This is a genomic window from Acidovorax sp. FG60, from assembly GCF_057808995.1.
Map to the genome: position 1 here is coordinate 400561 of NZ_JBMDJC010000002.1, position 56729 is coordinate 457289.

At 63.7% G+C, this 56729-nt stretch carries 51 protein-coding genes and 6 tRNA genes (1 of these 57 running past the window's edge); 20 read left to right on the forward strand and 37 right to left on the reverse strand.

The genetic code is table 11. The features are described 5' to 3' along the window. Positions 1 to 86: 86 nt before the first annotated feature. Positions 87 to 473, forward strand: coding sequence for a fluoride efflux transporter CrcB (gene crcB / locus ACODS0_RS04625; RefSeq protein ID WP_488833138.1), 387 nt, complete (start codon positions 87 to 89; stop codon positions 471 to 473). A 121-nt stretch (positions 474 to 594) separates the two neighbouring features. Continuing rightward, positions 595 to 1458 (forward strand): LOG family protein, encoded by an 864-nt coding sequence (locus ACODS0_RS04630; protein ID WP_055402549.1) that lies wholly within the window; start codon positions 595 to 597, stop codon positions 1456 to 1458. A gap of 36 nt (positions 1459 to 1494) precedes the next feature. On the opposite strand, the gene ACODS0_RS04635 is transcribed toward ACODS0_RS04630, so the two are convergent. The 7 genes from ACODS0_RS04635 to ACODS0_RS04665 all read right to left on the reverse strand — a co-directional run bounded on the left by ACODS0_RS04635 (position 1495) and on the right by ACODS0_RS04665 (position 9862). Beyond that, positions 1495 to 2691, reverse strand: a complete 1197-nt coding sequence (locus tag ACODS0_RS04635; protein WP_176886265.1) for an MFS transporter — start codon at positions 2689 to 2691, stop codon at positions 1495 to 1497. Then, the gene (locus tag ACODS0_RS04640; RefSeq protein WP_488833142.1) at positions 2688 to 4214 is read right to left on the reverse strand and encodes a DNA recombination protein RmuC; all 1527 of its coding nucleotides are present in this window, start codon (positions 4212 to 4214) and stop codon (positions 2688 to 2690) included. The genes ACODS0_RS04635 and ACODS0_RS04640 overlap by 4 nt, the downstream gene beginning before the upstream one ends. Positions 4215 to 4295: 81 nt before the next feature. Continuing rightward, positions 4296 to 5288 (reverse strand): 2-hydroxyacid dehydrogenase, encoded by a 993-nt coding sequence (locus ACODS0_RS04645; RefSeq protein ID WP_488833144.1) that lies wholly within the window; start codon positions 5286 to 5288, stop codon positions 4296 to 4298. Positions 5289 to 5458: 170 nt separating this feature from the next. Continuing rightward, positions 5459 to 6871, reverse strand: a complete 1413-nt coding sequence (locus ACODS0_RS04650) for a sodium:proton antiporter (protein ID WP_488833146.1) — start codon at positions 6869 to 6871, stop codon at positions 5459 to 5461. A 115-nt stretch (positions 6872 to 6986) separates the two neighbouring features. Beyond that, on the reverse strand, positions 6987 to 8207 hold the full coding sequence (pncB, locus tag ACODS0_RS04655) for a nicotinate phosphoribosyltransferase (RefSeq protein WP_176886269.1): 1221 nt from the start codon (positions 8205 to 8207) through the stop codon (positions 6987 to 6989). Between the two features lie 231 nt (positions 8208 to 8438). Then, on the reverse strand, positions 8439 to 8924 hold the full coding sequence (locus ACODS0_RS04660; protein ID WP_121420425.1) for an acyl-CoA thioesterase: 486 nt from the start codon (positions 8922 to 8924) through the stop codon (positions 8439 to 8441). Beyond that, entirely contained in the window at positions 8921 to 9862 is a 942-nt protein-coding gene (locus ACODS0_RS04665; protein WP_488833150.1) for a histone deacetylase family protein, read from the reverse strand. The genes ACODS0_RS04660 and ACODS0_RS04665 overlap by 4 nt, the downstream gene beginning before the upstream one ends. Positions 9863 to 10061: 199 nt before the next feature. Between ACODS0_RS04665 and ACODS0_RS04670 the strand changes: the two genes are divergently transcribed. From ACODS0_RS04670 to ACODS0_RS04680, 3 genes are all read left to right on the forward strand, one after another. Next, positions 10062 to 10610: a phasin family protein gene (locus ACODS0_RS04670; RefSeq protein ID WP_055402564.1), complete on the forward strand. Its 549-nt coding sequence runs from the start codon at positions 10062 to 10064 to the stop codon at positions 10608 to 10610. Positions 10611 to 11030: 420 nt separating this feature from the next. Continuing rightward, complete coding sequence (locus ACODS0_RS04675) at positions 11031 to 12083, forward strand: extracellular solute-binding protein (protein ID WP_121420427.1); 1053 nt, start codon at positions 11031 to 11033, stop codon at positions 12081 to 12083. A 115-nt stretch (positions 12084 to 12198) separates the two neighbouring features. After that, a complete protein-coding gene (locus tag ACODS0_RS04680; protein ID WP_488833153.1) occupies positions 12199 to 12957 on the forward strand; it encodes a 3-hydroxyacyl-CoA dehydrogenase in 759 nt (252 codons plus the stop codon). Positions 12958 to 13161: 204 nt separating this feature from the next. Here ACODS0_RS04680 and ACODS0_RS04685 read toward each other — a convergent pair whose 3' ends face one another. The 12 genes from ACODS0_RS04685 to folC form a co-directional block, all read right to left on the reverse strand. Continuing rightward, positions 13162 to 16044 carry a bifunctional diguanylate cyclase/phosphodiesterase gene (locus ACODS0_RS04685; RefSeq protein ID WP_488833155.1) on the reverse strand — a complete coding sequence of 961 codons (2883 nt, stop codon included), beginning with the start codon at positions 16042 to 16044 and terminating at the stop codon, positions 13162 to 13164. Positions 16045 to 16192: 148 nt separating this feature from the next. Beyond that, a tRNA-Asp gene (locus tag ACODS0_RS04690) sits at positions 16193 to 16269 on the reverse strand. A 52-nt stretch (positions 16270 to 16321) separates the two neighbouring features. Further along, a tRNA-Glu gene (locus ACODS0_RS04695) sits at positions 16322 to 16397 on the reverse strand. Between the two features lie 30 nt (positions 16398 to 16427). Further along, positions 16428 to 16503: transfer RNA gene (locus tag ACODS0_RS04700), tRNA-Ala, on the reverse strand. 64 nt (positions 16504 to 16567) lie between these two features. Then, positions 16568 to 16644, reverse strand: a tRNA-Asp gene (locus ACODS0_RS04705). A 52-nt stretch (positions 16645 to 16696) separates the two neighbouring features. Further along, positions 16697 to 16772, reverse strand: a tRNA-Glu gene (locus tag ACODS0_RS04710). Between the two features lie 30 nt (positions 16773 to 16802). After that, positions 16803 to 16878: transfer RNA gene (locus ACODS0_RS04715), tRNA-Ala, on the reverse strand. 65 nt (positions 16879 to 16943) lie between these two features. Then, positions 16944 to 18365, reverse strand: coding sequence for a glutamate--tRNA ligase (gene gltX, locus ACODS0_RS04720; protein ID WP_488833157.1), 1422 nt, complete (start codon positions 18363 to 18365; stop codon positions 16944 to 16946). Positions 18366 to 18483: 118 nt separating this feature from the next. Then, entirely contained in the window at positions 18484 to 19989 is a 1506-nt protein-coding gene (gene purF / locus ACODS0_RS04725; protein WP_055402574.1) for an amidophosphoribosyltransferase, read from the reverse strand. 78 nt (positions 19990 to 20067) lie between these two features. Then, on the reverse strand, positions 20068 to 20556 hold the full coding sequence (locus ACODS0_RS04730) for a CvpA family protein (RefSeq protein ID WP_055402576.1): 489 nt from the start codon (positions 20554 to 20556) through the stop codon (positions 20068 to 20070). 26 nt (positions 20557 to 20582) lie between these two features. Continuing rightward, positions 20583 to 21416 (reverse strand): SPOR domain-containing protein, encoded by an 834-nt coding sequence (locus tag ACODS0_RS04735; RefSeq protein WP_121506086.1) that lies wholly within the window; start codon positions 21414 to 21416, stop codon positions 20583 to 20585. A gap of 33 nt (positions 21417 to 21449) precedes the next feature. Continuing rightward, entirely contained in the window at positions 21450 to 22775 is a 1326-nt protein-coding gene (folC, locus tag ACODS0_RS04740; RefSeq protein ID WP_488833160.1) for a bifunctional tetrahydrofolate synthase/dihydrofolate synthase, read from the reverse strand. Positions 22776 to 22823: 48 nt separating this feature from the next. On the opposite strand from folC, the gene ACODS0_RS04745 reads away from it, so the two are divergent. The 4 genes from ACODS0_RS04745 (at position 22824) to argG (ending at position 25915) form a co-directional block, all read left to right on the forward strand. After that, positions 22824 to 23210, forward strand: a complete 387-nt coding sequence (locus ACODS0_RS04745) for an ArsC family reductase (protein ID WP_488833162.1) — start codon at positions 22824 to 22826, stop codon at positions 23208 to 23210. Positions 23211 to 23356: 146 nt separating this feature from the next. Beyond that, positions 23357 to 24013, forward strand: a complete 657-nt coding sequence (locus ACODS0_RS04750) for a glycine zipper 2TM domain-containing protein (RefSeq protein WP_121420433.1) — start codon at positions 23357 to 23359, stop codon at positions 24011 to 24013. Between the two features lie 151 nt (positions 24014 to 24164). Next, the gene (gene ppnP, locus ACODS0_RS04755) at positions 24165 to 24482 is read left to right on the forward strand and encodes a pyrimidine/purine nucleoside phosphorylase (RefSeq protein ID WP_121506085.1); all 318 of its coding nucleotides are present in this window, start codon (positions 24165 to 24167) and stop codon (positions 24480 to 24482) included. Positions 24483 to 24577: 95 nt separating this feature from the next. Next, on the forward strand, positions 24578 to 25915 hold the full coding sequence (gene argG, locus ACODS0_RS04760; protein ID WP_055402586.1) for an argininosuccinate synthase: 1338 nt from the start codon (positions 24578 to 24580) through the stop codon (positions 25913 to 25915). A 129-nt stretch (positions 25916 to 26044) separates the two neighbouring features. Here argG and murB read toward each other — a convergent pair whose 3' ends face one another. After that, positions 26045 to 27118: a UDP-N-acetylmuramate dehydrogenase gene (murB, locus tag ACODS0_RS04765; protein ID WP_055402588.1), complete on the reverse strand. Its 1074-nt coding sequence runs from the start codon at positions 27116 to 27118 to the stop codon at positions 26045 to 26047. A 74-nt stretch (positions 27119 to 27192) separates the two neighbouring features. On the opposite strand from murB, the gene ACODS0_RS04770 reads away from it, so the two are divergent. From ACODS0_RS04770 to ACODS0_RS04780, 3 genes are all read left to right on the forward strand, one after another. After that, positions 27193 to 27678 (forward strand): YajQ family cyclic di-GMP-binding protein, encoded by a 486-nt coding sequence (locus ACODS0_RS04770; RefSeq protein ID WP_055402590.1) that lies wholly within the window; start codon positions 27193 to 27195, stop codon positions 27676 to 27678. Between the two features lie 142 nt (positions 27679 to 27820). After that, on the forward strand, positions 27821 to 28468 hold the full coding sequence (locus ACODS0_RS04775) for a retropepsin-like aspartic protease family protein (protein ID WP_488833165.1): 648 nt from the start codon (positions 27821 to 27823) through the stop codon (positions 28466 to 28468). Positions 28469 to 28493: 25 nt separating this feature from the next. Beyond that, complete coding sequence (locus ACODS0_RS04780) at positions 28494 to 29516, forward strand: HD-GYP domain-containing protein (RefSeq protein ID WP_055402593.1); 1023 nt, start codon at positions 28494 to 28496, stop codon at positions 29514 to 29516. A 72-nt stretch (positions 29517 to 29588) separates the two neighbouring features. Here ACODS0_RS04780 and plsY read toward each other — a convergent pair whose 3' ends face one another. The 3 genes from plsY to ACODS0_RS04795 form a co-directional block, all read right to left on the reverse strand. Beyond that, complete coding sequence (gene plsY, locus ACODS0_RS04785; RefSeq protein WP_121420437.1) at positions 29589 to 30254, reverse strand: glycerol-3-phosphate 1-O-acyltransferase PlsY; 666 nt, start codon at positions 30252 to 30254, stop codon at positions 29589 to 29591. Between the two features lie 48 nt (positions 30255 to 30302). Beyond that, positions 30303 to 30794 carry an aminoacyl-tRNA deacylase gene (locus tag ACODS0_RS04790; protein WP_055402597.1) on the reverse strand — a complete coding sequence of 164 codons (492 nt, stop codon included), beginning with the start codon at positions 30792 to 30794 and terminating at the stop codon, positions 30303 to 30305. A gap of 70 nt (positions 30795 to 30864) precedes the next feature. Next, positions 30865 to 31824 (reverse strand): LysR family transcriptional regulator, encoded by a 960-nt coding sequence (locus ACODS0_RS04795; RefSeq protein WP_488833171.1) that lies wholly within the window; start codon positions 31822 to 31824, stop codon positions 30865 to 30867. A 178-nt stretch (positions 31825 to 32002) separates the two neighbouring features. Between ACODS0_RS04795 and ACODS0_RS04800 the strand changes: the two genes are divergently transcribed. Together ACODS0_RS04800 and ACODS0_RS04805 are read left to right on the forward strand one after the other, a co-directional pair. Then, positions 32003 to 33001, forward strand: coding sequence for a Bug family tripartite tricarboxylate transporter substrate binding protein (locus tag ACODS0_RS04800; protein ID WP_488833173.1), 999 nt, complete (start codon positions 32003 to 32005; stop codon positions 32999 to 33001). A gap of 19 nt (positions 33002 to 33020) precedes the next feature. Continuing rightward, complete coding sequence (locus ACODS0_RS04805; protein WP_488833175.1) at positions 33021 to 34436, forward strand: M20 family metallopeptidase; 1416 nt, start codon at positions 33021 to 33023, stop codon at positions 34434 to 34436. A 68-nt stretch (positions 34437 to 34504) separates the two neighbouring features. Here ACODS0_RS04805 and ACODS0_RS04810 read toward each other — a convergent pair whose 3' ends face one another. The 4 genes from ACODS0_RS04810 to ACODS0_RS04825 all read right to left on the reverse strand — a co-directional run bounded on the left by ACODS0_RS04810 (position 34505) and on the right by ACODS0_RS04825 (position 39310). Further along, complete coding sequence (locus tag ACODS0_RS04810) at positions 34505 to 35566, reverse strand: aldo/keto reductase (protein ID WP_488833177.1); 1062 nt, start codon at positions 35564 to 35566, stop codon at positions 34505 to 34507. 122 nt (positions 35567 to 35688) lie between these two features. Continuing rightward, positions 35689 to 36909 carry a dienelactone hydrolase family protein gene (locus ACODS0_RS04815; protein WP_488833179.1) on the reverse strand — a complete coding sequence of 407 codons (1221 nt, stop codon included), beginning with the start codon at positions 36907 to 36909 and terminating at the stop codon, positions 35689 to 35691. A gap of 42 nt (positions 36910 to 36951) precedes the next feature. After that, positions 36952 to 38499 carry a flavin-containing monooxygenase gene (locus ACODS0_RS04820; protein WP_488833181.1) on the reverse strand — a complete coding sequence of 516 codons (1548 nt, stop codon included), beginning with the start codon at positions 38497 to 38499 and terminating at the stop codon, positions 36952 to 36954. Positions 38500 to 38509: 10 nt separating this feature from the next. Next, positions 38510 to 39310: an SDR family oxidoreductase gene (locus ACODS0_RS04825; RefSeq protein WP_487255291.1), complete on the reverse strand. Its 801-nt coding sequence runs from the start codon at positions 39308 to 39310 to the stop codon at positions 38510 to 38512. Between the two features lie 245 nt (positions 39311 to 39555). Between ACODS0_RS04825 and ACODS0_RS04830 the strand changes: the two genes are divergently transcribed. Beyond that, the gene (locus tag ACODS0_RS04830; protein ID WP_488833184.1) at positions 39556 to 40596 is read left to right on the forward strand and encodes an AraC family transcriptional regulator; all 1041 of its coding nucleotides are present in this window, start codon (positions 39556 to 39558) and stop codon (positions 40594 to 40596) included. A 7-nt stretch (positions 40597 to 40603) separates the two neighbouring features. Here ACODS0_RS04830 and ACODS0_RS04835 read toward each other — a convergent pair whose 3' ends face one another. The 10 genes from ACODS0_RS04835 to ACODS0_RS04880 form a co-directional block, all read right to left on the reverse strand. After that, positions 40604 to 41701, reverse strand: coding sequence for a CDP-6-deoxy-delta-3,4-glucoseen reductase (locus tag ACODS0_RS04835; protein ID WP_488833186.1), 1098 nt, complete (start codon positions 41699 to 41701; stop codon positions 40604 to 40606). A gap of 17 nt (positions 41702 to 41718) precedes the next feature. After that, positions 41719 to 42438, reverse strand: a complete 720-nt coding sequence (locus tag ACODS0_RS04840; protein ID WP_488833187.1) for an ABC transporter ATP-binding protein — start codon at positions 42436 to 42438, stop codon at positions 41719 to 41721. After that, positions 42435 to 43193 (reverse strand): ABC transporter ATP-binding protein, encoded by a 759-nt coding sequence (locus ACODS0_RS04845; RefSeq protein WP_488833189.1) that lies wholly within the window; start codon positions 43191 to 43193, stop codon positions 42435 to 42437. The genes ACODS0_RS04840 and ACODS0_RS04845 overlap by 4 nt, the downstream gene beginning before the upstream one ends. Next, complete coding sequence (locus tag ACODS0_RS04850) at positions 43190 to 44185, reverse strand: branched-chain amino acid ABC transporter permease (protein ID WP_488833191.1); 996 nt, start codon at positions 44183 to 44185, stop codon at positions 43190 to 43192. The genes ACODS0_RS04845 and ACODS0_RS04850 overlap by 4 nt, the downstream gene beginning before the upstream one ends. A gap of 195 nt (positions 44186 to 44380) precedes the next feature. Further along, entirely contained in the window at positions 44381 to 45301 is a 921-nt protein-coding gene (locus tag ACODS0_RS04855; protein ID WP_121420450.1) for a branched-chain amino acid ABC transporter permease, read from the reverse strand. Positions 45302 to 45337: 36 nt separating this feature from the next. Beyond that, positions 45338 to 46549 carry an ABC transporter substrate-binding protein gene (locus tag ACODS0_RS04860; RefSeq protein WP_488833194.1) on the reverse strand — a complete coding sequence of 404 codons (1212 nt, stop codon included), beginning with the start codon at positions 46547 to 46549 and terminating at the stop codon, positions 45338 to 45340. Between the two features lie 44 nt (positions 46550 to 46593). After that, a complete protein-coding gene (gene andAb / locus ACODS0_RS04865) occupies positions 46594 to 46941 on the reverse strand; it encodes an anthranilate 1,2-dioxygenase ferredoxin subunit AndAb (protein ID WP_488833196.1) in 348 nt (115 codons plus the stop codon). An 8-nt stretch (positions 46942 to 46949) separates the two neighbouring features. Continuing rightward, a complete protein-coding gene (andAd, locus tag ACODS0_RS04870; RefSeq protein ID WP_055402627.1) occupies positions 46950 to 47435 on the reverse strand; it encodes an anthranilate 1,2-dioxygenase small subunit AndAd in 486 nt (161 codons plus the stop codon). A 12-nt stretch (positions 47436 to 47447) separates the two neighbouring features. After that, positions 47448 to 48728, reverse strand: a complete 1281-nt coding sequence (gene andAc / locus ACODS0_RS04875; protein WP_055402630.1) for an anthranilate 1,2-dioxygenase large subunit AndAc — start codon at positions 48726 to 48728, stop codon at positions 47448 to 47450. A gap of 189 nt (positions 48729 to 48917) precedes the next feature. Then, a complete protein-coding gene (locus ACODS0_RS04880) occupies positions 48918 to 49922 on the reverse strand; it encodes an AraC family transcriptional regulator (RefSeq protein ID WP_488833199.1) in 1005 nt (334 codons plus the stop codon). 319 nt (positions 49923 to 50241) lie between these two features. Here ACODS0_RS04880 and ACODS0_RS04885 point away from each other — a divergent pair, with 319 nt between their 5' ends. The 5 genes from ACODS0_RS04885 to ACODS0_RS04905 all read left to right on the forward strand — a co-directional run. Beyond that, positions 50242 to 51150, forward strand: a complete 909-nt coding sequence (locus ACODS0_RS04885; protein ID WP_055402634.1) for an alpha/beta fold hydrolase — start codon at positions 50242 to 50244, stop codon at positions 51148 to 51150. Positions 51151 to 51351: 201 nt separating this feature from the next. Then, positions 51352 to 52456, forward strand: a protein-coding gene (gene prfB / locus ACODS0_RS04890) for a peptide chain release factor 2 (protein ID WP_121420455.1) whose coding sequence is annotated in 2 segments (ribosomal slippage) — positions 51352 to 51432 and positions 51434 to 52456 — 1104 coding nt in all. Because the reading frame shifts where the segments join, the coding sequence is not laid out codon by codon here. A gap of 9 nt (positions 52457 to 52465) precedes the next feature. Then, complete coding sequence (locus tag ACODS0_RS04895) at positions 52466 to 53140, forward strand: HAD family hydrolase (RefSeq protein WP_055402639.1); 675 nt, start codon at positions 52466 to 52468, stop codon at positions 53138 to 53140. Then, positions 53124 to 55880: an aminopeptidase N gene (pepN, locus tag ACODS0_RS04900; RefSeq protein ID WP_488833204.1), complete on the forward strand. Its 2757-nt coding sequence runs from the start codon at positions 53124 to 53126 to the stop codon at positions 55878 to 55880. The genes ACODS0_RS04895 and pepN overlap by 17 nt, the downstream gene beginning before the upstream one ends. A 23-nt stretch (positions 55881 to 55903) precedes the next feature. Next, a protein-coding gene (locus tag ACODS0_RS04905) for a class 1 fructose-bisphosphatase (protein WP_055402642.1) crosses the window boundary here: on the forward strand, positions 55904 to 56729 show its 5' portion. 182 nt of this gene lie beyond the right edge of the window; the window shows 826 of its 1008 coding nt (coding positions 1–826); the start codon lies at positions 55904 to 55906; its stop codon lies off the right edge, out of view.

A 56729-nucleotide genomic window follows, 5' to 3' on the forward strand; every position in this document is an offset into this window, starting at 1 on the left:
GTCCAGACCAGGGCCGCTCCGTTTTGCTCTTTAGGAGAAGGCGCGAAGCGACCCAGGGGGACTTCATTTGCTGTGACAATCCCCCCATGCTCAATGTTCTGGCCATCTGCATCGGCGCCTGTGTGGGCGCACTGGCGCGCTGGCGCCTGGGCCTGTGGCTCAGCCCGGGCGGCTTGATTCCCTGGGGAACCCTGGCAGCCAACCTGGTGGGCGGTTATCTCATCGGCGTGTGTGTGGCTGTTTTTCACGCCCTGCCCCAGATCGATCCCGTCTGGCGGCTGGCCTTGGTCACGGGTTTTCTGGGCGCACTCACCACGTTCTCCAGCTTCTCGGTCGAGGTGGTTGAAATGTTGATGGTGCAACGCTACGCCATGGCCCTGGGCACTACAGCACTGCACCTGTTCGGGTCGCTATGCCTGACGGCGCTTGGCATACAAAGTGCTTCATATTTTATAGCAGCTCGCGCATTGTAGACTTGCCCAAGAGCCCATTTTCTCTACACCTCATCCTCCATTGCATTACGCTGCCCAAGCCGGTGGCCGCAGCATTCGCCCCACCCCTTTTCCCCCTACAGACCGACACGAAGAGTCTCTTATGGACGCCAATACCCAACTCAACGAACGCCGCCTGGCCGATGCCTGGGCGGAACTGCAGAACCACGCAGTCAACGGCAACCCCTTGCACGCAGACGCATATCGCCTCGCGTTTGCCGACCCGGAATTCCTGTTCCGCCGCGAGACACGCGGCATCCGCTTTCAGCTGGAAATGCTCAAGCCCGACCTGGGCCAGGCCGAGCAAGGCATCGAGAACACCGTGGTGGTCTACGGCAGCGCCCGGTTTGTGGCACCCGACGAGGCCGCAGCCCAGTTGGCCGAGGCCGAGGCCAGTGGCGACGAGGTGCGCCTGCAGCGTGCCCAGCAGGCTGTGCGCAACGCCCGCTACTACGACCTCGCCCGCCAGTTCGCCAAGGTGGTGGCGGAATACAGCGAGCACCAGCGCCCCGCAGACCGCATCTACATCTGCACGGGCGGCGGCCCCGGCATCATGGAGGCCGCCAACCGGGGGGCCCACGAAGCCGGTGCACTGAACGTGGGCCTGAATATCGCCCTGCCCCACGAGCAAAGCGGCAATCGCTTCATCTCGCCCTCGCTCTCCTTCAAGTTCCACTACTTCGCGCTGCGCAAGATGCACTTCATGATGCGCGCCAAGGCATTGGTGGCCTTCCCGGGCGGTTTTGGCACGCTGGACGAACTGTTCGAGGTGCTCACGCTGGTGCAGACCAAGAAGGCCAAGCCCGTGCCCATCGTGCTGTTTGGCACCGACTACTGGAGGCGGCTGATCAACTTCGAAGTGCTGGTGGAAGAAGGCACGATCTCGGCGCAAGACCTCAAGCTCTTTCACTACACCGACGACCCGCAAGAGGCGTGGGAGCTGATCAAGTCGTTCTACCAGCTGTAGGCACTTCTTCTACAAGCGCCGGACGGCAAGCGGCACTCAGCCCGGCCCCTGCCCCGGCTGTTTTTTCTCGCCCCCGATGCGCCACGCCAGCCGGGCGCCGCCCAGGCCTGCGGCGCCCACCCCCCAGAACAGGCCGCTCACGCCAATCACCGCCCCGGCCGATCCGAACATCAACGGCATCAGCACGCTGGATGCGTTGATGGCCATGAGGCGCAGCCCCAGCGCTTCGCCCTGGCGATGTGAGGGCGTGATCTGGTGCAGCAGGCTCATCACCATGGGCTGCCCCGTGCCCAGCACGAGGCCCAGCAACACCGAGCACAGCCCCATGGCCCAGGCGCTTTGCAGCATGGGGTACACCGCAAACAACACGGCCGTCACCAGCATGGCGCCGGCCATTACGCCCCGCTCGCGCAAGTGCTTGGCCACAAAGGGCATGAGCACGCGGATCACGGTGGCCGCAATCGCAAACGCCCCGAAGATGGTGCCAATGACCGCCGCCGACAAGCCGCGCTCATGCCCCAGCAGCGGCACCGCAAAGGCATGCACATCCCAGCACGACGAGATGAGCCAGTTCACGATGAGCAGGCGACGAAACGGCGGGTCGTTCAGCAGATCCCACGCGCGCTGTGGCGGGCCATCTTTGGCGGAGGCTGCGGCCGCAGCGGGCAGATCCTGCGTGCTGCGCACACACCACCAACTGACCAGGGGCAGCAACGCCAGCAACGCAAAGGCCGCGCGGTAGCCTTCCAGGCTGCCCGGGGTGGTACCCGCATGGTCGATGGCCAGCCCCGCCGCAAATGGGCCGATGAAGTTGGACACCGCCGGGCCTATCGACAGCCAGCTGAACACCTGCTTGAGTTCGGTGGCGTCATGCACGGCGCGGCCCGCGTGGCGCTGCACGGCAATGGTGGCGCCCCCTGCGCCCGCCCCTGTCATCAAGGCCGCAACGCACAAGACCGCATAGGTCGGAAACACCACCGCCAGCCCTGCGCCCATGCACGCCACAGCCACCGAATAAGCCATCGGGCGCTTGAGGCCGTGGCGGTCTGCAAACCGGCCCGCAGGAAGGGCCAGAAACACCTGGGTGAGCGCGAACAGCGCCACCAGAAACCCCACCGCTGCCACGCTGTAGCCCTCGCGCAGCGCGAGCAGGGGCGCGGCCAGCCGCATGCCAGCCATGCTGCCGTGCACACAGATCTGCGCGGCAATCAGCCGGGCCAGTGCCCAGTTCACAGCGGATCGTCCTCGGGGTCCAGCCCCGGCAACGGCACGGTGGTGGCCCCTGGCGCAGGCAGGTCCTGCACATCCCGCAGGCGCTTCTGGATGGCGCGGGTGCGCACGCCCACCTCGTCAAACTTTTTGGCGGCGGCGTCGATGGATTTTTTGGTGGCCTCGACCACGTCGCCAAACTTGGCGAACTCGGTCTTGACCATGCCCAACAGGCTCCACACCTCGGACGAGCGCTTTTCAATCGCCAGCGTCTTGAAGCCAATCTGCAGGCTGTTGAGCATGGCGGCCAGGTTGGCCGGGCCGGTGATCATCACGCGGCACTCGTTCTGCACGGCCTCGACCAGGCCCGGACGGCGCATGACCTCGGCAAACAGGCCTTCGGTGGGCAGGTACAGCACGGCAAAGTCGGTGGTGTGTGGGGGCGAGACGTACTTCGCGAAGATCTTCTTGGCTTCGAGCTTGATCGAGGTCTCGAACGCATTGCCCGCAGACAAGATGGCCGCCTTGTCGGCCGCGTCCTGCGCATCCATCAGGCGCTGGTATTGCTCCACCGGGTACTTGGAGTCGATGGGCAGCCACACGGGGTGCTCGTCGCTCTTGCCCGGCAGGCGGATGGCAAATTCCACCAACTCATCGCTGCCTGGCACGGTCTTGACGTTGCGCGCGAACTGCTCGGGGGTAAGCACGTTGTCGATGATGGCGCCCAGCTGCATTTCGCCCCAGGTACCGCGCGACTTCACGTTGGTCATCACGCGTTTCAAGTCGCCCACGCTGCCCGCCAGGGTCTGCATCTCGCCCAGGCCCTTGTGCACTTGTTCGAGCCGGTCGCTCACCAGCTTGAAGGATTCGCCCAGGCGCTGCTCCAGCGTGGCGTGGAGCTTTTCGTCCACCGTGCGGCGCATTTCTTCGAGCTTGGTGGCGTTGTCGGCCTGGATGGCGGCCAGGCGCTCGTTGAGCGCGGTGCGCAGTTGTTCGGCATTGTGCTGGCTGCCCTGCACCAGCCCGGTGAGCTGCTGCGACACCGCGTCTTGCAGCACCGCAAACTGGTTCTTGATCTGAAAGCTGTTGGCTTCGAGCTGGTCTTTGAGCGCTTGCGACATCACCCCCAGCTGTGACTGGGTGTCGCTCTTGAGCGAATCGAGCGTGAGGCGCGTGGCTGCGTCCAGGGCCGTGAGGCGCTGCTCAAGCCGCGCCTCGAACACGCCAAAGGCGGCCAACAGCTCGGCACGGCCGTTGCGCGATTCGGCCACCGCCTGCGTCAAACGCTCATCGACCGCGTGGCGCAGCCCCTCCAGCGTGGTCTGCGTGGTTTGGGTGAAGCCGCGCAGTTGCTGGCCCATGCCATCCAGCGCGCCATCGTTCTTGGCCACGGCCAGCTGGGTGGCCTGGGTGGTGCGCTCCAGTGCCTGCAGGCGGGCCAGCCATTCGGGCGGCAAATCCACGCGGGGGCGACGCAGCGCCAGCAGCGCGAGCGCGATGAACACCAGGGCCAGTGCGGCCAGCAGAACGAGGGTATCGGTAGTCAAGGAAGGATTACTATGGTTTCGATAGCTGCCAGCGCTTATCTATCAAACGCTAGCGGTCAATTTCTCTTAATGAATCCGGCGTTACTGCGCCCGCAGGCCAGGCACGGGCTGGTTCACCGGAGTGAGGGGGGCACGCCCGCCCAAAAAGGCGATCAGGTTGTCCGCCGCCAGGTTGGCCATGGCGCGGCGCGTGGGCACCGTGGCGCTGGCGATGTGGGGCGTGAGCACCACGTTGGGCACGGCAAGCAGGTCGGGGTGCACGCTGGGCTCACCCTCAAACACATCCAGGCCCGCTGCGGCTATGCGGCCTTCGCGCAGCGCCACGGCCAAAGCCGCGTCGTCCACAATGCCGCCACGCGCAATGTTGATGAGGGTGGCCGTGGGCTTCATCAGCGCCAGTTCGACCGCGCCAATGGTGTGGTGCGAGGCTGCGCTGTACGGCACCACCAGCACCACATGGTCGGCCGTGCGCAGCAAGTCTTCCTTGCCCACGTAGGTGGCCTTGCATTCGGCTTCCAGGTCAGCCGACAGGCGCGAGCGGTTGTGATAAACCACCTTCATGCCAAAGCCATGCGCGCCGCGCTTGGCAATGCCCTGCCCGATGCGGCCCATGCCGATGATGCCCAGCGTGCTGCCGTGGATGTCGCTGCCCGCGAACATGTCGTAGCTCCACTTCGTCCACCTGCCAGCGCGCAGGTAATGCTCGCTCTCGGTCATGCGGCGCGCCGTGGCCATCAAGAGCGCAAAGCCGAAGTCGGCCGTGGTCTCGGTCAGCACGTCGGGGGTGTTGGTGCCCAACACGCCCGCCGCCGTCATCGCGTCCACGTCAAAGTTGTTGTAGCCCACGGCCATGTTGGCGCAGATTTTGAGACGCGGCGCCGCAGCCAGTAACGCGGCATCCACGCGCTGGCTGCCGGTGGTCAGCACTCCGTCCTTGTCCGCCAAGCGCGCGGCCAACTCGGCTGGGGTCCAGATCACGTCGTCGGGGTTGTCCTCCACGTCGAAGTGCGCGCGCAGGCGGTCCACGATGTCGGGGAAGATCGCTCGCGCGACCAGGATGCGGGGTTTGCTCATGAATCTTCAGTCTCCAATGTATCGATACGGCTGCCCTACCTTGCAACTGGCGCGGCCCGCACCAGCGGCCACCGTGCAAGGGCAGCCCCGCCGCACTGGTGGCGTCCCCCTTCCCATCGCGCAGCGATGAGAGAAGGGGGAAGCGGCGCAGCCGCTCAGGGGGATGGTCACTACCTAAACCAGATGAAAGTCATCACGATGAACAGCGGCACCAGGATGCCCCCCGACCACAGCATGTAGCCAAAGAAGCTGGGCATCTTCACGCCCCGGTCTTCGGCGATGGCCTTGACCATGAGGTTGGGTGCGTTGCCGATGTAGGTGTTGGCCCCCATGAACACGGCCCCTGCCGAGATGGCAGCCAGTGTGGGCGCCAGGGTGGTCATCAGCACCGCAGGGTCGCCGCCCGCAGTGTTGAAAAACACGAGGTAGGTGGGGGCGTTGTCCAGGAACGAGCTCAGGGCACCCGTGGCCCAGAAATACATGGCCGGGTCGGGCGAACCATCTGCGCGGGTCACGGCCGACACAACGGCGCCAAACGGGCCGTTGACGCCCGCCTTGAGCATGGCGATGACCGGGATGATGGTGAGAAAGATGCCCGCAAACAGCTTGGCCACCTCTTGCATCGGCCCCCAGCCGAACTGGTTGTCTTCATGCACCTTCTTGGGCGTGAGCCACAGGGATACAAAGGTGACGATGACCAAACCGACGTCGCGCACGATGCCAGGCAGGCCAACGTCGGTGCCCGCGATGTTGAACGCCACCGACGACTTCCAGAAGCCGCTGACCAGCACCAGCGCCACCACCACGCCCAGCAGGGCAAAGTTGACCTTGCCATCAAAGCCGATGGCCCGGCTGTCGGGTGTGGGGTCGGCCGTGATCACTTCTTCGCTACGGCGGTAGTACCAGGAATCGAGCACAAAGAAGATGACCAGCAGCGCACCCACGAGGAAAAGCGTTTCCTGGAAGATGTGGCTCACCGTCCAGAAGAAGTCCACGCCCTTCAGGAAGCCCAGGAACAGCGGCGGATCGCCCAGCGGCGTGAGCGAGCCCCCGGCGTTGGACACGATGAAGATGAAGAACACCACCACATGCGCCACATGCTTGCGGTTGTCGTTGGCGCGGATCAGGGGGCGGATCAGCAGCATGGACGCCCCGGTGGTGCCCATGAAGCTGGCCAGCACGGCGCCAATGGCCAGGATGGTGGTGTTGAGCCCCGGGCTGCCGTGCAGGTTGCCGCGAATGAAAATCCCGCCCGCCACCGTGAACAGCGCAGTCAGCAGGATCACAAACGGGATGTACTCCGCCACCAGCGCATGCACCAGACTCACGCCCGCCATGCCGGGGCCGAATGTGATGGCAAACGGCACCAGAAACGCCAGCCCCCAGGCTGCCGCCACCTTGCCAAAGTGGTGGTGCCAGAAGATCGGAGCCAGGAGCGGCATGAGGGCAATCGACAGCAGAATGCCCGCGAATGGAACGCCCCAGAGGACGGACAGCGTGCTGCCATCGATGTCGGCGGCCAGGGCCCAGCCGGGCAGTGCCGCCAAAAGACCGGCCACTGCCAGCCCGCGCGAGAGTTTCATGGGTTGTGTCTCCATCCAGTTATAAAAATCGGTGCGCCTCACGGCGGTTTGACGTACTTCACAGCACATCGCGGCACTTCACGGGACCTCTGGGCGCTTCCGAGCGCCAGCGCGGCTACGCTGTCGCAGGGATATCAAACACCTGCCGCAGGTAGGCGAGGTATTTCTCGTCATCACACATGCCCTTGCCCGGCGTGTCCGACAGCTTGGCCACAGGCTGGTCGTTGCAACGCGTCATCTTGATGACCACCTGCAGCGGCTCGTGCGCCGGCGGGCTACCCAGGTCATTGGTGAGATTGGTGCCAATGCCAAACGCCAGCTGGCAGCGGCCCCGGAACTGCTGGTACAGCTCGATGGTGCGCGGCACGGTCAGCGCATCGCTGAAGATCAGCGTCTTGGTCAGCGGGTCCACGCGGTTCTTGCGGTAGTGGTCCAAAAGGCGCTCGCCCCAGGCAAACGGGTCGCCACTGTCATGCCGCGCGCCGTCAAACAGCTTGCAAAAGTAAAGGTCAAAGTCGCGCAGGAAGGCGCTCATGCCGTACACGTCCGACAACGCAATGCCCAGGTCCCCCCGGTACTCCTTGGCCCACATTTCAAAGCCAAAGACCTGGCTGTCGCGCAGGCGCGGGCCCAGCGCCTGGCAGGCCTGCAGATATTCATGCGCCATGGTGCCCAAGGGCGTCACGCCCAGCTTCATGGCGTAAAGCACATTGCTGGTGCCCGCAAACTGGCCGGGGCCTGCCGGTGCGCCGGGACGGCGGTCGCCCGTGCCCAGGCGGGCCACCAGCACGCGCAGCACTTCTTCGTGCCAGGCGCGGCTAAAACGCCGGCGCGTGCCGTAGTCGGCAATCTTGAGATCCGACAGGCCGTCACCCTGCAGCAGCGCAATCTTGGCATCCAGGCGGCGGCGGCCTTCCAGGAAGTCGGGCACTTTCTGCGTGTTGCGAAAGTAGACCTCATTGACGATGGCCAGCACCGGGATCTCGAACAGGATGGTGTGCAGCCACGGCCCCCGGATGGAGATTTCGATCTCGCCGTTGTGCTGGGGCGTGACGGTGATGTATTTCTCGTTGAGCTTGAACAGCCCGAGAAAATCCACGAAGTCGCTCTTGATGAAACGCAGGGATCGCAGGTAGGCCAGTTCGGCATCCTGGAACTGCAGGCAACACAGCGACCGGATCTCGTCGCGGATTTCGTTGGCAAACGGCGCCAGCTGCACGCCGGGGTTGCGGCACTTGAATTTGTATTCGACCTGCGCCCCCGGAAACTGGTGCAGCACGACCTGCATCATGGTGAACTTGTACAGGTCGGTGTCGAGCAGGCTGGTGATGATCATGGACAGGGCAAGCCTCAGAAATCGCGAACACGTTCCCCAAGGCCTCAGACCGGGCAACGAAGCCACAAAGTGTAGGCCATCGGGGACCCTGGTACCGCGCAAGGCCAGCGGCGTCAGCCAGGTTTCAGCCGCCGCACAGCGCCTGGCCTGGTTAAGTGCCCTGTGGTGCGCCAGCGCCTATCTGTGTTGCGTTACGCGCTATCAAAACCATACCAGGCAATTTGCACGCGGTCAGCCGGGCACCACCAGAGCCTGCAGCACGGTGCGCAGCGCCTCGGGCACGGGCACCGGCCGGCGGGTTTCGCGGTCCACATACACATGGATGAAATGGCCCGCGGCAGCGGTCAGCGGCTCGCCTTGGGCAAACAGGCCCACCTCATACCTGACGCTGGAGCCGCCCAGCCGTGCCACGCGGATGCCCGCCTCCACCGTCTGCGGAAACGCCAGCGGGGCAAAGTAATTGCACTGGGTTTCGATCACCAGCCCAATGGTGCCGCCCGCATGGATATCGAGCACGCCTTGGTCGATCAGGTGGGCATTGACCGCTGTGTCAAACCAGCTGTAGTAGACGACGTTGTTCACATGGCCATACACGTCGTTGTCGGCCCAGCGTGTGGTGATGGAGCGAAAGGCCTGGTAGGCGCTGCGCGGCTGCGGGGACGGGCGGGCGGCCGGTGCGGACGCAGCGGCAGGGGTGGTGCTGGCGGCAGAAGTCATGGCCGCACATTCTGCCAGCGCTGGTGGTACTGCCAGGCCACGCGCCAGGTGTTGAGCTGGGCCAACACCGTGTCGTCCAGGTTGCGGCCGTAACCTCCGGCCATGGCAAAAACCAGGGGGATGCGCCGCTGCCACGCCCAGTCGAACACACGCCGGTCGCGCGCCTCCAGCCCGTCGTGCGTCACCGCCAGCCGCCCCAGGCGGTCACCTTCATGGGGGTCGGCACCTGCCAGATAGAAGATGAGCTGGGGCGCAAACCGCTGCTCCAGGGTATCAAGCGCCTGCTCCAGGGCCTGTAGATAGTGAGGGTCCGTGCAGCCATCGGGCAGCTCGACATCGAGGTCGCTGGGCTCCTTGCGGAACGGAAAGTTGCGAGCCCCGTGCAGCGACAGCGTGAACACGCTGTGGTCTCCCCGGAAGATGTGCGCCGTGCCGTTGCCCTGGTGCACATCCAGGTCGATCACCGCCACCTGAAGCGGCCGGGCGGTGCGCCCGCCGCCTCCCCGCGCCCATTCCACCTGCATCAACCGGGCGGCCACCGCCACGTCGTTGAACACACAAAACCCGCTGCCCTTGTCGGCATAGGCATGGTGCGTGCCCCCCGCAAGGTTGCCCGCCACCCCTTCGTGCAGCGCCACGCGGCTTGCAGCCACGGTAGCGCCCACAGAGCGCCGCGCGCGCTCGGCCATGGCCTCGCTCCAGGGAAACCCAATCTCGCGCTGGGCCAGGGGCGGCAGCGTGCCGTCGGCAATCGCATCGATGTAGTCGGGCGCATGGGCCAGCGCCAATTCGCGGTCGGATGCGGGCAAGGCCACCTGGAGCGACACACCCGGCAGGTGTTGGGCAATCCGGTCGCGCAGCAGCCTGTACTTGGCCATGGGAAACCGATGGCCTTCGGGCAAGGGCAGCACAAAATGGTCTGCGTAATAGGCGTGCATGACGCGATTGTGGCGAAGGGCGGATTTCTGGGTGGCCGTCCCTAATTTGCTGCACCGCAACAAAAAACCCTTGCAATCGCGAACGAAGCCCCTAAAATTCAACCCATGCTGCACTGCAACATGACTTACCGAGTCAGGGCCAGCGCAGATGTCTGTGAACCACCTGGCCTTCAAGGCCCTCATTTTTAGGAGATATGACATGACGCTGACCGCTGAACAAATCCTGGCCTCGCACAAAGCCAACATCGAAACCCTGTTTGGTCTGACCACCAAGGCCTTCGAAGGCGTGGAAAAGCTGGTTGAACTGAACGTGACCGCTTCGCGCGCTGCCCTGTCGGAAGCCGCTACCCACACCCAGGCTGTCCTGGGCGTGAAGGACGCTCAAGAACTGCTGGCCCTGCAAGCCGGCCTGTTCCAGCCCCTGGCTGAAAAGACCGCCGCCTACAGCCGTCACCTGTATGACATCGCTTCGGGCACCGGCGCAGAATTCGGCAAGGCTTTTGAATCGCAAGCTGCTGATGCTCAGAAGAGCTTCACCAACCTGGTCGACAGCGCCGCCAAGAACGCACCTGCCGGCTCCGAAACCGCTGTGGCCGTGATGAAGAGCGCCGTCTCTGCCGCCAACAACGCTTTTGAATCCGTTCAAAAGGCCGTTAAGCAAGCGTCCGACGTGGCCGAAGCCAACTTCAACGCCGTGGCCAACACCGCTGCCAACGCCGCCAAGACTGCAGCTCCCCGCAAGCGCTAAGTCCAGTACCTGCGGTCTGGAGTGCAACCTCTAGGCCGCATTCAGGGAATACCCTGATAATTCAACCACGCGCTGCGGACACCCTCCGCAGTGCACCAGTTGTCTCCTTGGATCCTCTCGAAACCCCCGTTTCAGGGATCCTTTTAAAGCCCGGTTCATGACCGGGCTTTTTTTTGCCTGGACCTTCGCGCAGAGCACCGGAACTGGCTTTGCGCGGCTTCAGCGGCCGGTTCGGCGGGCGGCGGGGCCCCGTTGTGGCGGCCTTGTCGAAAATACCCGCCCCGTCCTCCCCGGCGGGCAGCCTCGCCTTTGCGCTGCATCAGACGCTCGCACCAAATTCCGGTCTCTCTTGGGCGTTTATTAAGAATAATTCGTGTTTGCTTTATCATTGGCGGAGTTACAACCCCGAAAGATGCATCCATGTCGAAGACTGTGAAAGCCTTGCTGAGTGCTTGTGCCCTGACCGCCGCTGCAGGCGTTGTCCATGCCCAGGAACAAGTGGTCAACCTCTACTCGGCCCGCCACTACTCCACCGACGAAGCGCTGTACAGCGGCTTCACCAAGGCCACTGGCATCAAGATCAACCGCGTGGATGCCGACGACGCCGGCATCCTGGCGCGCCTGAAGGCCGAGGGCGCTGCCTCGCCAGCGGACGTGATCCTGCTGGTGGACGCCGCACGTCTTTACAAGGGCGAAGTGGACGGTCTCTTCCAGCCCATCCAGTCCAAGGTGCTGAACGACGCCATCCCCGCCAACCTGCGCAGCAAGCCAGCCGCTGACGGCGGCATCGCCTGGTTCGGCCTCTCCACCCGCGCCCGCGTGATCGTCTACAACAAGGTCAAGATGCAAAAGGCGGACGTCGATACCTACGAAGAGCTGGGCGACCCCAAAAACAAGGGCAAGCTGTGCATCCGCTCCGGCTCGCACCCCTACAACCTGAGCCTTTTTGGCGCCGTGACAGAGCACATGGGCGAGCAGAAGGCCGAGGCCTGGCTCAAGGGCCTGGTGGCCAACCTGGCGCGCCCTCCCAAAGGTGGCGACACGGACCAGATCAAGGCAGTGGCTGCTGGCGAATGCGATATCGCCGTGACCAACAGCTACTACCTGGCCCGCATGATGCGTTCTACCAAGCCTGAAGATGTGGCTGTGGTGAACAAGGTGGGCGTGGTGTTCCCCAACCAGGAATCCTGGGGCACCCACCTGAATATCGCGGGCGGCGCTGTGGCCAAGCACTCCAAGAACCAGGCCAACGCGGTCAAGTTTCTGGAATACCTGGCCAGCCCCGAAGCACAGAACTACTTTGCCAACGGCAACAACGAGTGGCCTGCCGCAAAGGGTGTGACCCTGGACAACCCTGCCCTCAAGGCCATGACGGGTGGACAGCCTTTCAAGAGCGAGACCATTCCTATCAGCGCAGTGGGCGCCAACACCACGAAGGTGCAGCAGATGCTGGACCGCGTCGGCTTCCAGTAAGCCCGCCCGGCTCCTGACAAGCCCGGCCTGGCCGGGCTTTTTTTCGCCTGCAGAAAGTCGGCCTCGATGCGCCATAATTGACGTTTACGTTAACGTCACTTACAGGAGACAGCACATGGACATCAAGGGCAAGGTATTCATCGTCACCGGCGGCGCATCGGGCCTGGGTGAAGGTACGGCACGCATGCTGGCGGCCCAGGGCGGCACCGTGGTCATTGCCGACATGCAGGCCGAAAAAGGCGAAGCCGTGGCCAAGGAGATCGGCGGCGCCTTTGTGAAATGTGATGTGAGCAACGAGGCCGATGGCCAGGCGGTAGTGGCCAAGGCGGTTTCGCTGGGCAAGCTCATGGGCCTGGTCAACTGCGCTGGCATTGCCCCCGCAGAAAAAACAGTGGGCAAGAACGGCGCCCATGCCCTCGCGCTGTTCAGCAAGACCATCACGGTCAACCTGATCGGCAGCTTCAATATGATCCGCCTGGCCGCCGAAGCCATGAGCAAGAACGAACCCGAATCCACCGGGGAGCGCGGTGCGCTGATCTCGACGGCCAGCGTCGCGGCGTATGACGGCCAAATTGGCCAGGCAGCCTATGCCGCATCCAAGGGCGGCGTGGTCGGCATGACCCTGCCGATCGCCCGCGACTTGGCGCGCAACGGCATCCGCAATATGACGATTGCCCCCGGCATCTTCGGCACACCGATGCTGTTTGGCATGCCGCAAGAAGTGCAGGACGCGCTGGCCGCTAGTGTGCCCTTCCCTAGCCGCCTGGGCACGCCGCAGGACTATGCCAAGCTGGTGCAGCACATCTTTGAGAACGACATGCTCAATGGCGAAGTGATTCGCCTCGACGGTGCCATCCGCTTGGCACCACGCTGAAACAATGGCCTGTGGCGCTGACAGCGTCACACCTTATTTGCTATTAAATATATAGCATACAAGGCTTTCATACAAAGCGCTACGGGCCATTTTCTTCAAACTTCTACCTTTCGCACCTCCTGAGAAGGAGGTTGTCATTGCCAGGAAGTTAGACTGCTGTCATCAGCAGCCTGTTCGCGGTTTCGCATGGTCGTAAGCAGGCTCTCAGACCAGGGTGACGCGACGCTCTGTCATCCAGGCATCCAGTTGCGCCGCCGGAACCGGCCGACTGAAGTAATACCCCTGGCCGGTATTGCAACCCAAAGATAGCAAAGCTTCACACTGCGTGGCCGTCTCGACCCCTTCGGCGATGGACTCCAGGTCGAGGCTCTGCGCCAAGCCGATGATGGCGCGCACGATGTGTTGGGCGCTGCCGTCTTCGCCAAGATGGCGCACGAAGGACTGGTCAATCTTGAGCTTGTGAACCCGCAGGCGCTGGATGTAGCTGAACGACGAGTAGCCTGTGCCAAAGTCGTCAATGGACAGCTGCACCCCCAGGTCGAACAGCTGCTGGACAATGGCGATCACCTTTTCAGGGGCGTCCACGGCAATGCTCTCGGTCAACTCCAGCTCCAACATCTGAGGCGACACCCCGCTGTCAGCCAGTGCCTGCTGCACCATCTCGACCAAACCGGGATGGCGAAACTGAACCATCGACAGATTGACCGCCACCGTGAACCCGGTATGGCCCGCTTCGCACCACGCGCGTGCCTGTGCCAATGCCGTGCGCAATACCCATTCCCCAATGCCCAGAATCTGCCCACTGCTTTCCGCCACGGGGATGAACTCTGCGGGGCTGATCAAGCCGAGCTCCGGATGGGTCCAGCGCAGCAATGCCTCAACCCCGGTGAGCCTGCGGTCGCGCAAATGGATCTGGGGCTGGTAGTGCAACGCCAACTGGTTTTGCACCACCGCACTGCGCAACGCATTTTCTATCTGCAACACCCGCAATGAATGGGCTTGCATATCGGCAGAGAAAAACCGGTAGGTGTCACGCCCCGTCTCCTTGGCACGGAACATCGCCGCATCAGCACGCTGTGCCAGGGTTTCAAACTCACGGCCATCCTCTGGATACAAAGCAATGCCGATGGACGACGTCACCACCAGCTCATGGTGGCCCAACCTGCAGACCCGGCGCACCTCGGACTGCAGGCTCTCGGCCACATGGGCGGCATGCTGCGCATCCGCCAATGGCAGCACGATGATGAACTCGTCTCCCCCAGGGCGCGACACGGTATCTTCCTCGCGCAGCACCAGCTGCAGTCGGTGTGCGATCTCCACCAGCAACTCATCGCCCACCTGGTGACCCAGGGAGTCATTGACATTCTTGAAATGGTCCAGATCCAGGTACAGCAATGCAAGATGCTGTCCGCTGCGCTGGGTCAGCGCAAGCGCCTGGCTGAACCGCGACGCAAACATCGTACGGTTGGGCAAGCCCGTCAGCGCATCAAAGTTGACCAGCTTGCGGATACGCTCTTCATCGCGCTTGCGTTCGGTCACATCTTCTTGCACGGCCAGGTAGTGCGTGATCCGCCCTTGCTCATCGTGCAGCGGCGAAATGATGGCCGACTCATAGTACTCACGACCGTCCTTGCGGCGGTTGAGAAACTCGCCGCGCCAGGCACGCCCCGATGACAGATGCGCCCAAAGGTCGGCATAAACAGACAGCGGGGTTCCCCCCGCGCTGAGCAGACGCGGGTTGCGCCCGACAACTTCGGCAAGGCTGTATCCGGTGGTGACGGAAAAAGCCGGATCCACATATTCAATGTTGCCGTCGGCTCCAGCGATGAAGATCGAATTGGGAGCTTGTTCTACGGCATGGCGCAGTTTGCGCAAAGTATCGAGCGTCTGCACCCGCTGCGTGATGTCACGGGACAACACCACAAAATGCGCCTCTGACGCCTCATCCATCACTTTGCGGGCCACGGAGAGTTCGAACCAGTGCTTGCCATCTGGCAGATCGAGTGTGTACTGGAAATCACGGGCAACCCCGTGCTCGGCAGCCGCGTCAATGGCACGCTGTGCCACCGCAGCAGCCTGCGGTGGAAGAATGTCGTGAATGGTGCGCCCCAGAACCTGTTCGGCCGGCAACAGCAGCAACTCGGGCTGGCGCGTATGGATCTCGACATAACGACCACCGCGCGTCACCTCGAACATGAGATCGGGAACCGCGTCCAGCACCGCACGCAAGGCCTTGTCGGACTGCTTCAATGCGCGGTATGGCGCCTCAATAGTGCCCACAAAAATGGCCCGGTACAGATAGTAGTAACCCACCACCTTGTAGACATGGCCCAGCAGGTTGAAAGGGTCCGTGGCGGTAACGTAGAAAGTGAAAAAGAACTCGCTCAAGGCCATGACCCAGACCGCCGCGAAGAGGCGAGCCACATCAAACGATGTACGCTCTCTCGCCAGACGCAGCAGGAGCACCAGCGACCCGGCATACAAGGCAATCACGCCATATTCAGCCGCAATCTTGAACGGGGTAAGACCTGTTGATCCGTAGGTTTCGGGATACCAGTGCGGGTACCAGAAAACCAGCACGTGAACCGCTCCAACAACGCCCAGGACCAGCGCCAGCACGGCAAATCGCCCTGGCCCCGCAGATGCCGAATCCCCAGGCGCATGCCAGTGCAGCCCCAGCGCCCACAGCAGGCTTACAGCCACCAGGTAACGCGCAGGCAGCCAGAAATTGATGCCCTTGGCCACCGAATTGGCCGTGACGCAATCGGGCATGCCGGCATACGACAGCATGTGCGAAAAATCCAGCAGGGCCACACCCAAAAACCCGCAGGCGAGGATGAACACGTTCCGCTGAGGATTGATGCTGTGCGCCTTCCAGCCCACCGCAAAGACCAGTGCCGACACCACAATAGTGAGCGTTTCCAGCCCCTGGTGAAGTACCAGGAAATGCCGCACTCGTTCGGGAGTCGCCATCGAGAAATACGCCCAGGCGGCAATCGCCGCCCCGGTCAGCAGCCACAACACCGGCGCCACACTTCTGAAGCTGGCGATATGTTGGGAATGGATCTGCCACCGGGAAGGTGTCATGGGCACCTTGTCTCTTTGATGTGCCCCACCCTCAGTGCGGCCATGTTGTTACACATTCTTGCACAACCCATTTTCAGCCACAAATGGGGGACCGCAGGCACAAAAACAAAAAAACCGCTGCAGCCTTGCGACTGCAGCGGTTGATGTCTGGCGGAGTGGACGGGACTCGAACCCGCGACCCCCGGCGTGACAGGCCGGTATTCTAACCAACTGAACTACCACTCCTGGCAGGCAGCTTTTGCTTGCATCTTTTCAACACAAGCCAAGCGCTACAACTTGGCGACCCTACGGGGATTCGAACCCCGGTACTCACCGTGAAAGGGTGATGTCCTAGGCCTCTAGACGATAGGGTCAAAACCTTGGAACTAACCGTTAACAAACTTTGGTGGAGGTAAACGGGATCGAACCGATGACCTCTTGCATGCCATGCAAGCGCTCTCCCAGCTGAGCTATACCCCCAAAATTTCTCTGGCTTACACCAAAGAAAAACCCTTGCATATCAAAGACCTGCAAGGGTTTTGACTGGCGGAGTGGACGGGACTCGAACCCGCGACCCCCGGCGTGACAGGCCGGTATTCTAACCAACTGAACTACCACTCCTGGCAGGCAGCTTTTGCTTGCATCTTTTCAACACAAGCCAAGCGCTACAACTTGGCGACCCTACGGGGATTCGAACCCCGGTACTCACCGTGAAAGGGTGATGTCCTAGGCCTCTAGACGATAGGGTCAAAACCTTGGAACTAACCGTTAACAAACTTTGGTGGAGGTAAACGGGATCGAACCGATGACCTCTTGCATGCCATGCAAGCGCTCTCCCAGCTGAGCTATACCCCCACTTAATGACTCGAAACACACCGTGTTTGTTGTCATCATCTGAGCCTTGAATTATAGACAGATTTTTAGCGATTTCGCAAACGCGCTACAACTTTTTCACGACCGACCAATTCCAGCACCGCATCCACCGAGGGCGTGTGAGCCGTACCCACGGTCAGCACCCGTGCGGGCATGGCCAGTTGGGGCATCTTCAGGCCCTGGCTAGCCAGCACCTGCTTAAACGCAGCGCTGATGGAAGCCTTGTCCCATGCACAGACCGACAGCGCATCGGCCAAAACATCCAGCGCGGGTGCAATGGCTTCGGTAACGTGCTGGCTGCGCTCCGCATCCACAGGCGTTACTTCACCGTAGAAGACATGCGCCCAATCGGCGAGCGCCACTGTGGTGTCGCAGCGATCCTTGAACAAAGCGCAAATCCGCGCAAGCCGCCCATCTGCCAGCGCTTCGGCAGATACACCCCGCTGCTGCAGCTGAGGCGCCACCAGCGCGGCCAGTGCGTCGTCGGCCATGGCCTTGAGGTGCTGGGCGTTCACCCAACGCAGCTTGGCTTCGTCGAACTGGGCCGCACTGCGACCCAGGTGGTCGAGGTTGAACCATTGCAGGAATTGCTCGCGGCTGAAGATCTCATCGTCGCCGTGGCTCCAGCCCAAGCGCGCCAGGTAGTTCACCATGGCATCGGGCAGATAGCCTTCGTCGCGGTACTGCGTGACGGGCTTGGCACCGTTGCGCTTGCTCATCTTCTCGCCTTGCTCGTTGAGCACGGTGGGCAGGTGGGCATACACCGGCGGCTCCTTGCCCAGAGCACGAAAGATATTGATCTGGCGCGGCGTGTTGTTCACGTGGTCGTCACCCCGGATCACGTGGGTGATGGCCATGTCGATATCGTCCACCACCACACAGAAGTTGTAGGTGGGTGTTCCGTCCGGGCGCGCAATCACAAGATCGTCGAGTTCGTCATTGCTGATCTCGATGCGGCCTTTGACCTTGTCGTCCCACGCCACCACACCGCCTTGCGGGTTCTTGAAACGCAGCACGGGCAATACCCCCTCGGGCACGGGCGGCAGGGTTTTTCCAGCCTCGGGGCGCCAGGTGCCGTCATAGCGGGGCTTTTCCTTGGCGGCCATCTGCTTCTCTCGCAAGGCATCCAGTTCGGCCACGCTCATGTAGCAGGGATACACATGGCCTGCGGCCTGCAGCTCTGCCAACACAGTCTTGTAGCGGTCCATGCGCTGCATTTGGTAGAACGGGCCTTCGTCGTGGTCCAGCCCGAGCCATGCCATGCCTTCGATGATCACGTCTACCGCCGCCTGGCTGGAACGCTCCAGGTCCGTGTCTTCAATGCGCAGGATGAAATCGCCGCCCGTAGCACGGGCAAACGCCCAGGGGTACAGCGCAGAGCGGATGTTGCCCAGGTGGATAAATCCCGTGGGAGACGGGGCAAAACGGGTGCGCACGCGGCCCGCGCCGGAAGCAGTGGTATCAGTCATGTCAATAAGTTCTGGCCCTCGCGGGGCCAGTTTCAAGATTCAATCAATCCAGAGAGCGGGGGCAAAGCTTGCTGCCAGGTCGCCATCCAGGACAAGGCGACCTGCAACGATCCTATGCCTAAACCTCTTGGGCATTCGGCAGCGCCAGGCGGGAGGTGTCTTCCTCTCCCTCCTCCACCCCCACCCGCCCCTCGTTCAGGCTGGCGATGCCCTCGGCAGTAATGTCTCCGGTCACATAAACACCATCAAAGCAGGACGCATCAAACCCTACGATGGCGCTATTGAGGGCGCCCACCGCCTTTTTCATGCCGTCCACATCCTGATAAATCAGTGCGTCGCAGCCAATCGCCTGGCGAATCTCTTCCACGGTGCGGCCATGGGCCACCAGTTCGCTGCTGGTGGGCATGTCAATACCGTACACGTTGGGGTAACGCACCGGCGGTGCAGCGCTGGCAAGGTACACCTTGCGCGCGCCGGCGTCACGTGCCATCTGCACGATCTCGCGGCTGGTGGTGCCACGCACGATGGAATCGTCCACCAACAACACGTTGCGGCCCTTGAACTCGCTGCCGATCACATTGAGCTTCTGGCGCACCGACTTCTTGCGCACACCCTGCCCCGGCATGATGAAGGTCCGGCCCACATAGCGGTTCTTGACGAAGCCTTCGCGGTATGGGATGCCCAGCAGGTGAGCCAATTGCGTGGCACTGGGGCGGCTGGACTCGGGGATCGGGATGATCACGTCGATTTCGTTGGGTGGCACGGTAGACACCACGCGCTTGGCAAGGGCCTCGCCCAGGTTCAGACGCGCCTGGTACACCGAAATGCCGTCGAGCACCGAGTCCGGGCGCGCCAGGTACACGAATTCGAAGATGCAGGGGTTGAGCTGCGGGTTTTCGGCACATTGGCGGGCATGCACCTGTCCGTCGAGCGTGATGAAGATCGCCTCACCGGGGTCGATGTTGCGCTCGAACACATGCGATGTGCCCTCCAGGGCGACCGATTCGCTGCCCACCATCACAGTTCCATCCTGGCTGCGCCCCATGGCCAGCGGGCGAATGCCGTGCGGGTCGCGGAAGGCCAGCAGGCCGTGGCCTGCTATCAGCGCGATCACGGCATAAGAGCCCTTGATGCGTTTGTGTACCGCACGTACCGCAGTGAAGACGTCTTCAGGCTGCAGCGGCACACCCCGGGTGGCGCGCTCCAGCTCGTGCGCGAACACATTCAGCAGAACTTCAGAATCACTTTCCGTGTTCGTATGGCGGTGGTCCGTCAGGAACAGCTCGGTGCGAAGTTCGCGCGCATTGGTCAGGTTGCCGTTGTGCACCAGCACGATGCCGAACGGTGCATTGACATAGAACGGCTGCGCCTCTTCTTCGCTGTAGGCGTTGCCTGCGGTGGGGTAGCGGACCTGGCCCAGACCCACATTGCCAGGCAACGCGCGCATGTTGCGCGTGCGGAACACATCGCGCACCATGCCCTTGGCCTTGTGCATGAAAAACTTGCGGCCCTGCTGGGTCACGATGCCCGCTGCGTCCTGACCACGGTGCTGCAAGAGCAGCAAGGCGTCATAGATCAGCTGATTGACGGGCGCTGGACTGACGACGCCGACGATTCCACACATAGTTGTATTCCATCCGTTTGCGGGAACAGCCCCGCGGCAACCCAGCGGCAACGGCTTCTGGCCGCAACCGCATCGCTATCAGGAAGGCAGATGCCTTCCAAATTCTTCCGGCAGCGCCGGTTTCAAGCCCCGAAGCACTTCAGCCAGCACCGGGGCCCCTTGGGACTCCTGCCACCACAAGGCTTCGTGCAGGGGCGTGAGGCCCGCCACCACGGCCACCGCCAGCAGCAAAACCACCCCGCGCAACACCCCGAAGGCCGCCCCCAAAGTACGATCTGCAGGCCGCAGGCCGATGGCATCCACCAGCTTTTTTGCCAGCCATGTCAAAAAACCGCAGGCAAACACCGACGCAACAAACACCACCACAAACCCTGCGGCATAGCGCAATGCTTCGGCCGACTCGCCCATAGGCAACAACGCCGCCATGTCCTCAGCAAACCATTGCGCCACAAAAAAAGACACCACCCAGCCCACCAGAGACAGCACCTCGAACACCAGCCCGCGCCAGGCTCCTACGAGCATCGATGCCAGCAGCACCGCCGCAAAAATCCAGTCCAGCGCAGCCATGGATACAAAAACCCCTTGGCGCTGGCCTACAGAGTCAGCACAGAGGCCGACAGATCCAGCGCCTTGATGCGCGCCGCAGCCTTGTCCGCCTCAGCCCGGTTGGTGAAAGGCCCCACACGAACCCGTGTGCGCTTGCCCTCCTTGGTGTCCACCACCTGGGTGTAGGTTTTCATGCCCGCACGCTCCACTTTGGTACGCGCTTCACGGGCTTTGTCTGCGTCTGCGAAAGCACCCACCTGCACAATGAACCGGGCTTCCTCGGCGGTGGCAGCCGCAGCCGCGGGCTCTGCCGACCGGCCTTCCAGCAGCGCACGCGCGCGGGCAGCCTCGTCCGGGCGCTGCACAGGCTTGGGCTCGCTGGGCACCGGCGGCTTGGGCTCTGGCTTCGGTTCGGGTTTTATTTCCGGTTTGGCTGGCGCTGCAGGGGCGGGTTTGGAAGCCGCGGAACGCGATCCTTGCACCAGTTCCTCGCCATCCGCGAGCCCATTGCCCACCGCATTGTTGCTGCGCTGGGGCGTGGGGCGCGGTGCGGTGGCCACGTCCTGCGAAGACGGTGTCGAAGGTTTGGCAGCCCCTGGCGCCTCAGCAACCGGAGCGGGCACCACCAAGGGCGCCACCTTGTTGCGGTCGGGGATCTCGATGGGAATATCCACCGGAATCGGCCGGGGTTGGGTGTCAAACAGCATGGGGAAACCGATCACCCCAATCAGCACCAGCACTGCGGCGCCGATCAACCGATGGCGAGCACGCCGCCGCATCACCTCGATGCTCTCGGCCTGCGGGGTGCGCGGGCGCTTGGACGGCTTTTCGGCCTGAGCTTGTTCACCCTGACCGGGCCACCGAAACTTGAAAAATGCCATGGAGTAACGACTCGTTCGGACCTCAGAACCTGTCTATTGGCCCAGATGTTTGGCGTGCAGGCGAGGTGTTCCGTTGATCAGAACACCACCCACCGTGTAAAACGAGCCAAAGACCACGATTCTATCAGCGGGGTCTGCCGCGGCGACCGCCGCCTCCAGGGCCTCCATGGGGTCTGCGTGCAGACTGGAGGTCACATCGCGGCGCCCGCCCGCCACCATCTGCACGGCGTTCCACTTCTGCTGCAGGACGGCGGCAGTCTCGGCGCGTGGGGTCGGCAGGTTGGTGAAATACCAGCGATCCACCAGCGGGCCGACCTTGGCGAGCATGGGCCCCAGGTCCTTGTCGGCCATGGCGCCGAACACCGCATGCGTCGTGGGGAAAAACCCCATGGCATCCATATTGGCAGTGAGTGCAGCCACTGAATGCGGGTTGTGCGCCACGTCGAGCACCAGCGTAGGCTGGCCTGGCACGATCTGGAACCGCCCCGGCAGCTCCACCAAAGCCAGGCCGTTGCGCACCGCCTGGGCCGTGACGGGAATGCGCTCGCGCAGGGCCTCCAGCGCGGCCAGCACGCCCGAGGCATTGATCAGCTGGTTGGCGCCGCGCAGCGATGGATAGGCCAGCCCCGCATAACGGCGGCCCCGCCCTGCCCAGCTCCACTGCTGTTTGTCGCCCGAGAAATTGAAATCCTTGCCGAAGCGCCACAGGTCGGCACCGATTTCCAGCGCATGGTCGATGACACTCTGGGGAGCCATCGGATCGCCCACGATCACCGGGCGGCCCGTGCGCATGATGCCGGCCTTTTCCCGGCCGATGCTCTCGCGGTCTGGTCCCAGGAATTCAGTGTGGTCGATGTCGATGCTGGTGATGATGGCGCAGTCGGCATCGATGACGTTGGTGGCATCCAGGCGCCCGCCGAGCCCCACTTCGAGGATGGCCAAGTCCAGCCGCGCATGGCTCATGAGGCGCAGGATGGCCAGTGTCGTGAATTCGAAGTAGGTGAGGGAGATTTCATTGCCATTTTGGACCCTGGCGCTTTCCACAGCTCCGAAGTGCGCTATCAAATCAGAAGCATTGACAATTTCACCGTGAACGCGGCAGCGCTCCTCAAAATGCACCAGGTGGGGCGACGTGTACACGCCTGTGCGGTAGCCCGCCTGCTGCGCCACCGCCTCCAGCATGGCGCAGGTAGAGCCTTTTCCATTGGTGCCCGCCACGGTGATCACGGGGCAGTCAAACCGCAGCACCATGCGGCGTGCCACTTCACGGACACGGTCCAGGCCCATTTCGATGTTGCGGGGATGAAGCTGCTCGCAGTGGCGGAGCCAGCCTTCCAGAGTGTGGATTTTGGTATGCATACAGGGCGGGATTGTCGCCCAGCCACAAGTTCGAGGATGATGCGCGGCATGACAACCTCACTCATCACCGTTTACGGTATACCCAACTGCGACACCGTCAAGAAATCCCGCACCTGGTTGACTGAACAGGGCGTGGACTACCAGTTTCACGACTTCAAGAAACAAGGGGTGCCCGCCCACCGCCTGCCCGACTGGATGGCGGCAGCAGGCTGGCAAAAACTGGTCAATCGGCAGGGGACCACATGGCGAAAGCTGGACGCGCAAACCCAGGCAGCTGTCACCAACGACGATACCGCCAGCGCCCTGATGCAGGCCCAACCTAGCGTCATCAAACGCCCGGTGGTGGAGTGGCAGCACGGTGGCCAAATGCACATTTCCGTGGGTTTCGCTCCCGACCAATGGCAGATCTGGTTAGGCCGGGCTGCAGGCACCTGAATCGGCACGTGAATCAATCGCCCGGACCGGAGAAATTGCACAAATCTTTACGCAGATTTACGGCGGGCAGGCCCTGAATTGACCGTGCGGGCCTAAACTTTTCTGCAGTCTGGTGCGTTATGTACCGACCCGAAAGGAGTTTCTCCATGAAAAAGATCGTCATTTTTTCCGCCATGGCAGCCATCGCCACCATGGCCAGTGCCCAGGAACAGGGCCGCGTGCTCTCGGCCACCCCCATCGTCCAGCAGGTCGCGACGCCGCAGCAGGTGTGTGGCAACGAGACCGTCTATAGCGGTAACCGCACCACCGGAGCAGGCGCCGTGATGGGCGCGATTGCGGGTGGCGCAGCCGGCAACGCCATTGGCAAAGGCAGTGGCCGCGCCGCCGCCACAGCCATTGGCCTGATCGGTGGCGCCGTGATCGGCAACCAGATCGAAGGTGGCCAGCCGCAGTACCAGAACGTACAGCGCTGCACGACCGAGACGTATTACGAGAATCGCACAGTGGGCTACGACGTGGTGTATGAATATGCAGGGCGCCAGTACACCACCCGCACCCAGAACGATCCAGGCCGCTGGATCCCGCTGAGCGTGCAGCCTGCAGGCCAGACCTATTCCACCCAGCCTGATCCTTACGCCTCACAAGGTGTGTACAGCCAGCCGGGCGTGGTGACCTCCACCTACCCTGCGCAACCGGTGTACCAGCAGCAACCCACTTATGTGACGCCGCCCGTCACGGTGATCGAGTACGGCTACGACAGCCGTCCTTACTACCCGCACCACCGCAACCCCTACTGGCGCTAAGCCCGGGCATGCCAGCATCACCAAGAGCCCTTCGGGGCTCTTTTTTTTGCGCCCAACGGCTGATGGGGATTTTTCAGAGGCCCGCTGTGGCGGCGCTCCCCGCCCCCTGCCCTAAAATCCCGGGTTTCCCTCTACCTTATCCAGCGCACCCATGACCACCGAAAAAATTGACGGCGTGTCCGTCACCACCCAGGCCAATGTGTACTTTGACGGCAAGTGCGTGAGCCACGGCATCACGTTTGCCGACGGCACCAAGAAGTCGGTGGGCGTTGTACTGCCCGCAACGCTGACCTTCAACACCGGCGCGCCCGAGATCATGGAATGCGTGGCCGGATCCTGCGAATACAAGCTGGACGGCACCGACGCCTGGGTCAAGTCTTCGGCGGGCGACAAGTTCAGCGTGCCCGGCAACTCGAAGTTCGACATCCGCGTGACCGAGGCCTACCACTACATCTGCCATTTCGGCTGATCGTTCGACTGCGCATTCGGCTGGAATTTGATTGATTTTGGCCTCTAGCGCTTATCTATCAAGCGCAAGCAGCTATCATTTTTGAGAAGCATTTCATGGCAACCATCCTCCAGAACCTCCCCCTCGGCCAGAAGGTCGGCATTGCATTCTCCGGCGGCCTGGACACCAGCGCAGCCCTGCACTGGATGAAGCTCAAGGGCGCCGTGCCCTACGCCTACACCGCCAACCTCGGCCAGCCCGACGAGCCCGACTACGAAGCCATTCCGCGCAAGGCCATGGAATACGGCGCAGAGAAGGCTCGCCTGGTGGACTGCCGCACCCAACTGGCGCACGAAGGCATTGCCGCCCTGCAGGCTGGCGCCTTCCATATCAGCACTGGCGGCCTCACCTACTTCAACACCACGCCCCTGGGCCGCGCTGTGACCGGCACCATGCTGGTGGCGGCGATGAAGGAAGACGACGTCAACATCTGGGGCGACGGATCGACCTTCAAGGGCAACGACATCGAGCGCTTTTACCGCTACGGCCTGCTGACCAACCCCTCGCTCAAGATCTACAAGCCCTGGCTGGACCAGCTGTTCATCGACGAACTGGGCGGCCGCGCCGAGATGTCGGCGTTCATGACACAAGCCGGTTTTGGCTACAAGATGAGCGCCGAGAAGGCCTACAGCACCGACAGCAACATGCTGGGCGCGACGCACGAGGCCAAGGACCTGGAGTTCCTTTCCAGCGGCATCCGCATCGTGAACCCCATCATGGGCGTGGCATTCTGGAAGGAAGAAGTCGCCGTCAAGGCCGAGGAAGTGTCGGTCCGCTTTGAAGAAGGCCAGCCCGTCGCCCTGAACGGCGTGGAGTTCAACGACCCGGTGGAGCTGATCCTCGAAGCCAACCGTATCGGCGGCCGCCACGGCCTGGGCATGAGCGACCAGATCGAAAACCGCATCATCGAAGCCAAGAGCCGCGGCATCTACGAAGCCCCGGGCCTGGCGCTGCTGCACATCGCCTACGAGCGCCTGGTGACGGGCATCCACAACGAAGACACCATCGAGCAGTACCGCATGAATGGCCTCAAGCTGGGCCGCCTGCTGTACCAGGGCCGCTGGTTCGACCCCCAGGCCATCATGCTGCGCGAAACCGCCCAGCGCTGGGTGGCCCGCGCCGTGACCGGCACCGTGACGCTGGAACTGCGCCGTGGCAACGACTATTCGCTGCTGAACACCGAATCGCCCAACCTGACCTACGCGCCCGAACGCCTGTCGATGGAGAAGGTGGAAGACGCGCCTTTCAGCCCGCTGGACCGGATTGGCCAGCTGACCATGCGCAACCTGGACATCTCGGACACGCGCGACAAGCTGGGTGTGTATTCGCGCGCTGGCCTGCTGTCGCTGGGTGGCAACGCGGCACTGGCGCAGCTGGAAAACGACCGCAAATAAACCTTGGGCCAGAATATGGGTCAAAAATGGCTCTAGCGCTTACCCATTAAGCGCTAGAAGCTACATATATATGAGCAAAGCCACCGGAAACGGTGGCTTTTTTCTTTGCGGGGAAGGTTGGCTGCTGGTCTAAACCACCACCGGCTCGGGCTCCAGCCGGATGCCAAAGCGCTCGTACACGCTGGTCTGGATGGCCTTGGCCAGGGTCATCACCTCGCCGCCCGTCACGCTGTCGGCGCCGTGCCCCCTGTTGACCAGCACCAAGGCCTGCTTTTCGTACACCCCCGCCTTGCCGATGGACTTGCCCTTCCAGCCGCAGGCATCAATCAGCCAGCCCGCCGCCAGCTTGATGCTGCCGTCGGGCATGGGGTAATGCACGATCTTGGGCTCGCGCGCGATGATGTCGGCGCACTGGTCGGGCGACACCGTGGGGTTCTTGAAGAAGCTGCCTGCGTTGCCCACCACGGCAGGGTCGGGCAGCTTGGCGCGGCGAATGTCGCAGATCCAGTCAAAAATCTGCTGGGCACTGGGGTGCTCCACGCCCGCCTCGGCGCGGCGGCGCTCCAGATCGAGGTAGCCCAGCACGGGCTTCCAGGGCTTGGGCAGCCGAAACCGCACATGGGTGATGACCGCGCGCCCCGCCAGGCCCATGCCGCGCGGCATGCCGCTGCCGTCGGGTGCTTCAGACGGCGCATGCTTGAAGACGGAGTCGCGGTAGCCAAAGCCGCACTGCGCGGCATCCAGGCTGAACGACTGGCCGGTGGCCAGATCGAGGGCGTCGAGCGATTCAAACCGATCCTGCAGCTCCACGCCATAGGCACCGATGTTCTGCACGGGCGAGGCGCCCACCGTGCCCGGGATGAGCGCCAGATTTTCCAGTCCCGGGAACCCGTGCGCCAGCGTCCAGGCCACAGCATCGTGCCAGACCTCACCCGCCCCCGCCTCCACGATCCAGGCCTTGGGGGTTTCCTCCACCAAGCGCAGCCCCTTGATCTCCATCTTGAGCACGATAGATTTCACATCGCCGGTCAGGATGATGTTGCTGCCCCCGCCCAGCACAAACTTGGCTGCGGGGGCCAGCTCCATATCGGCCAGAACGGCCTTCAGATCCGACACGGAGCGCACACGCACCAGGGTTTGGGCACGCGCAGCAATGCCAAAGGTGTTCCAGGGCTGCAAAGGGGCGTTTTTCTCGACTACCATTGGCCCGATTGTCGCACCCGCCCTTTCGGGCCCCTGCGATCTGTAGCTGTTTTCCCTGAGATTGAGAGCCATCCATGCCATCTTTTGACACCGTCTGTGAAGCCAACCTGGTTGAAGTGAAAAACGCCGTCGAGAACACCGCCAAGGAAATCGCCACCCGTTTCGACTTCAAGGGCACATCGGCCAGCATCGAGATCAAAGACAAGGACATCACGCTGATCGGCGACGCCGACTTTCAGCTCACCCAGATCGAGGATGTACTGCGCAACAAACTCACCAAGCGCAACGTGGACGTGCGTTTTCTGGACATGGGCGATGTGCAGAAGATAGGCGGCGACAAGGTCAAGCAGGTCATCAAGGTGCGCAACGGCATCGAGAGCGAGCTGGCCAAGAAGATCCAGAAGCTCATGAAGGAAAGCAAGCTCAAGGTGCAGGCAGCCATCCAGGAGGACAAGGTGCGCGTGACGGGTGCAAAGCGCGACGACCTGCAGGCGGCCATGGCGCTGATCCGCAAGGATGTAACGGACGTTCCCCTGTCGTTCGACAACTTCCGCGACTGAGATGGCGCACCCCCTGAGTCGCTTCGCGCCTTCCCCCTCCAGGGGGACGACGCCCTCGCTGCGGGGCGGCCCTGGCTTGGCGTCCCTCGCCTGGGCCGCGCCAGTTCCGAGGTACGGGGGAGGCGCACAACGCCATCAACGAATGACGATCCACTCCTTTGCCCTGGCCGCGCTGGTTGCTCTGTGCTTGGCTCCGTCCTGGGCTCATGCGCAGGCGGTGGCGCTGGCGGGCATGCTGGGCAGCAAGGCCTTGCTGGTGGTGGATGCCAACCCCCCCAAGGCGGTGGGTGCTGGGGATGAGTACCAGGGTGTCAAGGTCATTGCCGTCACCAAAGAAGAAGCCACCATCGAAGTCAATGGCACGCGACGCGTGCTGCGGCTGGGCGAGGCCCCGGTGAGCGTTGGCGCCCGTGGCGGAAGCGGCAAGCGCGTCGTATTGATGGCCGACAGCCGTGGGCATTTCATCAACAGCGGCACCATCAACGGGCGTGTGATGCAGTACATGGTGGACACCGGTGCTTCCACCGTGGCCATCGGGCGGCAGGATGCTGAGCGCATGGGGCTCAACTACCAGAACGGCCAGCCCGTGCGCATGAACACGGCCAATGGTGTGGCGCAAGGCTGGCGCATGAAGCTGGACTCAGTGCGCATCGGCGATGTCGAGGTGTTCGGGGTCGAGGCCATCATCACCCCGCAGCCCATGCCCTACGTGCTGCTGGGCAACAGCTTTCTGACCGAGTTCCAGATGACACGCATCAACGACCAGATGGTGCTGGAAAAGCGCAACTGAGCCTGGCCGCTGCACACACACCACCATGTCTGCCCACCACTCCACCGGCACCCCCCACCACGCCGAAGGCGAGTACGAGGACTTGCTGGGCCTGTGGTCAGACCTGGAATCAGCGCTGTCGGTGCTGCTGTCGCGACCTCTGCAGGTACAGGATTTTGCCGCCAAGGTGCGCCAGTTCGATAGCTGGATGCAGGACCTGGTGGCGCACGACATCGACGCTGCGCTGTACCTGATGTTCCAGCTGGCGTCCACATCCACCGTGGGCTATAGCGCCTCCCATGCGCTGGTGTGCGGCACCTTGTGCCACATCATGGCGCACGAACTGCAGCTGGCACCACGCGAGCGCGACAGCCTGGTGCGCGCGGCCCTCACCATGAACATCGGCATGACGGCCCTGCAGGATGAGCTGGCCGAACAGCGTGAACGCCCGACACCGGTCCAACAAGAGGCCATCAAGAGCCACCCGGAAGAAAGCATGATGCTGCTGGAGCGCCTGTTCATCAACGATGCTCTCTGGCTGGACGTGGTGGGACAACACCATGCCACCGTGGCCGACCGTGTGCCGCTGGCCAACCAGGACCCCGTGGACCGGCTCACACGCGTCCTGGGCACCATCGACCGCTATGCAGCCATGATCAGCCCACGCAAGTCCCGTGCAGGCCGCAGTGCCACCGACTCGGTACGCGCCATCGTCGGGCAGGAGATCGACCAGCGCGATGAGGTGAGCTACACCCTGGTGCGCTCCATCGGCCTTTGCCCGCCAGGGACTTTTGTGAAGCTCGACAACGGCGAGACCGCCATCGTGCTGCGCCGCAGCGAAAAAGCCAATCATCCGCTGGTCGCCAGCCTTCTGGACCGCACCGGCACCCACCACGCGCAGCCCAGCCTGTACCAGACGGCCACCGGAAAACCCCGCATCCAGTCCGCTCTGGCCCGATCGGCCGTGAGCCTGGAGCTCAACCACCGCACCATGGTGCGCCTGGGCCTCTATGCCGCCCAGCACAGCGCCGGGCTCCGGGGGCTGATTTCAGGGCCAGGTTCGCTGTAGAACCTGTCCGTACAAGAAGCTGAGCAGACGGCACGTGCACCGCAGTCAGCGCGGCGTGCCTTCCCCCTGCGTTTACTTTGGCGACTTGCCTGCACCCTCGGCGTTCGGCTTGGCCTTTTTGCTGCCCAGTCGCGACTCCTTGCCTTCGATCAGGCGCTGGATGTTCTCCTTGTGGCGCCAGGCCAGCAACATGGCCATCACGATGATGGAGCCCGCAATCGTGCCCTCGGCATACCACACCACCCCATCCACCAGCAGGTAATACACCGGCGCAAAGGCGGCAGCCACCAGCGAGGCCAGGGACGAGTAGCGGAAGAAAAACGCGATGATGAGCCAGGTCGCAGCCGTGGCCAGCCCCAGCCAGACGCTGATGCCCAACAGCACGCCCAGCGCTGTGGCAACGCCCTTGCCCCCTTCAAATCGGAAGAACACAGGCCACAGGTGGCCCAGAAACGCCGCCAGCCCCACCATGGCGACCGTGCCGTCGTCCAGCCCGTAGGGCTGACCAAACCACATCACCAACGCCACAGGCAGCCAGCCTTTCATGGCGTCCAACAGCAGTGTGACGATGGCTGCGGCCTTGGAGCCCGAGCGCAGCACGTTGGTGGCGCCGGGGTTCTTGCTGCCATAGGTGCGCGGGTCGCTCAGCCCCATCACACGCGTCACGATGACGGCGAACGACAGCGAGCCCAGCAAGTAGGCGGCCACAGCGGCAAGGATGGGATACACGGCGGTCAAAGTAACTCCTCAAAAATCGGGGGACGGCGGACGGTCTGCCGTGGCGGCCTATTCTGCCAGCGCGCAGTGCACCGGTTTAGCACCCAGCAACTGCACGCACACCTGCGGATCGATCTGCACCAGAAAGCCCCGGCGCCCGCCATTAATGGCAATGCGCGGCAGCGCGAGGATGGTTTCTTCGATGTACACCGGCATGGCGCGCCGCGTGCCAAAGGGCGACGTGCCACCCACCAGGTAGCCGCTGTGGCGGTTGGCGACCTCCGGCGCGCACGGCTCGACCGACTTGGCGCCGATCTGGCGCGCGAGGTTTTTGGTGGAGACCTTGCGATTGCCATGCATCAGCACCAGCAAGGGCTTGGCATCCTGGTCCTGCATGACCAGGGTCTTGACCACCGTGAAGGGGTCGAGGCCTAGCACCTCGGCGCTGTGCATGGCGCCGCCGTGCTCCAGGTATTCGTAGGGGTGCTCAGTGAATGCCACCTTGTTCGCCTTGAGCAACTGGGTGGCTTGGGTCTCGGAGACGTGTTCTTTCTTGGCCATGGTGCGATCCGGGTAGGGAACGAATGGTATCCAGTTGCGCGCCCCCACCGCGAACGGCAGGCAGCCCGAATCAAGGCACCTCGATCACCCGCGCTGCTGTCGTCTTGCGCCGCCCCACCTTGCGCTTGCCGTACTGCTCAATGGCAGCCACCAGCGCCTGCGTGAACTGCTGCACCAGCGCCGACGGTGCCCGCCCTTCCACGGCCAGCACCTGCAAGCGTCGCTGCTGCAGTTGCACCTCGTCAAACGGCCGGGCCGCCAGCAGGCCCGCCTCCACCCAGCGCGCCGCCGTGAGGTAGCTGGCCAGCACCACGTCCTGCCCGCTCAGCAGCGGCAGCAGCGCCGATGAAAAATTGCTCTCCACCGCCGGCACATACCGCAGGCCCTGCACTGCACAGCTCAGGTCAAACAGCTGCCGCCCGGTCGTGTTGCCCGCACCCAGCAGCAGCGGATAGCGCACCACATCGGCCACGCTCACGCTGCGCTGGCGGGCCAGCGGGTGCTGCGCGGGCATGATGGCGTAGATCGGGGCAATGGCCGAATGCAGCACCTGCAAACCTTTCTCGGGCGCCACGCTGTACTTCAGCGCCAGATCAACGTCTCCGCGCTGCACCAGGGCCGACACTTCCTGCGGCACGTCCACCAGCAACTGCAGCTGCACCTGTGGGTGCGTCTGCCGGAACACCGACATCACCAGCGGCATGAAGCTCGCGGCAAAGCCTTCGGTGCAGGCCACCCGCACACGCAAAGCCTGCTGGGCCGACAGCCCTTGCAGTTGCTCGACCAATTCTGTGGCCTGCGCATCGTGCGCCGTGGCATGGGCCAGCAGCCGGGTGCCCGCTTCGGTCAGCGCCATGCCACGTGCCTGGCGTTCGAACAGCGTCACGCCCAGGCTGTCTTCCAGCTTGCCCAACTGACGGCTCACCGCCGATGCTGCCACGTGCAGGCGCTGCGCCGCCTGATTGACAGAGCCGGTGCGCGCCACCTCCAGAAAGTAACGCAAGGGCAGGCTGAGCAGTGAAATGTGCATCGTGTACCTACTAACCAAAAGGCAACGCTCAGTTGCCAAATCTCTATCCAGAGCAATGGTAAACCGGCTCCCATCTTGCATGGTTTAAGGCTCCAATTCACCCATGGCTGTGGGTATCAGCGCGATCGCCTTTGCGGCAGTGCTACCAACACCCCACGCATCAACCTCTGGAGCCTGCATGAAAAGCCTTGTCCGAGTCTCTTTGCTGTCCGCCGTCCTGGTCACCTTCGCCAGCGCCAGCACCCTGTCCCTTGCCCAGACGGCTGCGCCCTCGGAGGCGTGGCCCCAGCGAACTGTGCGCCTGGTCGCGCCCTTCCCACCCGGGGGCGGCACCGATGCCGTAGCCCGCGCGCTGGGCCAAAAGCTGTCCACACGCCTGGGCAAGCCCGTGGTCATCGACAACAAGCCCGGCGCCTCCACCATCATTGGCACCGACAGCGTGGTCAAGGCCGAGCCCGACGGCTATACCCTGCTGGTGTCGGGCTCCACCAGCTACACCGTGAACGCTGCGCTGCGGCCCAAGCTGCCGTACGACCCGCTCAAGGACCTGGCGCCTGTGGCCATCGTTGCCCGCGCACCGCTGGTGATCGTGGTCAGCGCCAGCTCGCCCCACAAGGACTTCGCCGCCCTGCTGGCCGCCGCAAAGGCCGCGCCCAAAACTATCAACTACGCCACTTTCGGCTCCGGTTCGGCCCCCCACCTGGTCGGCGCACTGTTGGAGCAGGCCGCTGGCGTGCGCCTGCAGGACGTGCCCTACCGGGGCAGCGCACAGGCCATGATGGGGTTGATCGGCGGTGAGATCCAGATGGCCATAGACACCGTGGCCAGTGCCGCACCGCATGTGCGCTCAGGCAAGCTGCGCGCACTGGCCATAGCAGGCAACGAGCGCGCCCGCGCCCTGCCCTCCGTTCCTACTGTGCGGGAACTGAAGCTGCCAGACGCAGCCTTTGACGGCTGGTACGCCGTGGCAGCCCCGGCGCGCACGCCCGCGCCCATCGTGGACAAACTGGTGAAAGAAGTCGAGGCCGCCATGCGCGATGTCCAGCTGCAGGACCAGATCCGCGCCCAAGGCATGGAGCCCGTGTTCGTGGGCCCCAAGGCCATGCACGCCGCCATGGAAGACGAGATCGGGCGCTACCGCGCGCTGGCCCACCGTGCACAGATTGCGGTGGAGTGACCCCAGCAAGGAGAAAACGATGAACCGAGAGCAACTGATCAACAACGTCCACCACTATTTCGATGACGGCCGCTTTGCCGATGACCTGCGCCGACGCGTGGCCTGGCGCACCGAAAGCGACACCGGGCAAGTCCCCCCCACGCTGCGCACCTACCTGACCGACGAAATCGTGCCTTGGCTGGAGCCGCTGGGCTTTGACTGCCAGGTGCTCGACAACCCCGATCCCAAGGGTGGCCCGCTGTTGCTGGCCCGCAGGGTAGAAGACCCCGCCTTGCCCACCGTGATGACCTATGGCCACGGCGACGTGGTCAACGGCCAGGACAGCCAATGGCGCGAAGGTCTTTCGCCCTGGGAGCTGACCATTGAAGGTGACCGCTGGTATGGCCGTGGCACCGCCGACAACAAGGGCCAACACACCGTCAGCCTTGCCGCGCTGGGGCACACGCTGGAGGCACGCCAAGGCCGTCTGGGCTACAACGTGACACTGCTCATGGAGATGGGCGAAGAAGCCGGTTCACCCGGCCTGGCCGCATTCTGCGAACAGCACAGGGATGCGCTGAAAGCCGACCTCTTCGTGGCCAGCGACGGCCCCCGGGTGAACGCGGCGCGCCCCACGCTCTTTCTGGGTTCGCGCGGTGCCATCAACTTTTCGCTCGCGGTGCGCAGCCGCGACAAGGCCTACCACTCGGGCAACTGGGGCGGCGTGCTGGCCAACCCGGCCACCGTGCTCACGCACGCGCTGGCCACGTTGGTGGACGCCCAGGGCCGCATTCTGGTCGAGGGCTTACTACCGCCCGCCGTGCCCGACAAGCTGCGCACCGCACTGAAAGACGTGGTGATCGGCGCAGGTGCCGATGACCCTGCGCTCACGCCCGGATGGGGCGAACCCGGCCTCACGCCCGCCGAACAACTGGTGGGCTGGAACACTCTGGAAGTGCTGGCTCTGGGTGCGGGCAACGCCCAACGCCCGATCAATGCCATCCCTTCCCAAGCGGTGGCCCATTGCCAGCTGCGCTTTGTAGTGGGCACCGACTGGAAGAACGTGCAAGCCACGCTGCGCGCGCATTTGGACGCGCATGGTTTCAGCCAGGTGGAAATCACCATGGGCATGGTGTGCGGCGCCACCCGGCTCGACCTGCACAACCCCTGGGTGGACTGGACGCTGGCGTCGCTGCAAGCCAGCGCGGGGCAGCCTGCCACCTTGCTGCCCAACCTGGCGGGCTCTCTGCCCAACGATATCTTTGCGGACCAGCTGGGCCTGCCCACCCTTTGGGTGCCCCACTCGTACCCGGCGTGCGCGCAACATGCGCCCAACGAGCACCTGCTGGCACCTGTGGCCCGCGAAGGGCTGGCCGTCATGGCAGGGCTGTTTTGGGACCTGGGTGAGGCGCAGGGCACACCGTGGAAGGAAGGACGTATCACCACCGCTGCGTAGACACCAGACGTACTGACCGACGCAAAAATGGGGCTGTTCAGCCCCTTTTTGCTATCTGTGCACAGTGATCACAATGCCGGGTCGCGCAGCTCCCAGCGGATGGCGTCGATCTCCTTCAACACCTCTGGCGACAGCGTGGTTCCCCAGGCATTCAGGTCTTCATCCAACTGCGCCACCGACGTCACGCCGATGATGGTGCTGGCCACCTGCCACTTGGTGTAGCAGAACGCCAGCGCCATTTGCGTAGGCGTCATGCCACTGGCACGGGCCAGGGCGTTGTAGCGGCGCGATGCCGTGAGCGCCTCGGGGCGGCCCCAGCGCTGCTTGCGCACGGATTCATACGTGGCAATGCGTGCGCCCTGGGGTGCCGATGGGCCGGTGATGCCGCTCTCGTCGTACTTGCCCGTCAGCAGGCCAAAACCCAGCGGTGAGTAGGCGAGCAGCGACACGTTCAGGCGGTGGCAGGTTTCGTCCAGGCCGTTTTCCCACGTGCGGTTGATCAGGCAATACGGGTTTTGCACCGTAGCCACGCGCGGCAGGCCGTGCTGCTCGGCCAGGCGCACGAATTCATGCACGCCATAGGGCGTCTCGTTCGACAGGCCGATATACCGCACCTTGCCCGCCTTCACCAGCCCCGACAAAGCTTCGAGCTGCTCGCGAATGGGGGTGGTGGAGGTTTCTTTGGAAGGGTCGTAGTACAAGTTGCCAAAAGCGGGCACGTGGCGCTCGGGCCAGTGGATCTGGTAGAGGTCGATCACATCGGTCTGCAGGCGGCGCAGGCTGCCCTCGCACGAAGCAACGATATCGGCCGCAGCCATGCCCTTGCCCTCGCGCACCCAGGGCATGCCGCGCGAAGGGCCCGCCACCTTGGTGGCCACCACCAGTTTCTGGCGCGCACCGGGGTTCTTGGCGAACCAGTTGCCGATGATGGTTTCGGTAGCGCCAAAGGTCTCAGCCTTGGCTGGCACCGAATACATCTCGGCCGTGTCGATGAAGTTCACCCCCCTTGCCAGCGAGCGGCTGAGGATGTCGTGGGAATCAGATTCGTTGACCTGTTCACCAAAGGTCATGGTGCCCAGGCAGATGGGGGTGACGTGCAGGTCGCTCTGACCGAGTTGGATATTGTTCATGCGGACTCCGTTGGCAAGCCGCGCAGTTTACGGGTTGCCAGCAAAGTCTGCAGGCCTGGGCTTGCACACCCGCCTCACAGGGTTTGCTGCACGCGCCATGCGGCAAACCCTGCGGTGTTTTTCTACCGTTCCATCAGCCCGTTCGACGGCAGCGTTTCATCCAGCAGTTTGCGCGCTGTCTCCACCCCTGCCACGGGCAGGCCGTTGGGATCGAGCAACCCCACCTGCACAAGCACACTGGCCTGGTCCCAGTAGATATGCTCGTGGTAGAGCTTGTCGCCGCGAAACTTGACCACCGCCAGCAGCGGTATTTCTACACGCCGCCCCGTGGGCGCGACGCCGGGCAGCATCCAGGGGATCTCGGTGGTATGGGTGAAGCAAAACAGCATTTCATCCACCACCTGCGTGGCGCCCACCGTGCGCGAGATGGGGGTCAGGCTGGTATCCGGTGGGTTGCTGTTGACAAAGTGACGGGTGTAGAAGTCGTGCAGATGCCGGTAGCCCACACCGCCCGTCATGGTGGGGATGTGGTTCACATAGGGCTCGGCCACCATGGTGGACATGGTGGCGTCCACATCGCGCGTGGCGAACTCATATTCGCAGTGTTTGTCCCACAGGGCCGAGAGGTCGTAGTGTGGCCCCATTGCGCGTCGCAAGGCAGCCACGCTGCGCTGGTGCGCCATCAGGGCCGACGGCTTGTGGAAGTGGTCGCCACCCACGCGTGCAAACGCATGGTCGGTGCCGGGGTAGATGTACAGCTCCACATTCTCGCGGCCAGAAAGGGCCTGCACGATGGCCTCGCGCGCGGGCGGCGGGCAGAAACCGTCAAGCTCAGCGATGTGCAGCACCAGGCGGCACTGGATATCAGCGGCTTCAGCCAGCGCAGCTTCTATGCCGACGCCGTAGTAGCCCACCGCCACGTCGGCATCGGTACGGCAGGCCGCCAGGTAGGCCAGCTTGCCGCCCAGGCAGAAGCCCAGCACACCCACCTTGCCACCCTGCGTGCGGACCTCGGGGCGCGCACGCAGCGCCGAGATGGCTGTCTGCAGGTCCTGCACGCCCTTGGCTTCGTCAAAGCCCTGGTAGAGCGCAAATGCGCGCGGCATATCCTTCGCTGCATCGAGTTCAACCGCCGGCTCCTGGCGCCAGAAGAGATCGGGTACCAGCACCACATACCCTTCCTCTGCGTAGTAGTCGGCGACGTCACGCATGGTGCCGTTCACTCCAAAAATTTCCTGTGCAAGCACCAGCCCTGGTCCGCCGCCACTGGCGGGTGTGGCGAGGTAAGCGCGAAAGCTGCCGCTGCCGTCTGCGGCTTCGAGGGTGATCCATTGTCCTGGCATGTTCGGGATCCTTGTCGAGGGTATTAGTGGTTTCAGGAGGGTTCAGGAAGCCGCAGCCCCCGAGGTGGCTTGGGGCGCTGCAACAGCCACGGTGGCATTCGCATGCCGCGCCAGCAGTTGCCGGGTGACCACCGCATAGTCCGATGGGTCCACTGGGCCCAGCCACTGCTTGAAGCGGGTGAGCACACCAAGCGGCAGCCCCATGTCCTGCAGCAGTTCGTCAATGTTGTGCACCGAGAACGGGATGATGTTGGTGCCTTTAGAATGCTTGCCGTCGGTGCGCTCCTCCATCCAGGCCAGGCGCCGGTCGATCTGCGCGTTCATCTGGTCCGGCGGCGGCAGCTGCAGCCCACCGCGCAGGTGGTTGGCCAGCCACAACGCACCGATCTCGCAGTTGAGCTGGCTGAAGAACGAGGAGTTGTAGCCGTTGAACGCCAGGCGCGGCATGCCCACAGGCAGGATGGACCGGTACAGCCGGAAGTTGCCGCGTGCATCGGTCACACGCTGCAGCACACTGCTGTCGAAGAACGGCACCTGCTGGTGCCAGCCCGTGCCGCAGACCACGATGTCGGCAGGCACCGTTTCACCGTTGCTCAGCACAGCCTGCCCGGGCTTCAGGGTCTGGATGCTCACGCCTTTGCGCACGCCCAATTCGCCAGCGGCCACCTTCTCGTAGAAGCCGTCGGTCACCAGACTCACGGTGCTGCGGGCGATGGTTTCGAGCGGCGTGCCCGGGTGCAGGCCGATCTCGCGGAGCTTGAGTTGGCGCATGACCACCGATTCCACGCTGCCCAGCATGGAGTTGCGCACCGGCAGGCCCGGGCCGTGCAGGAATTTCTCGAAACCCTTGGGCTCGATGTACTTGAACAGCGCCTCGCCCATGCGCGTGAGCAGCAGGAACTTGAAGTTCAGCACGTTCATGAACTTCTTCGGAATCTTCCAGATGAGGTGGCGCGCAAGTACCGTGGTGCTGGCACTGTCGGCCGCGATGGCATTGGCCACATCGCACGACGACTTGCCGTAGCCCACCACCAGCACATGCTTGCCGCACGCATCGTTCGCGTTGTTGAACTGGCTGGTATGGCACACACGCCCGCCTGCGGCCACAAAGGCATCCGCCCCCGGGTACTGCGGCACTGCAGGCTCGCTGAAGATGCCGTTGCACACCACCAGGTAATCAAAGCGATACACCTCGGCCGGCAAGGCGCCGCCCTGCCCCGTCGCTGCGCGGCGCGCCTGCACGGTCCACACACCGGCCTCTTCATCGAGCACCGCGCTCTCCACCGTGGTGGACATGCGCAGGAATGGCACCAGTCCGAAGTGCTCGGCATATGACTGCAGGTAGGCCTGCACCTGCTGGCCCGAGGGCCACTCGGGGTAGCTGGCTGGCATCGGAAAGTCCGACAGCGCATAGGTGGTGCGCGGGTTCTGCGTGGTCAGGCCCGGGTAGCGGCGCGAGGCGGCCCACACGCCACCCACGTCAGGCTCCTTCTCGAACACCGTCACCTCAAAGCCAAAGGCGCGCAGCACCTTGGCGGTGGAAAGGCCGGCGAAACCAGCACCGATGATGCCTACAGATCGGATGGTCATAGCTGCTCCTTCACGACATGAGTTTGGGGATGGCCGGCTCGTACGACTCTGGCCCCATGGCCGAGTAGCCGCCGTCGCAGGCATAGTCGGCGCCGGTCACGAAGCTGGCCAGGTCCGAGCACAGGAAGAGCACCACGTTGGCCACCTCGGCCGGGTCGCCCACGCGGCGCAGCAGGTGGAAGGGCGCGGCCACGCGGTCGGTCTTGGCGCGGTCACCACCGGTGAGCTGGTCCATGATGGCTGACCAGGTCCAGCCGGGCGAAACGCTGTTCACGCGCACACCCTCGCCCGCCAGGTCCATGGCCATGCTGCGCGTGAGCTGCACCATGGCCGCCTTGCCCACCGGGTAAAGCCAGCGCCCGGTCTGCGCCACACCCGAAGAGATGCTGGTGAAGTTGACCACCGCCCCGCCCCCAGCCTGCTGGAAATGCGGGCGCACGGCCTTGAGCACCATCACCGCGCTGACCAGGTTGACGTTGAGAGAGGCCAGCCAGTCCGCGCGCGGCGAGGCGATGCCGTCGTCCAGATAGGAACATGCCAGGTTCACCAGGTAGTTCACCCCGCTATGGCGCGCGGCGGCCAAGGCCACGCAGGCGGCCACCTGGGCGTCATCGGTGATGTCCGTGCGGCTGAACAGCACCCCATCGCCCAACTCGTCCGCCAGGGCCTGTCCGGCCTCGGCATTGATGTCGGCCACCACCACCCGCACCCCAGCCTGGTGCAGTGCACGCACCACCCCGGCACCGATGAGGGTGGCGCCCCCGGTCACGATCGCGCTCTTGCCGCGCATGCCTTCAAATCCCTGGACCATGCTGACTCCTGTGCTGACTGAAACATGTTGCGGCGTAGCAGCGGTAACACGCCGTCACATCCGCCCCCATGCACCCGGTGCTAACGCTCTTGCGCAGCACCCGGGGCATGCACAAGAATAGAAAAGCAGCCCGCACATCCACATCCCGAAAGCGCAGGGCGTATCCCACAAACGCATGTTTTCGCGCCCCTGCCGTGGCGTGTTTCGTGCTTGCCCCAAAACCAACACACCACCGGCCAAATCGCATGCACACCGCCCAGCCGAACAGCACCGCGCACCCGCTACCGCTGGAGCGCTATCGCCTGTTCGACAGCCACGACCTGGACGAGGCGCGCGAATTCGTGGGCCGCGTGTTCTGCCCGCATGACCTGGCCACACTGCGCCCGGGCGCGCAGCTTGACGCTTGCCACCACAGCGTGCCCCTGCACCGCGACGCGAGCCTGAACTACGTGCAGTACGGGCCGGCGGTGCGCATTGAGCCTGGCCATTTGGGAGGCTTTTACCTGCTGCAGATTCCGCTGCGCGGTGGCGCCATGGTGCGGTGCGGCAGCCAGGCCGTGGAATCGCATGCGCTCATGGCCTCGCTGCCATCGCCCACTGAAACGCTGTCGATGCGCTGGCATGACGACAGCCCACAATTCATCGTCAAGATAGACCGAGCGGCTATGCAATCACGCTTGTCTGCACTGCTGCAGGCGCCCTTGCACCAGCCGCTGGTGTTTAACCTGGGGGTGGACCTGACCAACCCGGCGCTCTTGGGCATGACGAGCTTCATTGCCTACCTGCGCTCTGCGGTAGAAACCAATGCCATCCTGCTGGGACACCCGGTGCTGGCCGAGCAGGCCGAGAACCACCTGCTCACCAGCCTGCTGCTCAGCACGGGACACAACTACTCAGCGGCACTGGCCTCAGGTGCATTCAGTTCTGGCGCAGTGCCCACGGTGCTGCCGCGCGTGGTCAAGCGTGCGCAGGAGTACATGCACAGCCAGTTGGAACAACCCATCACCCTGGCCGATGTGTGCGCGCATGTGGGCGTCAGCGCCCGCTCGCTGCAGCAGACCTTTGCGCAATGCACGGGTAAAAGCCCCATGGCATTCCTTCGGGATTTGCGGCTTGATGCCGCCCGCACGGCACTGCAAAGCAAGTTTGCAGAACGTGCACCGCAGGTGTCGGATATCGCCGCGCGCTATGGTTTTTTTCACCTCGGCCACTTTGCAGAAGGCTACCGCCGGCGCTTCGGCGAGACGCCCTCAGAGACACGCCAGCGCCTGGGCCCACCGCACTGATCCCCGCTCACCCCGGCTGTGCCACGAAGGCATCTGCAAAGAACAGGGTGGACTGCATACCGGCCGAGGCCATAAAGTCGCGCCGCGCGGCATTCACCATGGCGGGCGCACCGCAGGCATACACCTCATGCTGCGACAAATCTGGATGGTCCTGCAACACGGCCTGATGTACCCAACCCCTACGCCCCGTCCAACCATCGGCTTCGGAGGAGTCTGACAGCACCGGCACATAGGTCAGACGTCCTTTCAAGGCCTGTTCCCATTCCTTGCAGAGGTCATGCAGATACAGGTCCTGCCGCACGCGGCCGCCCCAGTACAGGGTGATTCGGCGTCCACTCCCCGCGGCAAGGAGCTGCTCCACCAATGCCTTGATAGGCGCAAAGCCTGTTCCGCTCGCCAGAAGAATGGCCGGGGCATCGGTGGCGGTGTGCATGCCGAAGGTACCAAACGGCCCCTCAATGCGCAGCACATCGCGCACCTTGAGTTTGGCGAACACCTGGTCCGTGAAAAGGCCGCCCGGCAGGTGGCGGATGTGCAGTTCCAGCAGGTCAACGCCCTCACGCGCCGGGGTGGCCAGCGAATAACTGCGACGCCGGTTGCCAGGCAGCAGCACATCCACATACTGGCCCGCCGCGTAGTGCAGGCGCTGGCCTGCGGGCGGTTGCAACTGCACGCGCATCACATCGGGGGCAAGACGCTCCATGGCCGCCACCCGCACCGGTAGCTTGCGCACATCGATACCCGGCATGTGGGGGATCTCGGCACACTCCAGCTGCAGGTCACCCGCGGCTGCCGAGCAGCACAAAAGGCGTTGGCCCTGGGCCAGGTCTTCAGCCGTCAGCGCGGAGGGTAAGGCCCCAGCAATATCCTGGACCGGCCCATGCAGCACCTGCGCCCTGCAGGCGCCGCAGCTGCCCGTTTTGCACTGGTGGGGCAAGCGGATGCCTGCGCGCGCTGCGGCGTCCAGCAGACTCTCGCCAAGCTGCGCCACAAACATCTTGCCGGCCGGCAGCAGCGTGACGCGGTGCTCCTGCGCACGGAGTTCAGCGTATGCCTGCGCAGATGGCGATTTCTGTAGATCCAAGTCCACATCACAGTCCAGCATGGTCGGCCCTTCAACCCTTACACCGTAAGGTAACGCGCCCACAGGCTGCGGTCTGCATTGAGCGCAGCAGAGTCGCCCTGCCACACCACCCGCCCGCGCTCCAGGATCACATGGCGGTCTGCCAGGTCCACCAGGCGGTGCACGTATTTGTCCACCACGAGAATGGTCTGCCCAGCGGCCTTGAGCGTGGCCAGGCAGCGCCAGATCTCCTCGCGGATCACGGGCGCCAGGCCTTCGGTGGCTTCATCCAGGATGAGCAGGCGCGGGTTGGTGGACAGCGCTCGGCCCATGGCCAGCATCTGCTGCTCGCCCCCCGATAGCTGGTTGCCCAGATTGTTCTGCCGCTCCTTCAGGCGCGGAAACACGCCGTAGATGCGCTCCAGGTCCCACGCATCGCGCAGGCCATTGCGGTGGTCGGCAAAGGCCACCAGATGCTCGCGCACGGTGAGGTTGGGAAACACATGGCGCCCCTCGGGCACGATGGCCAGGCCCAGACGGGCGATGGCATCGGTCTTGAGCCTGCCGGTCGCCTCCCCCGCAAAGCGGATGCCACCGGCTGTAGGGCGCAGCGCACCGACCAGGGCCTTGATCGTGGTGCTTTTGCCCATGCCGTTGCGGCCGAGCAGCGAAACCACTTCGCCTGCCGCGATCTGAAGGTCAATACCAAACAACACCTGGCTCACGCCATAGCCGGCCTCCAGGGCCTGGCAGTTCAACAGGGGCTCTGGCGCGCTCATGCGATGGTCTCCAGCGTTTCGGTGCCCAGGTACACAGCCTGCACCTCGGGATGGTTGCGGATCTCGTCGGGCTTGCCAGCGGTGAGCACACGGCCATACACCAGCACGGAGATGCGGTCGGCGAGGCGAAACACGGCCTCCATGTCATGCTCGATGAGCAGCACCGCCATGTCCTTGCGCAGAGCCTCGATGAGCTGCACCATCTGTTGCGACTCATTTGGCCCCATGCCCGCCATGGGCTCATCCAGCAGCAGCAGCTTGGGGCTCGCAGCCAGTGCCAGCGCCACATCCAGCGTGCGCTGTGCGCCATGCGGCAAGGCACCCGCCGTCTCGGCAAGGCTGTGCTGCAGCCCTACGCGCTCTGCCAGTTGGTCTGCCTTGGCGTACAGCTCAGCGGCTTGCGAACGTGGCTGCAGAAAACGAAAGCTGGAGCCACTGTGCGCCTGCACCGCCAGCAGCAGGTTGTCACGCACGGTCTGCGCAGGGAAGATGCGCGTCACCTGGAAGCAACGCGACAGCCCGTGGGCCACACGGCCGTGCATGGGCAGCGGAGTGATGTCCACGCCGTCGAGCAGCACACGCCCTGCATCGGGCTGCAGCAGGCCCGATATCTGGTTGACCAGCGTGGTCTTACCAGCGCCGTTGGGGCCAATCAGCGCATGGATCTCTCCCCGCTCCACCGACAGGCTCACATGGTCGGTGGCCAGCAGGCCTCCAAAGCGCTTGACCAGGCCTTCGACTTGAAACAGGCTCATCGGGCACTCCTTGCGCGCCGGTCTGCCAGCGCCGCCAGGCCCTGGGGCGCATACAGAGCGGTGACGATCAACAGCGCCCCCAACGGCATGTGCCAGTAGTCGGTATTGAGCTTGAGCACCTCTTCGAGCGTGAGCCACACCGCAGCTCCCACCGGTCCGCCCCAACGTCGGCCCAGGCCACCAATCACCACCATCACAATGAGCGTGGCCGATTGCGTCCAGTGCATCATCGACGGGCTCACGAAGCTGTTGCCAGTGGCCAGCAGCGCACCAGCCAGTCCCGCCACCGCCCCCGCCAGCACAAATGCAGTCAGCTGCAGCAGATACACCGGGTAGCCCAACGCCCGCATGCGCGTTTCGTTGTCGCGGATGCCCGTGAGCGCTGCACCAAAACGCGAGGCCGTGGCCCGGTCAAGCCACCACAGCACCAAAGCCACCAGCGCCAGCACCACCCAATACAGCGTGGACTCATCGGCACCATTGAGCCCCAGGCCCAGCAGCGGCCGCATGGGCAGGGTGTAGCCGTCGTCGCCGCCATAACTGCGCAGTGACACAAATACGAAGTACAGCATCTGCGCAAAAGCCAGCGTGATCATGATGAAATACACGCCCTTGGTGCGCAGCGATACGGCACCAATGAGCAACGCCGCCAATGCCGCCAATGCCATCGCTGCAGCCCATACAATCCAGGCCGATGTAACGCCCGCGTCCGAGAGCATGACCACCGCATAGGCCCCCACGCCCACGAACCCGGCATGCCCCAAGGCCACCATGCCACCAAAGCCCATGATGAAGTTCAGGCTGGCGGCAGCCAGGGCCACCACCAACACGCGGCGCACAAAACCGATGTAGAAATCCAGGCCCAGGGCCGATGCCACCAGCGGGAACAGCGCCAGCGCCCCCAGCAAGGCCAGCGGCAGCAGTGCGCCACGCCAGCGCGGCACATTCTCCTGCTGCAACGCGGAAGAAGTAAAACTCAGGGAAGAAGGCATATCAGGTTCCGTCGGTTCTATACGCCACCCGCAGCGCATGGAACTGGCGCGGCCAAGGCCAGTGCCCCCGCGCAAGAGCCGCCCCGCCGCAAAGGCGGCGTATCCAGAGCTTGCGCTGGGGGCGTCCCCCTCCCGACTCGCGCCGCGAGTCGAGAAAGGGGTGAAGGCGCGAAGCGACTCAGGGGGTGTTTCATTTCAGCCCTTGGCAGAAAACAGCCCCGCAGGGCGAAAAGACAGCACTGCGGCCATCAGCGCGTACATGGCCACTTCGGCGCACAGCGGCCCCAGGTCGGCAGCCACGGCGGGCGGCAAGGTAGCGCGCAGCAGCAGCGGCAGGAAGGCTCGGCCAATGGTGTCCACCAGGCCCACCAGCAGCGCGGCCACAAAGGCGCCCCGCACCGAGCCAATGCCGCCGATGACAATGACCACCAGCGCAGGAATCAAAATGGACTCACCCATGCCCACCTGCACGGCCATGATGGGTCCCATCAGCGCACCAGCCAGTGCGGCCAGTGCAGCACCCAGCAGAAAGATGCCACTGAACACGCGCTTGACGCGCACGCCCATCAGCTCGGCCATCCACCGGTCGGATGCCCCCGCCCGCACCAGCATGCCCACGCGGCTGTGGTTGACCAGTAGGTACAAAAGCCCTGCCACCAACACCCCTGCGCCCAGCACCACCAGGCGGTACGAGGGGTAAGGCAGCCCGGCAAACAGCTCCACCGGCCCCGCCAGGGCTGCGGGCGTGGGGGCCATGATGGGGGACGGGCCCCACACCATCTTTACGGCATCGTCGGCCACCAAAATCACACCGAACGTGGCCAGCACCTGGGCCAGGTGGTCACGCCCATACAGGCGGCGCATCAGCGTCACCTCCAGCAGCACCGCCACCAGCATCGTGGCCGCTATGGCCACCAGCACGGCGCCTGCCAGCGAGCCGCTTTGCACATGCACGGTGGCCGCCACATAGGCCCCCACCATGAACAGCGAGCCATGCGACAGGTTCATCACGTCCATGATGCCGAAGACCAGCGTGAGGCCCGCAGCGATGAGGAACAGCATGAGCCCATAGCCCGCGCCGTTGAGCAACTGCTCGAAGACAAGTATCGGATTCATGGTGCGCAGGGGCCTGTTCAAGTGGGCTGCCAACGATCACTTCAATGGGCACTGGCTGGCATAGGCATCGCCGTAGTTCTCCAGCACCGTCTTGATGGTCTTGTTGGTCACACGGCCTTCAGCGTTCTTGCCGATGGTGCGCAGGTAGAAGTTCTGCACCGGGAAGTGGTTGTTGGCGTATCGGAACTTGCCACGCACCGAGGGAAACTGCGCCTTGGCAAAGGCCTTGATAAGAGCCTCCTTGTCGCTCACCTTGCCGCCCACGGCCTTCACAGCGGCGTCCATGGCGGCAATCACGTCATAAGCCTGGGCTGCGTAGATGGACGGATAGCGGCCGCCGTACTCCTTGCGGAAAGCCGACACAAAGGCCTTGTTGGGCGCGTTGTCCATGTCATGCGCCCAGTGTGTGGTGTTGAACAGGCCCAACATCGGTTCGCCCACCGCGCCGATGATGTCTTCGTCGGCCGAAAAACCGCTGGTGACCAGCGTGATGTCCTTGGACAGGCCTGCGCCCACAAACTGCTTGATGAAGTTGATGCCCATGGCACCTGGCAAAAAGAAATACACCGCATCAGGCTTGGCCGCGCGCAGCTGGGCAAGCTCGGTGGCGTAGTCGATCTGCCCGACCTTGGTGTAGATCTCGTCGGCCACCTGGCCCTTGTACTTGCGCTTGAAGCCGGTGATGCCGTCCTTGCCCGCCGGGTAGTTGGGCGCCATCACCACCATGCGGCCAAATTTCTGATCGGCAGCAAACTGCCCAGCTGCCTCGTGGAACTGGTCATTCTGGTAGGCCGTGCCGAAGAAATACGCGTTGCACTGGGCGCCTGCGAGCTGGCTGGGACCGGCGTTGTTCGAGAGGTAAGGCACCTTGGCCGCGAACAGCGAAGGCGCCACCGCCAGCGCCACGTTCGACGCGATGGGGCCGGTGAAAAGGTCGATGTTCTCGCGCTGCACAAAGCGGTCCACCAGCTGCTTGGCCTGGTCGGGGCTGCCGGCCATGTCGGTTTGCACAAACTCGACCGGTTGGCCGCCCAGCTTGCCCCCGAGCTGCTTGATCGCCAGGGCAAAGCCGTCACGCGCCTCGGCACCGGGGCCTGCAAATGGGCCCGAGATATCAAGCGCCATGCCGACCTTGATGGGGCCGGACTGCGCAATCGCAGATACGCAGCTGCAGGCCCCCAGGGCCACCAGAGCCGTCAGGCGTGCCACAACGTGCACGCGAGAGGATGAGCGAAATGTGAGAGCCATCTTCAGTCCTTGTCTAACAACGTTCAAAAGAAAATCGGTGTGCACTACACGCCCACCTCGACCCGCCCCGCCACCACGCGCACCGGGAACGTGCGCACCGCTTCGGTGACCGGTGCCTTGCAGGGAGCGCCCGTGCGGATGTCAAAGGTGCCCTGATGCAAGGGGCATTCCACACAGCCGTCTTCCACGTAGCCATCGGACAACTTGGCGGCACCGTGGGTGCACAGGTCGTATAGGGCGTACAAGCCCCCTCCTTCGCGGAACACCGCCACGGGCAGTCCGCCCGCCACCACGGGCCAGACGGCGCCGTCCGGGAAGTCATCGGGTTCGCCCACGTCGTGCCAGGCGGCGCAGGTGTGCCAGGTGGTTTCAATGTCTGTGGTTGTTTGCATGGTGGATCTCAGATGGGGGTGGCCAACAAGGTGGGTACGCGCAAGGTGTCGTACACCACCCGCTTGCTGCGGTAGCGCCACTCGCCTTCGTGTTGCACCACCTCGTCGAGGTAGGTGCCCGCCTGGTACACGGTGGAATCCCCGGCCTGGCCGGTGATCACCACGATGTAGCTCGACTGCGTGCGCACCACGTCGTCCTCCACACTGGTGATGACCAGGCCCGACGTGGCGTGGCGATAGGCATGGTCCTCAAAGATGTTGGCGTGGCGCAGGGAGAGCACACGGTCGCGCAACATGCCGGCGTTGCGGCAGTACACGATGGGCGCAGGAAAGCCCGCATCGAAGTTCTCCTTGGGGATGATTTCGTAGCGGCAGTCCTCCACAAAAAAGCCAGGCCAGTCTTCCAGCCGGTTGGTGTCCAGCGCGCTCACATAGCGGTGCTGCAGCTCCAGCAGCTCGGTCCACAGTTGCAGTCGTTGCAGTTGTGTTGTCATCTCGGTGGTTCCTCAATAGCCCATCAGCTTCTGGTAGCCCACCCAGAAGCGGCGGATCAGGTTTTCGGTGATGACGGTGTCTTGCTGGTCTGGCGCCTCGCGCGCCATGGCGATGTAGGAGTGCTTGTCGCCATCGCGCACCGTGCCCCGCTGGACCAGTTCGGTGGCCTCGGTGTCTTCCATCGAGATATAGCCCGCAGGCCCCACCAGGTTGGCCTGCAGCAGGCGCAGCTCGCGCATCTCGGGCGTGTCGTCCTCGTAGCCAAAAAAGTGAAACACCAGCTCGAAGTTGCTGGGCCCCTTGGGCAGCAACTGGCGCGCCACCAGCGTGTTGTGGATTTGCTGTACCACCAGCTGCGGAAAGATGGGCTGGATGTGGTTGGTGGTCATCTCATCGAACTCCTTGATCTGCCCCAGCAGCGTCGGGTCTTCGAGCGCAAAGCCTTCGTCCATCGAGCGGATGTTCTGCGCGCTGTAGGCCGCAGCGGTATCCGTCTCCACCTCAGGCTTGGTCACGGTGATGATGCTGTGCAGGCCGTGGTTCGCATCGGGGATGGAGCGCGCCTTCATCCCCACGCGGAAGATGTTGAAGGTGGTGTGGAACAGGTGCAGCAGGCTGGCGTGGTACGGGTCCTTCACGTTCTCGAAGTACAGCTTCCAGTTCGACTTGGAGTACTGCCGCGTGCAGCCCAGGTAGACGATGGGCTTGTGGAAGATGCGGTCGATCCATGGGCGCATCTCGGCGCCCAGGTAGTCAGGCAGTGGTGGGGTTTCGCCGCTGAAGGTGGCAAACAGCAGCCCCTTGTAGCTGTCCACGCGCAGCTTGTGCAGGTTGTGTTCTTCGGGCTTGAAGTCCTTGGGCATGCCCACCATGCCCTTTTGGCCCCGGCGAAACGGCACACCCTGCAGGTCGCCATTGGCCGCAAAGCTCCACTGGTGGTACACGCAGGTGTGGCTGGCGGCATTGCCGCGCTTTTCGCGGCACACCATGGCGCCACGGTGCGCGCAGCGGTTGACCCAGCACGAAAGGCCTTCAGGGGTGCGGGTGACCACCACGGGCGTATCGCCAATGAACGTGGATTTGAAGTCACCCACATTGGGGATCTCGGCCTCCAGGCCCAGAAAGCTCCACACGGGGCCACGGAAGATGCGCTCCTGCTCGCGGTCATAGACCTCTTGCGCGCTGAACACCCGGTACGGCACGTTGGAGCCATCAGGCTGCGGGAAAAACACCTGGCGCTGGGCCTTCAGCGAGGCGGGTGGTGCGACTTCAACAACCGGGATTTCAGACATGGGCAACACCTCTTGGATGGGGATACCTCCATGCTAAAAATCGAAGCACACTCGCGCTATCCAGTATCGGCACAGTGCGCGCAACGCCTGTCCGGTTCTTGCAAATCTGATGGGAGTTGTGCAGCGCTGGAGCGTGCGGCAGCCCCTGCGCCATGCAGGCGACTGCAGCAGTCGGAGTGGCCAGTGAAACTACGCGCCAGCCGTCTGGCTCGGCAGCTCGCCGAAGCGCTCGCGGTAGTAGCTCGAAAAACGGCCCAAGTGGCCAAAGCCAAATTCCAGCGCGGTATCTGTCACGCAGTGGCCCGGCTGCTCCAGCAGCCGCGCACGCACGGCGTCCAGTCGGCGGTTGCGCAACAGCGCCATGGGGGACTCGCCATGGTGGCGCTGGCACAGCATGTTCAGCCCGCGCACGCTCACGCCAGCAGCACGCGCCAGGTCTTCCAGCGCCACGGGGGCGCTGAGGCGGCTGCGCATGTAGTCATCCAGCCGCTCCAGGCGGCGCAGGTCGCCTGCGGCAGCGGCACTGGAAGGCAGTTCGATCTGTGGCACCGTAGGCTGCATAGGTACCGGCATGCCCTGCGCACACGATGCAAGGAACAGCGCCACATTGCTCTCCATGTGATCCACCCAGCGCACCTGGGCAGCGCTCTCCACCGTCTGCTGGCTCACGTGCAGCAGGGACTGCATCAGAAAATGCCACTGCTGCCCCTGCACCGAGGACAGCGCAACGATGGGGTGCACAAAACGGGTGTCGTTCTGCAGAGATTCGGGTGCCCAGGCCCGCAACAACTGGCACGGCACCTTGAGGATGAGCTGGCGCGCGCCCTGCTGCCAGCGCATGTGCAGGTCGCGGCGCGGCGCGATGAGCGCAGCGGCCCCCGCAGGCAGGCGGATCGGTACCCCATCCGACACCATCTCGGCCACGCCCGACAGCGACAGATGCACCAGGACAAAATCATCGAAAGGGCGCGGGCGGATTTCCACCTCTGCACCGTATTGCAGCATGAACATCTGCAACTGGCGGATGCGCACCTTGGACAACGCAGTGTCCACCGCACCACTGCACCATTTCAGGCCGTGGTCCGAAAACTCGCGGGCCACCAGATCATGGGAATCCACCCGCGCGTCCGAGGTGAACACCGGCCGCCGCTGCAGGGCGGACAGGTCCAGAGACAAGGTAGACGGGGACGCCATCGGATAAGACCTCTTCGTGGGAATAGGCGCAGCACATTCGACGATGCGCTGCTTGATATGCGTCAAAACAGCAATTTCCATACCCAAGGGGTCTTATCCGTCTTTTGTCCGTTGCAGGCCCTTTGCCTGGAGGGGCACATCCCATCGCGCTCCCTGGCTTTCGCTGCCTGCGCAGCCCTCACTACCTTGAGCCACCTAGGCGACAGGCCCCGCCCCACGGCTGGCTGGCACCCGACGTAACATTGCCGCCACACCGGATGCGTGCTTTGCAGCCACCTGCGCAGCCCCACCCCACACTGACCGCCCTGCCGTTCTCTCCATGTACCAAGCCCTCAAGCCCTCCCGCAGCAGCACGCTGCCATTGCGCCACCTCGATTACCACGTCCGCCACTGGGGCCCTGAGCAGAGCCATCTGCCCACGCTGGTGCTGGTGCACGGCTGGATGGACGTGAGCGCCTCCTACCAGTTCACGGTGGACGCGCTGCAGCAAGAGCGGCGCATCATCGCGCCCGACTGGCGCGGCTTCGGGCTCACGTCCAGCGCGCAGGCCGACCATTACTTTTTTGCCGACTACCTGGCCGACCTGGACCTGCTGCTGGACCACTACGCGCCCGGCGAGGCCATCGACCTCGTTGGCCACAGCATGGGCGGCAACGTGGCCATGATGTACGCCGGTGTGCGGCCCGAACGCGTGCGCAAGCTGGTCAACCTCGAAGGCTTCGGCTTGCCCGCCACGCGGCCCGCGCAGGCGCCCACGCGCTATGCGCAATGGATCGACGAAATCAAGCAGCTGCACCAGGGCAACAAGGACCTCAAGACCTACGACAGCGCCGATGGCGTGGCGCGCCGCCTCATGAAGACCAACCCGCGACTGTCGGAAGACAAGGCGCAATGGCTGGCCCAGCACTGGGCGCGACCCAACGCGCAGGGCCTGTGGGAGATCCTGGGCGACCCTGCGCACAAGATCACCAGCGCCCAGCTGTATCGCGTGGACGAAGCCCTGGCCATCTACGAGCGCATTACCGCTCCCGTGCTGGCCATAGAGGCCAGCGGCGACAGCCTGGGCCAGTGGTGGAACGGCCGGTACACGCTGGACGAATACCACCAGCGCCTGACCCATGTGCGCAACTGCCGCACCGCTGTCGTCGCAGACGCGGGCCACATGCTGCACCACGACCAGCCCGAGCAGGTGGCGCAGCTCATGGAGCAGTTCCTGAACGAAGCGTAGCCAGAATTTGAGCCCAATTGGCCGCTAGCGCTTACCCAACAAGCGCCAGCAGCTATCATTTTTGAAATTTTGTCCCCACAGATTCTCCGTTTGGCAAGCCCTCTGTCAGTCCAGTTGCCCAGCCAGGGGGCATTGAGGGGGCCGTGGCCCATCCCATGAGAAAATCGCGGGTTATTCCACCGAACACTCAGGACAAGAATCATGGACGCAGAACGTATCAACCTTATCGGCACCACCCTCAGCGACCTGGCTCTGCGCACGCAAGAGTTACGGAGGTATCTTTGACTTCGATGCCAAATTTGAACGCCTGCGCACGGTAAACGCATCGCTGGAAGACCCTGCGGTCTGGAACGACCCCAAGAAGGCCCAGGAGCTGGGCAAGGAACAAAAGTCTCTCTCCAGTGTGGTCGTCACGCTCGACAAGCTCACGCGCGAGCTGGCCGACAACGCCGAGCTGTATGAGATGAGCAAGGAGGAAGGCGACGAGCCGGGCCTCATGACCATCGAGGCCGAAACCGCCAAGCTGCGCCCGCTGATCGAAGAGCTGGAGTTCCGCCGCATGTTCAGCAACGAGGCCGACCCGCTCAACTGCTTTGTGGACATCCAGGCCGGCGCCGGCGGCACCGAGGCATGCGACTGGGCGAGCATGCTGCTGCGCCAGTACCTCAAGTACGCCGAACGCAAGGGCTTCAAGACCACGGTCGAGGAAGAAACCCCGGGCGACGTGGCCGGCATCAAGAGCGCCACGATCAAAGTTGAGGGCGAATACGCCTATGGCCTGCTGCGCACCGAAACCGGCGTGCACCGCCTGGTGCGCAAGAGCCCCTTCGACTCGTCGGGCGGCCGCCACACCAGCTTTGCCAGTTTGTTCGTCTACCCCGAGATTGATGACTCGATCCAGATCGACATCAACCCGGCCGATGTGCGCACTGACACCTACCGCGCATCGGGCGCGGGCGGCCAGCACATCAACAAGACCGACTCGGCCGTGCGCCTGACGCACATCCCCACGGGCATCGTGGTGCAGTGCCAGGACGGCCGCAGCCAGCACGGCAACCGCGACATCGCCTGGCAACGCCTGCGTTCGCGGCTGTACGACCACGAGATGCGCAAGCGCCAGGAAGAGCAGCAAAAGCTGGAAGACACCAAGACCGATGTGGGCTGGGGCCACCAGATCCGCAGCTATGTGCTGGACAACAGCCGCATCAAGGACCTGCGCACCAACGTCGAAATCTCGGCCACGCAGAAGGTGCTCGATGGCGACCTGGACGCCTTCATCGAAGCTTCGTTGAAGCAAGGCGTCTAAGCGATGCGGATGCGCACCGACGCCATCATCTTCGACATGGACGGTACCATGATCGACTCCATGCCCTGGCACGCCCAGGCGTGGGTCGAGTTTGCACGCCGCCGTGGCATGGACATTGACGTGCCCGATCTCATGGCACGCACCACGGGCCGCAACGGCACCGAGTGCATCGTGGAGCTGCTGGGGCGCCCCGTGTCGCAAGACGAGGCCGACGCGCTCACGCACGAAAAGGAAACCATCTACCGCGAACTGTTCGCCCCCCGCTTTTCTGAAGTGGCGGGTTTTCGCCAGTTCGCAACCCAGGTGCGCGCGCGCGGGCTCAAGGTGGCCGTGGGTACTGCGGGCGACATCGGCAATGTGGAATTCGCTCTGGGCCACCTGGGCCTGGAACCGGCCCCACAGGCCATCGTGCGCGGCGACGAGGGCCTGCCTGGCAAGCCCCAGCCCGCCATCTTTCTGGAGGCGGCACGCCGCATTGCGGCAGCCCCCGAGCACTGCATCGTTTTTGAAGACGCGCCTTTTGGCATTGAGGCCGCACGCCGCGCCGGCATGCGCGCCGTGGCCATTTGCAGCACCCACACGCCCGAACAACTGGCCGGGCCCCATGTGCTGGCTGCCGTGCGCGACTACACCGAACTCATGAACACCGACTTTCTGGAGAGCATCCATGTTGCAACTGCATAGCGCAGACGGAAGCGGAGACGGCGCAGGCCCGGCCGCCGCCATCCGCCGCGAGGACTACACGGCCCCCGCCTACTGGATCGACAGCGTCGAGCTGACCTTCGACCTGGACCCCAACAAGACCCGCGTGCTCAACCGCATGACGCTGCGCCGGAACCCCGATGTGGCTGCGCAGCCGCTCAAGCTCGATGGCGATGACCTGAACCTGGCGCGCGTGCTGGTCAACGGCCAGGGCACCTCGTTCAAGATGGAAGGCGCGCGCCTGGTGCTGGAGAACCTGCCGGAGGGCGCCGAGCCCTTTGCGCTTGAGATCTTCACCACCTGCTGCCCCGCCAAGAACACGCAGCTCATGGGCTTGTACGTGAGCCAGGGCACCTTCTTCACGCAGTGCGAGGCCGAGGGCTTTCGCCGCATCACCTACTTCCTGGACCGCCCGGACGTGATGGCCAGCTACACCGTCACGCTGCGCGCCGACAAGGCCCAGTACCCGGTGCTGCTGAGTAACGGCAATCTGGTGGACAGCGGCGAGCTGGAAGACGGCCGCCACTTTGCCAAGTGGGTGGACCCGCACAAGAAGCCCTGCTACCTGTTCGCCCTGGTGGCGGGCAAGCTGGTGGCCCGCGAGCAGAAGATCAAGAGCCGTTCGGGCACCGACCATCTGCTGCAGGTCTACGTGCGCCCCGGCGATCTGGGCAAGACCGAACACGCCATGAACTCGCTGATGTACAGCGTGGCCTGGGACGAAGCCCGCTTCGGCCTGCCGCTGGACCTGGAGCGCTTCATGATCGTTGCCACCAGCGACTTCAACATGGGCGCGATGGAGAACAAGGGCCTGAACATCTTCAACACGAAGTACGTTCTGGCGAGCGAATCCACGGCCACCGACACCGACTTCGCCAACATCGAAAGCGTGGTGGGCCACGAGTACTTCCACAACTGGACGGGCAACCGCGTGACCTGCCGTGACTGGTTCCAGCTGAGCCTGAAGGAAGGCCTCACGGTCTTTCGCGACCAGGAATTCAGCATGGACCTCGCGGGCAGCCCCTCGGCCCGCGCCGTCAAGCGCATCGAAGACGTGCGCGTGCTGCGCACGGCACAGTTCCCCGAAGACGCGGGCCCCATGGCCCACCCGGTGCGTCCCGACAGCTACGTCGAGATCAACAACTTCTACACCGTCACCATCTACGAAAAGGGTGCCGAGGTGGTGCGCATGCAGCACAACCTGGTGGGCCGAGAAGGTTTTGCCAAGGGCATGAAGCTGTACTTTGAACGGCACGACGGCCAGGCCGTGACCTGCGACGATTTTGTGCAGGCCATCGCCGATGCCAACCCAGGCAGCCCGCTCACGCAGCATCTGGCCCAGTTCAAGCGCTGGTACAGCCAGGCCGGCACGCCCCGCGTGCGCGCCACGGGCCGCTACGACGCGGCCACGCGCTGCTATGCGCTCACACTGTCGCAAAGCTGTGCCCCTACGCCCGGCCAAAGCGAGAAGCAGCCTTTCGTCATCCCGGTCGAGCTGGGCCTGATCGATGCCACCACCGGTGCCGCCCTGCCCTTGCACCTCGCGGGTGACGGCGCTGCAGAAGGCGCAGCCCCCGCCACCTCGCGCGTGGTGGTGCTCACCGAGGCATCGCAGACCCTGACCTTCACCAACCTGGACGCCGAGCCGGTGCCGTCGCTGCTGCGCGGTTTCAGCGCCCCGGTGGTGCTGGACATCGACTACACCGATGCACAGTTGCTCACCCTGCTGGCACACGACGCCGACGCCTTCAACCGCTGGGAAGCAGGGCAACGCCTTGCGCTTCGCACCGCTATCAATGCAATAGCTGATAGCGCAATGGGGACAAGCGCTAGCGGCCAATTTGACCATCAAATTCTTGCTGCGGAATTTGTGGATGCCATGCGCAGCGTGCTGCGCAACCCAGCGCTCGACGCGGCCTTCAAGGAGCTGGTGCTCACGCTGCCATCCGAAACCTACATTGCAGAGCAGCTGGCGGTGGTGGATCCACAGCGCATCCATGCCGTGCGTGACGCCATGCGCGAGCAGTTGGCCCTGTCGCTGCAGGCCGACTGGGAAGCGGCCTGGGAGCAGAACCAGGACACCGGTGGCTACAGCCCCGACCCTGTGTCCTCGGGCCGCCGCGCACTCAGCGGGCTGGCGCTGCACATGCTGTGCATCGCCGCGCAGAAGACGGGCGACGTGGTCTGGCCCGGCAAGGCGTACCAACGCTTCAAGGTGGCCACCAACATGACGGACCGCTTCAACGCCCTGACTGCCCTGGTGGCCAGCGGCAGCGAACTGGCCACACCCGCCCTCGCCCGCTTCCATACGCTGTTCAAGGACGAGCCCCTGGTCATCGACAAGTGGTTTGCGCTGCAGGCCGGTGCGCCCGACCGTGGCGGCAACGTGCTGCCCGCAGTGCGCCAGCTCATGGCGCATCCAGACTTCAGCCTGAAGAACCCCAACCGCGCACGCAGCGTGATCTTCAGCTACTGCAGTGCAAACCCCGGCGCCTTCCACCGGTCGGATGCCGCAGGCTACGTCTTCTGGAGCGACCGTGTGATCGAGCTGGACGCCATCAACCCGCAGGTCGCTGCCCGCCTCGCGCGCGCGCTCGACCGCTGGAAGAAGCTGGCAGACCCCTGGCGCAGCGCCGCCCGCGAAGCCATTGCCCGCGTAGCCGCCAAGCCGGATCTGTCCAACGACGTGCGCGAGGTGGTGACCCGCGCACTCGCCGAATAAACCACGACCGAGAAGAGACTGACATGGCAAAAAGCATCAGCCTGACCCGCTACCTTGTTGAACAGCAACGGGTGGACGGACTCATCCCCTCGCAACTGCGCCTGCTCCTGGAAGTGGTGGCACGCGCCTGTAAGAGCATCAGCCACGCCGTGAACAAAGGCGCGCTGGGCGGCGTGCTGGGCACGGCCAGCAGCGAAAACGTGCAGGGCGAGATCCAGAAAAAGCTCGACATCATCGCCAACGAGGTGCTGATCGAAGCCAACGAATGGGGCGGCCACCTGGCGGCCATGGCGTCTGAGGAAATGGACGGAATCTACCTGGTGCCCAACCGCTACCCGCAAGGCGAATACCTGTTGCTGTTCGATCCCCTGGACGGCTCCAGCAACATCGACGTGAACGTGAGCATCGGCACCATCTTCAGCGTACTGAAAAAGCCCGATGGTGACCGCGGCGTGGAGGAAGGCGACTTCCTGCAGCCCGGCACCCAGCAAGTGGCCGCAGGCTACTGCATCTACGGCCCGCAGACCACGCTGGTGCTCACCGTGGGCGATGGCGTAGCCATGTTCACACTCGACCGCGAACAGGGCTCCTTCGTGCTGACCGAAGAAAACGTGCGCATTCCCGAGGACACCAAGGAATTCGCCATCAACATGAGCAACATGCGCCACTGGGACGAGCCCGTGAAGCGCTACATCGACGAATGCCTGCAGGGCAAGGACGGCCCGCGCGGCAAGGACTTCAACATGCGCTGGATTGCCAGCATGGTGGCCGATGTGCACCGCATCCTGACCCGTGGCGGCGTCTTCATGTACCCCTGGGACAAGCGCGAGCCCAACAAGCCCGGCAAGC

Excerpts from the sequence above, each read along its gene's own strand:
- ACODS0_RS04770 (WP_055402590.1), top strand. The coding sequence starts at position 27,193 with ATGCCATCTTTTGACACCGTCTGTGAAGCCAACCTGGTTGAAGTGAAA.
- folC (WP_488833160.1), bottom strand. The coding sequence starts at position 22,775 with ATGCATACCAAAATCCACACTCTGGAAGGCTGGCTCCGCCACTGCGAG.
- ACODS0_RS04880 (WP_488833199.1), bottom strand. The coding sequence starts at position 49,922 with ATGGCGTCCCCGTCTACCTTGTCTCTGGACCTGTCCGCCCTGCAGCGG.
- ACODS0_RS04665 (WP_488833150.1), bottom strand. The coding sequence starts at position 9,862 with ATGCACGCCTATTACGCAGACCATTTTGTGCTGCCCTTGCCCGAAGGC.
- ACODS0_RS04840 (WP_488833187.1), bottom strand. The coding sequence starts at position 42,438 with ATGAGCGCGCCAGAGCCCCTGTTGAACTGCCAGGCCCTGGAGGCCGGC.
- ACODS0_RS04675 (WP_121420427.1), top strand. The coding sequence starts at position 11,031 with ATGTCGAAGACTGTGAAAGCCTTGCTGAGTGCTTGTGCCCTGACCGCC.
- ACODS0_RS04850 (WP_488833191.1), bottom strand. The coding sequence starts at position 44,185 with ATGCCTTCTTCCCTGAGTTTTACTTCTTCCGCGTTGCAGCAGGAGAAT.
- ACODS0_RS04730 (WP_055402576.1), bottom strand. The coding sequence starts at position 20,556 with ATGGCTGCGCTGGACTGGATTTTTGCGGCGGTGCTGCTGGCATCGATG.
- ACODS0_RS04825 (WP_487255291.1), bottom strand. The coding sequence starts at position 39,310 with ATGGTCCAGGGATTTGAAGGCATGCGCGGCAAGAGCGCGATCGTGACC.
- pncB (WP_176886269.1), bottom strand. The coding sequence starts at position 8,207 with ATGATCATCACCAGCCTGCTCGACACCGACCTGTACAAGTTCACCATG.
- ACODS0_RS04835 (WP_488833186.1), bottom strand. The coding sequence starts at position 41,701 with ATGCTGGACTGTGATGTGGACTTGGATCTACAGAAATCGCCATCTGCG.
- ACODS0_RS04680 (WP_488833153.1), top strand. The coding sequence starts at position 12,199 with ATGGACATCAAGGGCAAGGTATTCATCGTCACCGGCGGCGCATCGGGC.
- andAc (WP_055402630.1), bottom strand. The coding sequence starts at position 48,728 with ATGTCTGAAATCCCGGTTGTTGAAGTCGCACCACCCGCCTCGCTGAAG.
- ACODS0_RS04810 (WP_488833177.1), bottom strand. The coding sequence starts at position 35,566 with ATGAACAATATCCAACTCGGTCAGAGCGACCTGCACGTCACCCCCATC.
- ACODS0_RS04735 (WP_121506086.1), bottom strand. The coding sequence starts at position 21,416 with ATGGCATTTTTCAAGTTTCGGTGGCCCGGTCAGGGTGAACAAGCTCAG.
- ACODS0_RS04860 (WP_488833194.1), bottom strand. The coding sequence starts at position 46,549 with ATGGCTCTCACATTTCGCTCATCCTCTCGCGTGCACGTTGTGGCACGC.
- pepN (WP_488833204.1), top strand. The coding sequence starts at position 53,124 with ATGTTGCAACTGCATAGCGCAGACGGAAGCGGAGACGGCGCAGGCCCG.
- purF (WP_055402574.1), bottom strand. The coding sequence starts at position 19,989 with ATGTGTGGAATCGTCGGCGTCGTCAGTCCAGCGCCCGTCAATCAGCTG.
- ACODS0_RS04830 (WP_488833184.1), top strand. The coding sequence starts at position 39,556 with ATGCACACCGCCCAGCCGAACAGCACCGCGCACCCGCTACCGCTGGAG.
- ACODS0_RS04895 (WP_055402639.1), top strand. The coding sequence starts at position 52,466 with ATGCGCACCGACGCCATCATCTTCGACATGGACGGTACCATGATCGAC.
- ACODS0_RS04750 (WP_121420433.1), top strand. The coding sequence starts at position 23,357 with ATGAAAAAGATCGTCATTTTTTCCGCCATGGCAGCCATCGCCACCATG.
- ACODS0_RS04645 (WP_488833144.1), bottom strand. The coding sequence starts at position 5,288 with ATGAGCAAACCCCGCATCCTGGTCGCGCGAGCGATCTTCCCCGACATC.
- ACODS0_RS04650 (WP_488833146.1), bottom strand. The coding sequence starts at position 6,871 with ATGAAACTCTCGCGCGGGCTGGCAGTGGCCGGTCTTTTGGCGGCACTG.
- ACODS0_RS04815 (WP_488833179.1), bottom strand. The coding sequence starts at position 36,909 with ATGCCAGGACAATGGATCACCCTCGAAGCCGCAGACGGCAGCGGCAGC.
- andAb (WP_488833196.1), bottom strand. The coding sequence starts at position 46,941 with ATGCAAACAACCACAGACATTGAAACCACCTGGCACACCTGCGCCGCC.
- ACODS0_RS04630 (WP_055402549.1), top strand. The coding sequence starts at position 595 with ATGGACGCCAATACCCAACTCAACGAACGCCGCCTGGCCGATGCCTGG.
- ACODS0_RS04685 (WP_488833155.1), bottom strand. The coding sequence starts at position 16,044 with ATGACACCTTCCCGGTGGCAGATCCATTCCCAACATATCGCCAGCTTC.
- ACODS0_RS04805 (WP_488833175.1), top strand. The coding sequence starts at position 33,021 with ATGAACCGAGAGCAACTGATCAACAACGTCCACCACTATTTCGATGAC.
- crcB (WP_488833138.1), top strand. The coding sequence starts at position 87 with ATGCTCAATGTTCTGGCCATCTGCATCGGCGCCTGTGTGGGCGCACTG.
- ACODS0_RS04780 (WP_055402593.1), top strand. The coding sequence starts at position 28,494 with ATGTCTGCCCACCACTCCACCGGCACCCCCCACCACGCCGAAGGCGAG.
- argG (WP_055402586.1), top strand. The coding sequence starts at position 24,578 with ATGGCAACCATCCTCCAGAACCTCCCCCTCGGCCAGAAGGTCGGCATT.
- murB (WP_055402588.1), bottom strand. The coding sequence starts at position 27,118 with ATGGTAGTCGAGAAAAACGCCCCTTTGCAGCCCTGGAACACCTTTGGC.
- gltX (WP_488833157.1), bottom strand. The coding sequence starts at position 18,365 with ATGACTGATACCACTGCTTCCGGCGCGGGCCGCGTGCGCACCCGTTTT.
- ACODS0_RS04855 (WP_121420450.1), bottom strand. The coding sequence starts at position 45,301 with ATGAATCCGATACTTGTCTTCGAGCAGTTGCTCAACGGCGCGGGCTAT.
- ACODS0_RS04775 (WP_488833165.1), top strand. The coding sequence starts at position 27,821 with ATGACGATCCACTCCTTTGCCCTGGCCGCGCTGGTTGCTCTGTGCTTG.
- ACODS0_RS04790 (WP_055402597.1), bottom strand. The coding sequence starts at position 30,794 with ATGGCCAAGAAAGAACACGTCTCCGAGACCCAAGCCACCCAGTTGCTC.
- ACODS0_RS04745 (WP_488833162.1), top strand. The coding sequence starts at position 22,824 with ATGACAACCTCACTCATCACCGTTTACGGTATACCCAACTGCGACACC.
- ACODS0_RS04800 (WP_488833173.1), top strand. The coding sequence starts at position 32,003 with ATGAAAAGCCTTGTCCGAGTCTCTTTGCTGTCCGCCGTCCTGGTCACC.
- ppnP (WP_121506085.1), top strand. The coding sequence starts at position 24,165 with ATGACCACCGAAAAAATTGACGGCGTGTCCGTCACCACCCAGGCCAAT.
- ACODS0_RS04820 (WP_488833181.1), bottom strand. The coding sequence starts at position 38,499 with ATGACCATCCGATCTGTAGGCATCATCGGTGCTGGTTTCGCCGGCCTT.
- ACODS0_RS04845 (WP_488833189.1), bottom strand. The coding sequence starts at position 43,193 with ATGAGCCTGTTTCAAGTCGAAGGCCTGGTCAAGCGCTTTGGAGGCCTG.
- ACODS0_RS04660 (WP_121420425.1), bottom strand. The coding sequence starts at position 8,924 with ATGACTTCTGCCGCCAGCACCACCCCTGCCGCTGCGTCCGCACCGGCC.
- ACODS0_RS04795 (WP_488833171.1), bottom strand. The coding sequence starts at position 31,824 with ATGCACATTTCACTGCTCAGCCTGCCCTTGCGTTACTTTCTGGAGGTG.
- ACODS0_RS04885 (WP_055402634.1), top strand. The coding sequence starts at position 50,242 with ATGTACCAAGCCCTCAAGCCCTCCCGCAGCAGCACGCTGCCATTGCGC.
- andAd (WP_055402627.1), bottom strand. The coding sequence starts at position 47,435 with ATGACAACACAACTGCAACGACTGCAACTGTGGACCGAGCTGCTGGAG.
- ACODS0_RS04670 (WP_055402564.1), top strand. The coding sequence starts at position 10,062 with ATGACGCTGACCGCTGAACAAATCCTGGCCTCGCACAAAGCCAACATC.